Annotated in this window: 73 protein-coding genes, 1 tRNA gene and 1 pseudogene (1 of these 75 cut by a window edge); 67 read left to right on the plus strand and 8 right to left on the minus strand. The window is 50.9% G+C overall.

What is annotated here, in order from left to right:
* Positions 1–332: 332 nt before the first annotated feature.
* A complete protein-coding gene (locus tag CHH67_RS18715; RefSeq protein WP_095266756.1) occupies positions 333–1,436 on the minus strand; it encodes a YheC/YheD family endospore coat-associated protein in 1,104 nt (367 codons plus the stop codon).
* A 230-nt stretch (positions 1,437–1,666) separates the two neighbouring features.
* Here CHH67_RS18715 and CHH67_RS18720 point away from each other — a divergent pair, with 230 nt between their 5' ends.
* The 19 genes from CHH67_RS18720 to CHH67_RS18810 all read left to right on the plus strand — a co-directional run bounded on the left by CHH67_RS18720 (position 1,667) and on the right by CHH67_RS18810 (position 18,279).
* A complete protein-coding gene (locus tag CHH67_RS18720) occupies positions 1,667–2,806 on the plus strand; it encodes a glycosyltransferase family 4 protein (RefSeq protein ID WP_244908251.1) in 1,140 nt (379 codons plus the stop codon).
* A 78-nt stretch (positions 2,807–2,884) separates the two neighbouring features.
* On the plus strand, positions 2,885–3,454 hold the full coding sequence (locus CHH67_RS18725; protein ID WP_095266760.1) for a WIAG-tail domain: 570 nt from the start codon (positions 2,885–2,887) through the stop codon (positions 3,452–3,454).
* A 317-nt stretch (positions 3,455–3,771) separates the two neighbouring features.
* Complete coding sequence (locus CHH67_RS18730) at positions 3,772–4,530, plus strand: glycosyltransferase family 2 protein (protein WP_095266762.1); 759 nt, start codon at positions 3,772–3,774, stop codon at positions 4,528–4,530.
* On the plus strand, positions 4,527–5,597 hold the full coding sequence (locus tag CHH67_RS18735) for a glycosyltransferase family 2 protein (RefSeq protein WP_244908252.1): 1,071 nt from the start codon (positions 4,527–4,529) through the stop codon (positions 5,595–5,597). The genes CHH67_RS18730 and CHH67_RS18735 overlap by 4 nt, the downstream gene beginning before the upstream one ends.
* Positions 5,594–6,355 (plus strand): glycosyltransferase family 2 protein, encoded by a 762-nt coding sequence (locus tag CHH67_RS18740; RefSeq protein WP_095266764.1) that lies wholly within the window; start codon positions 5,594–5,596, stop codon positions 6,353–6,355. Before CHH67_RS18735 ends, CHH67_RS18740 begins: the two co-directional genes overlap by 4 nt.
* Positions 6,352–7,083, plus strand: a complete 732-nt coding sequence (locus CHH67_RS18745) for a sugar phosphate nucleotidyltransferase (RefSeq protein WP_095266765.1) — start codon at positions 6,352–6,354, stop codon at positions 7,081–7,083. Before CHH67_RS18740 ends, CHH67_RS18745 begins: the two co-directional genes overlap by 4 nt.
* The gene (locus tag CHH67_RS18750) at positions 7,080–7,772 is read left to right on the plus strand and encodes a glycosyltransferase family A protein (RefSeq protein WP_095266766.1); all 693 of its coding nucleotides are present in this window, start codon (positions 7,080–7,082) and stop codon (positions 7,770–7,772) included. Before CHH67_RS18745 ends, CHH67_RS18750 begins: the two co-directional genes overlap by 4 nt.
* Before the next feature lie 128 nt (positions 7,773–7,900).
* Positions 7,901–8,191 (plus strand): nucleoside-diphosphate sugar epimerase, encoded by a 291-nt coding sequence (locus tag CHH67_RS18755; protein ID WP_095266768.1) that lies wholly within the window; start codon positions 7,901–7,903, stop codon positions 8,189–8,191.
* 48 nt (positions 8,192–8,239) lie between these two features.
* Positions 8,240–8,545, plus strand: coding sequence for an alpha-helical endospore appendage domain-containing protein (locus CHH67_RS18760; protein ID WP_483406832.1), 306 nt, complete (start codon positions 8,240–8,242; stop codon positions 8,543–8,545).
* A complete protein-coding gene (locus CHH67_RS18765; protein WP_095266771.1) occupies positions 8,542–8,838 on the plus strand; it encodes a hypothetical protein in 297 nt (98 codons plus the stop codon). Before CHH67_RS18760 ends, CHH67_RS18765 begins: the two co-directional genes overlap by 4 nt.
* A gap of 21 nt (positions 8,839–8,859) precedes the next feature.
* Complete coding sequence (locus CHH67_RS18770) at positions 8,860–9,189, plus strand: hypothetical protein (RefSeq protein WP_095266773.1); 330 nt, start codon at positions 8,860–8,862, stop codon at positions 9,187–9,189.
* 223 nt (positions 9,190–9,412) lie between these two features.
* Positions 9,413–10,519 (plus strand): CgeB family protein, encoded by a 1,107-nt coding sequence (locus CHH67_RS18775; RefSeq protein WP_095266776.1) that lies wholly within the window; start codon positions 9,413–9,415, stop codon positions 10,517–10,519.
* Between the two features lie 34 nt (positions 10,520–10,553).
* On the plus strand, positions 10,554–11,678 hold the full coding sequence (locus CHH67_RS18780) for a glycosyltransferase family protein (RefSeq protein ID WP_095266778.1): 1,125 nt from the start codon (positions 10,554–10,556) through the stop codon (positions 11,676–11,678).
* Between the two features lie 163 nt (positions 11,679–11,841).
* Positions 11,842–13,248 carry a glycosyltransferase family 4 protein gene (locus tag CHH67_RS18785; protein WP_095266780.1) on the plus strand — a complete coding sequence of 469 codons (1,407 nt, stop codon included), beginning with the start codon at positions 11,842–11,844 and terminating at the stop codon, positions 13,246–13,248.
* 44 nt (positions 13,249–13,292) lie between these two features.
* Positions 13,293–14,387 (plus strand): non-hydrolyzing UDP-N-acetylglucosamine 2-epimerase, encoded by a 1,095-nt coding sequence (wecB, locus tag CHH67_RS18790; RefSeq protein ID WP_095266781.1) that lies wholly within the window; start codon positions 13,293–13,295, stop codon positions 14,385–14,387.
* Positions 14,377–15,363, plus strand: a complete 987-nt coding sequence (locus CHH67_RS18795) for a polysaccharide biosynthesis protein (RefSeq protein ID WP_095266783.1) — start codon at positions 14,377–14,379, stop codon at positions 15,361–15,363. Before wecB ends, CHH67_RS18795 begins: the two co-directional genes overlap by 11 nt.
* Entirely contained in the window at positions 15,360–16,187 is an 828-nt protein-coding gene (locus tag CHH67_RS18800; RefSeq protein ID WP_095266785.1) for an SDR family oxidoreductase, read from the plus strand. The genes CHH67_RS18795 and CHH67_RS18800 overlap by 4 nt, the downstream gene beginning before the upstream one ends.
* On the plus strand, positions 16,169–17,134 hold the full coding sequence (locus CHH67_RS18805; RefSeq protein ID WP_095266787.1) for an NAD-dependent epimerase/dehydratase family protein: 966 nt from the start codon (positions 16,169–16,171) through the stop codon (positions 17,132–17,134). Before CHH67_RS18800 ends, CHH67_RS18805 begins: the two co-directional genes overlap by 19 nt.
* Positions 17,135–17,271: 137 nt before the next feature.
* On the plus strand, positions 17,272–18,279 hold the full coding sequence (locus CHH67_RS18810) for a YhcN/YlaJ family sporulation lipoprotein (RefSeq protein WP_095266790.1): 1,008 nt from the start codon (positions 17,272–17,274) through the stop codon (positions 18,277–18,279).
* A gap of 101 nt (positions 18,280–18,380) precedes the next feature.
* On the opposite strand, the gene nagA is transcribed toward CHH67_RS18810, so the two are convergent.
* From nagA to CHH67_RS18825, 3 genes are read right to left on the minus strand one after another with little or no spacing between them, the layout of a single operon-like run.
* Positions 18,381–19,565, minus strand: coding sequence for an N-acetylglucosamine-6-phosphate deacetylase (gene nagA, locus CHH67_RS18815; RefSeq protein WP_095266791.1), 1,185 nt, complete (start codon positions 19,563–19,565; stop codon positions 18,381–18,383).
* Positions 19,562–20,290, minus strand: coding sequence for a glucosamine-6-phosphate deaminase (gene nagB, locus CHH67_RS18820; protein WP_095266793.1), 729 nt, complete (start codon positions 20,288–20,290; stop codon positions 19,562–19,564). Before nagB ends, nagA begins: the two co-directional genes overlap by 4 nt.
* A 2-nt stretch (positions 20,291–20,292) precedes the next feature.
* Entirely contained in the window at positions 20,293–21,168 is an 876-nt protein-coding gene (locus CHH67_RS18825; protein ID WP_095266795.1) for a MurR/RpiR family transcriptional regulator, read from the minus strand.
* Positions 21,169–21,445: 277 nt separating this feature from the next.
* On the opposite strand from CHH67_RS18825, the pseudogene CHH67_RS18830 reads away from it, so the two are divergent.
* From CHH67_RS18830 to CHH67_RS19030, 42 genes and pseudogenes are all read left to right on the plus strand, one after another.
* Positions 21,446–21,598, plus strand: a pseudogene (locus tag CHH67_RS18830) (LuxR C-terminal-related transcriptional regulator); the annotation flags it as partial.
* 69 nt (positions 21,599–21,667) lie between these two features.
* Positions 21,668–21,934, plus strand: coding sequence for a hypothetical protein (locus tag CHH67_RS18835; RefSeq protein WP_095266797.1), 267 nt, complete (start codon positions 21,668–21,670; stop codon positions 21,932–21,934).
* A 410-nt stretch (positions 21,935–22,344) separates the two neighbouring features.
* Positions 22,345–22,416, plus strand: a tRNA-Gly gene (locus CHH67_RS18840).
* Between the two features lie 329 nt (positions 22,417–22,745).
* Positions 22,746–23,546 carry an ATP-dependent DNA ligase gene (locus CHH67_RS18845; protein WP_095266799.1) on the plus strand — a complete coding sequence of 267 codons (801 nt, stop codon included), beginning with the start codon at positions 22,746–22,748 and terminating at the stop codon, positions 23,544–23,546.
* Entirely contained in the window at positions 23,539–23,844 is a 306-nt protein-coding gene (locus tag CHH67_RS18850) for a hypothetical protein (protein WP_218832038.1), read from the plus strand. The genes CHH67_RS18845 and CHH67_RS18850 overlap by 8 nt, the downstream gene beginning before the upstream one ends.
* Before the next feature lie 77 nt (positions 23,845–23,921).
* Positions 23,922–24,254 carry a YjcQ family protein gene (locus CHH67_RS18855; protein WP_095266802.1) on the plus strand — a complete coding sequence of 111 codons (333 nt, stop codon included), beginning with the start codon at positions 23,922–23,924 and terminating at the stop codon, positions 24,252–24,254.
* 245 nt (positions 24,255–24,499) lie between these two features.
* Positions 24,500–24,811 (plus strand): hypothetical protein, encoded by a 312-nt coding sequence (locus CHH67_RS18860; protein WP_095266803.1) that lies wholly within the window; start codon positions 24,500–24,502, stop codon positions 24,809–24,811.
* A 9-nt stretch (positions 24,812–24,820) separates the two neighbouring features.
* The gene (locus CHH67_RS18865) at positions 24,821–25,138 is read left to right on the plus strand and encodes a hypothetical protein (RefSeq protein ID WP_144029282.1); all 318 of its coding nucleotides are present in this window, start codon (positions 24,821–24,823) and stop codon (positions 25,136–25,138) included.
* Positions 25,131–25,406 (plus strand): hypothetical protein, encoded by a 276-nt coding sequence (locus tag CHH67_RS18870; protein ID WP_095266806.1) that lies wholly within the window; start codon positions 25,131–25,133, stop codon positions 25,404–25,406. Before CHH67_RS18865 ends, CHH67_RS18870 begins: the two co-directional genes overlap by 8 nt.
* An 81-nt stretch (positions 25,407–25,487) precedes the next feature.
* A complete protein-coding gene (locus tag CHH67_RS18875) occupies positions 25,488–26,051 on the plus strand; it encodes a hypothetical protein (protein ID WP_095266807.1) in 564 nt (187 codons plus the stop codon).
* 4 nt (positions 26,052–26,055) lie between these two features.
* The gene (locus CHH67_RS18880) at positions 26,056–26,718 is read left to right on the plus strand and encodes a helix-turn-helix domain-containing protein (protein WP_095266809.1); all 663 of its coding nucleotides are present in this window, start codon (positions 26,056–26,058) and stop codon (positions 26,716–26,718) included.
* A gap of 74 nt (positions 26,719–26,792) precedes the next feature.
* Entirely contained in the window at positions 26,793–27,260 is a 468-nt protein-coding gene (locus CHH67_RS18885) for a hypothetical protein (protein ID WP_095266811.1), read from the plus strand.
* Positions 27,261–27,551: 291 nt separating this feature from the next.
* Entirely contained in the window at positions 27,552–28,094 is a 543-nt protein-coding gene (locus CHH67_RS18890) for a hypothetical protein (RefSeq protein ID WP_244908254.1), read from the plus strand.
* Positions 28,081–29,928 carry a phage terminase large subunit family protein gene (locus CHH67_RS18895; protein ID WP_095266815.1) on the plus strand — a complete coding sequence of 616 codons (1,848 nt, stop codon included), beginning with the start codon at positions 28,081–28,083 and terminating at the stop codon, positions 29,926–29,928. Before CHH67_RS18890 ends, CHH67_RS18895 begins: the two co-directional genes overlap by 14 nt.
* Before the next feature lie 13 nt (positions 29,929–29,941).
* A complete protein-coding gene (locus CHH67_RS18900) occupies positions 29,942–30,175 on the plus strand; it encodes a DUF6148 family protein (protein WP_095266817.1) in 234 nt (77 codons plus the stop codon).
* 49 nt (positions 30,176–30,224) lie between these two features.
* Positions 30,225–31,811: a phage portal protein gene (locus CHH67_RS18905; RefSeq protein ID WP_244908255.1), complete on the plus strand. Its 1,587-nt coding sequence runs from the start codon at positions 30,225–30,227 to the stop codon at positions 31,809–31,811.
* The gene (locus tag CHH67_RS18910) at positions 31,804–32,940 is read left to right on the plus strand and encodes a head maturation protease, ClpP-related (RefSeq protein WP_095266819.1); all 1,137 of its coding nucleotides are present in this window, start codon (positions 31,804–31,806) and stop codon (positions 32,938–32,940) included. Before CHH67_RS18905 ends, CHH67_RS18910 begins: the two co-directional genes overlap by 8 nt.
* Positions 32,940–33,338 (plus strand): head decoration protein, encoded by a 399-nt coding sequence (locus CHH67_RS18915; RefSeq protein WP_095266820.1) that lies wholly within the window; start codon positions 32,940–32,942, stop codon positions 33,336–33,338. The genes CHH67_RS18910 and CHH67_RS18915 overlap by 1 nt, the downstream gene beginning before the upstream one ends.
* 15 nt (positions 33,339–33,353) lie before the next feature.
* Positions 33,354–34,412, plus strand: coding sequence for a major capsid protein (locus tag CHH67_RS18920; protein WP_218832039.1), 1,059 nt, complete (start codon positions 33,354–33,356; stop codon positions 34,410–34,412).
* 11 nt (positions 34,413–34,423) lie between these two features.
* Entirely contained in the window at positions 34,424–34,825 is a 402-nt protein-coding gene (locus CHH67_RS18925; RefSeq protein ID WP_095266821.1) for a hypothetical protein, read from the plus strand.
* A 13-nt stretch (positions 34,826–34,838) separates the two neighbouring features.
* Complete coding sequence (locus CHH67_RS18930) at positions 34,839–35,195, plus strand: hypothetical protein (protein ID WP_095266823.1); 357 nt, start codon at positions 34,839–34,841, stop codon at positions 35,193–35,195.
* 47 nt (positions 35,196–35,242) lie between these two features.
* On the plus strand, positions 35,243–35,749 hold the full coding sequence (locus CHH67_RS18935; protein ID WP_218832040.1) for a phage tail protein: 507 nt from the start codon (positions 35,243–35,245) through the stop codon (positions 35,747–35,749).
* Positions 35,746–36,258 (plus strand): hypothetical protein, encoded by a 513-nt coding sequence (locus CHH67_RS18940; RefSeq protein WP_095266826.1) that lies wholly within the window; start codon positions 35,746–35,748, stop codon positions 36,256–36,258. The genes CHH67_RS18935 and CHH67_RS18940 overlap by 4 nt, the downstream gene beginning before the upstream one ends.
* On the plus strand, positions 36,248–36,574 hold the full coding sequence (locus CHH67_RS18945; RefSeq protein WP_095266828.1) for a hypothetical protein: 327 nt from the start codon (positions 36,248–36,250) through the stop codon (positions 36,572–36,574). Before CHH67_RS18940 ends, CHH67_RS18945 begins: the two co-directional genes overlap by 11 nt.
* Before the next feature lie 2 nt (positions 36,575–36,576).
* On the plus strand, positions 36,577–38,016 hold the full coding sequence (locus CHH67_RS18950; protein WP_095266830.1) for a phage tail sheath family protein: 1,440 nt from the start codon (positions 36,577–36,579) through the stop codon (positions 38,014–38,016).
* 13 nt (positions 38,017–38,029) lie between these two features.
* Positions 38,030–38,551: a phage major tail tube protein gene (locus CHH67_RS18955; RefSeq protein WP_095266832.1), complete on the plus strand. Its 522-nt coding sequence runs from the start codon at positions 38,030–38,032 to the stop codon at positions 38,549–38,551.
* Positions 38,552–38,571: 20 nt separating this feature from the next.
* A complete protein-coding gene (locus tag CHH67_RS18960; RefSeq protein WP_095266834.1) occupies positions 38,572–38,922 on the plus strand; it encodes a phage tail assembly protein in 351 nt (116 codons plus the stop codon).
* Between the two features lie 38 nt (positions 38,923–38,960).
* A complete protein-coding gene (locus CHH67_RS27085) occupies positions 38,961–39,086 on the plus strand; it encodes a hypothetical protein (protein WP_280523047.1) in 126 nt (41 codons plus the stop codon).
* A gap of 3 nt (positions 39,087–39,089) precedes the next feature.
* Complete coding sequence (locus CHH67_RS18965; RefSeq protein ID WP_095266836.1) at positions 39,090–41,960, plus strand: phage tail tape measure protein; 2,871 nt, start codon at positions 39,090–39,092, stop codon at positions 41,958–41,960.
* Positions 41,957–42,172: a tail protein X gene (locus CHH67_RS18970; protein WP_095266838.1), complete on the plus strand. Its 216-nt coding sequence runs from the start codon at positions 41,957–41,959 to the stop codon at positions 42,170–42,172. Before CHH67_RS18965 ends, CHH67_RS18970 begins: the two co-directional genes overlap by 4 nt.
* Positions 42,169–43,236, plus strand: coding sequence for a phage late control D family protein (locus tag CHH67_RS18975; protein ID WP_095266840.1), 1,068 nt, complete (start codon positions 42,169–42,171; stop codon positions 43,234–43,236). The genes CHH67_RS18970 and CHH67_RS18975 overlap by 4 nt, the downstream gene beginning before the upstream one ends.
* A 2-nt stretch (positions 43,237–43,238) precedes the next feature.
* A complete protein-coding gene (locus CHH67_RS18980) occupies positions 43,239–43,673 on the plus strand; it encodes a phage baseplate protein (RefSeq protein WP_095266841.1) in 435 nt (144 codons plus the stop codon).
* Complete coding sequence (locus CHH67_RS18985; protein WP_095266842.1) at positions 43,670–44,077, plus strand: phage tail protein; 408 nt, start codon at positions 43,670–43,672, stop codon at positions 44,075–44,077. Before CHH67_RS18980 ends, CHH67_RS18985 begins: the two co-directional genes overlap by 4 nt.
* Entirely contained in the window at positions 44,074–44,400 is a 327-nt protein-coding gene (locus tag CHH67_RS18990) for a GPW/gp25 family protein (protein WP_095266843.1), read from the plus strand. Before CHH67_RS18985 ends, CHH67_RS18990 begins: the two co-directional genes overlap by 4 nt.
* Positions 44,400–45,524, plus strand: a complete 1,125-nt coding sequence (locus CHH67_RS18995; RefSeq protein WP_095266845.1) for a baseplate assembly protein — start codon at positions 44,400–44,402, stop codon at positions 45,522–45,524. Before CHH67_RS18990 ends, CHH67_RS18995 begins: the two co-directional genes overlap by 1 nt.
* The gene (locus tag CHH67_RS19000) at positions 45,493–46,077 is read left to right on the plus strand and encodes a phage tail protein (protein WP_244908256.1); all 585 of its coding nucleotides are present in this window, start codon (positions 45,493–45,495) and stop codon (positions 46,075–46,077) included. The genes CHH67_RS18995 and CHH67_RS19000 overlap by 32 nt, the downstream gene beginning before the upstream one ends.
* A gap of 10 nt (positions 46,078–46,087) precedes the next feature.
* Entirely contained in the window at positions 46,088–47,602 is a 1,515-nt protein-coding gene (locus CHH67_RS19005) for a tail fiber protein (protein ID WP_095266849.1), read from the plus strand.
* 12 nt (positions 47,603–47,614) lie between these two features.
* Positions 47,615–47,986 carry a hypothetical protein gene (locus tag CHH67_RS19010; protein ID WP_095266850.1) on the plus strand — a complete coding sequence of 124 codons (372 nt, stop codon included), beginning with the start codon at positions 47,615–47,617 and terminating at the stop codon, positions 47,984–47,986.
* 4 nt (positions 47,987–47,990) lie between these two features.
* Complete coding sequence (locus tag CHH67_RS19015) at positions 47,991–48,131, plus strand: XkdX family protein (protein WP_095266851.1); 141 nt, start codon at positions 47,991–47,993, stop codon at positions 48,129–48,131.
* Positions 48,132–48,205: 74 nt separating this feature from the next.
* Positions 48,206–48,454: a hemolysin XhlA family protein gene (locus CHH67_RS19020; protein ID WP_095266853.1), complete on the plus strand. Its 249-nt coding sequence runs from the start codon at positions 48,206–48,208 to the stop codon at positions 48,452–48,454.
* A 21-nt stretch (positions 48,455–48,475) separates the two neighbouring features.
* Entirely contained in the window at positions 48,476–48,745 is a 270-nt protein-coding gene (locus CHH67_RS19025; protein ID WP_095266854.1) for a phage holin family protein, read from the plus strand.
* On the plus strand, positions 48,742–49,350 hold the full coding sequence (locus CHH67_RS19030) for a lysozyme (protein WP_095266856.1): 609 nt from the start codon (positions 48,742–48,744) through the stop codon (positions 49,348–49,350). Before CHH67_RS19025 ends, CHH67_RS19030 begins: the two co-directional genes overlap by 4 nt.
* Positions 49,351–49,367: 17 nt before the next feature.
* Here the strand turns inward: CHH67_RS19030 and CHH67_RS19035 are convergent, their stop codons facing one another.
* A complete protein-coding gene (locus CHH67_RS19035; RefSeq protein ID WP_095266857.1) occupies positions 49,368–49,583 on the minus strand; it encodes a hypothetical protein in 216 nt (71 codons plus the stop codon).
* Between the two features lie 554 nt (positions 49,584–50,137).
* On the opposite strand from CHH67_RS19035, the gene CHH67_RS19040 reads away from it, so the two are divergent.
* Positions 50,138–50,359 (plus strand): helix-turn-helix domain-containing protein, encoded by a 222-nt coding sequence (locus CHH67_RS19040; RefSeq protein WP_095266858.1) that lies wholly within the window; start codon positions 50,138–50,140, stop codon positions 50,357–50,359.
* A 602-nt stretch (positions 50,360–50,961) separates the two neighbouring features.
* Here the strand turns inward: CHH67_RS19040 and CHH67_RS19055 are convergent.
* Positions 50,962–51,540, minus strand: a complete 579-nt coding sequence (locus tag CHH67_RS19055; protein ID WP_144029285.1) for a hypothetical protein — start codon at positions 51,538–51,540, stop codon at positions 50,962–50,964.
* A 386-nt stretch (positions 51,541–51,926) separates the two neighbouring features.
* On the opposite strand from CHH67_RS19055, the gene CHH67_RS26255 reads away from it, so the two are divergent.
* Entirely contained in the window at positions 51,927–52,097 is a 171-nt protein-coding gene (locus tag CHH67_RS26255) for a hypothetical protein (protein WP_179292166.1), read from the plus strand.
* Between the two features lie 2 nt (positions 52,098–52,099).
* The gene (locus tag CHH67_RS19060; RefSeq protein ID WP_095266865.1) at positions 52,100–52,729 is read left to right on the plus strand and encodes a replication-relaxation family protein; all 630 of its coding nucleotides are present in this window, start codon (positions 52,100–52,102) and stop codon (positions 52,727–52,729) included.
* Here the strand turns inward: CHH67_RS19060 and CHH67_RS19065 are convergent.
* A complete protein-coding gene (locus CHH67_RS19065; protein WP_095266866.1) occupies positions 52,710–53,141 on the minus strand; it encodes a hypothetical protein in 432 nt (143 codons plus the stop codon). The two genes, CHH67_RS19060 and CHH67_RS19065, sit on opposite strands and share 20 nt — an antisense overlap.
* The gene (locus CHH67_RS19070) at positions 53,134–54,051 is read right to left on the minus strand and encodes a helix-turn-helix domain-containing protein (protein WP_095266867.1); all 918 of its coding nucleotides are present in this window, start codon (positions 54,049–54,051) and stop codon (positions 53,134–53,136) included. Before CHH67_RS19070 ends, CHH67_RS19065 begins: the two co-directional genes overlap by 8 nt.
* Positions 54,052–54,173: 122 nt before the next feature.
* Here CHH67_RS19070 and CHH67_RS19075 point away from each other — a divergent pair, with 122 nt between their 5' ends.
* The 3 genes from CHH67_RS19075 to CHH67_RS19080 form a co-directional block, all read left to right on the plus strand.
* The gene (locus CHH67_RS19075; RefSeq protein WP_095266869.1) at positions 54,174–54,407 is read left to right on the plus strand and encodes a helix-turn-helix transcriptional regulator; all 234 of its coding nucleotides are present in this window, start codon (positions 54,174–54,176) and stop codon (positions 54,405–54,407) included.
* Between the two features lie 113 nt (positions 54,408–54,520).
* Positions 54,521–54,679, plus strand: a complete 159-nt coding sequence (locus CHH67_RS26260; protein WP_179292167.1) for a hypothetical protein — start codon at positions 54,521–54,523, stop codon at positions 54,677–54,679.
* 99 nt (positions 54,680–54,778) lie between these two features.
* On the plus strand, positions 54,779–55,024 hold the 5' portion of the coding sequence (locus CHH67_RS19080) for a phage antirepressor KilAC domain-containing protein (protein ID WP_095266871.1). It continues 546 nt past the right edge of the window; only the first 246 of its 792 coding nucleotides appear in the window; it begins with the start codon at positions 54,779–54,781; its stop codon lies beyond the right edge, outside the window.

Here is a 55,024-nt window from a genome sequence, read left to right on the forward strand (position 1 = left end):
CTGATGAACCAGTGGCGGCTGGAAGGCTATGGCAGTACGTATACTGACCCGTACGGAAATACGTTTCCGCTAAGGGACGGGGATGTAGTGTTTTACCATGGGGACCAGTCGAGCCGAGGGGATTTTCGTTCGCAGGTGCCGCACTAGTGTTACGTGCATCAGCGCGTTACAAGCATTCGTGTTACTGCACTAGCGTTATATGCAAGAGGTACAGCAATCCATACCGGATGCTGCTCTAATAGCCAACTTCAGAAGCGATCCATCGTTCAGAGACGACGATGGATCGCTCATTTTTTTGTCCAGCCATGGTTATGACTCACCCGCGTCAATGCTTACATCGCTGGCCAGGCTCCGCGATCATACAGATAGCGGGCAAAAGCCATTGGCGTTCGGTAGGACTGCTTCCAGGTCTCCTCCATCCCTGCCTCTAAAAAACCGTAGCGCTGATCGCATCCGTTGCATTCTATAAAGTATAGCTTTCCATCCGGCGTAACCCCGATGTCCAGGCCGAAATCGGCGGCAAACGGAATATGTCTGGACAGCGTATGGGCGGTATGCAGAGCAAACTGGACCAGCCGCTCCAGCATCAGCGCTGTAGGGATATAGGGCAGGCTCTTCGCGAGAATGTCCGGCACCAGATGAGCAGAGCCCCCCTGCGCAATGTTGGAAACAAATGTGCGCGGAGGGGACGTTTTGGCGAACATGCCGGTAACTTCCCACTCTCCGGAGCCTCCTCGTTGAACGGTAACCCGGATATCAAAGGGACGCCCCTCGTACTCAGCCAGCTGAATGCGTTCCTGAACGAGGAAGGCAGCTCGTGATATCCGGCGGTGTATAAGCGGGTGCAGTTTCGCGGCGGATACCCGCACGGTCCGCCATCCCTTGGCAGAGGGAGCGGAGCGGGAGTACGTCAGATAATACTTGCCGCTGCTGGCCCGAAGCCGCATAATGGCAATCCCGACGCTGCCGCTGCATGGCTTCAGCACGAGGTCGCCGTGCTGGTGGATCATCTCGCGGATGGACATCGGTGTCGCACGGACGGTATGGGGAAGCGCGGGAAGCATTTCGGGATCTTCCCCTAGCATGCGGTGGATGACATCTTTGCCATAGCGAGTTCGTCCGTTGTAAACATAGATGCCTTGATCAATTAACCGGTCAATGATGGAGAGTGCCCGCTTGTCAGTGTAGATGGCACGCAGATGAATGGCGCGCGGGATCGGAATCTGGACTTGAACATAGCCGGATTCGGCAGGAATGCAGCCGATGAGGGTGCCTTTCTCCGGAGACAGACGATCGATGGTTGTAAAACAAGGAACCAGCCCGTACATGGCAGCTGCTTCTTCATAGTTTTTCAGGGACAATCTGGCCGATCTCCCGCCGGATAATCTGCGATACAGGTTGTTGTTGAGCAGTATGCCGACATAATCCGGATGCATGGTTATCCTCCTTGTCACCACTTTCATGTAGTCGATTGCTCCTAAACAGCTTATTCAGCGGTTGCCTGACGCGGGTGGACGGGTGTCGCGAGGGGATTGCCTATTCTTGAGCGAACCTGGTTTGCTCTGAACAAGCATGCGGATAGACAAGATTCCTGTGACGGTTGTCACCAATGACAGGTCCATCGGTATATGCTGTTGTATGATCAGAATGATGTGGAGTGATGGGAATGCGTAAGGTAGCGGTTGTAACGCCGGGATCATTTGTGATTCCTTCGGGAAGGAGCAGCTCGGTCGAGCGCGTTGTGGAACAGACGATTCCACTCGCCCGGGAGGCGGTCGAGGTGCGGATTTTTGGCGTGCTTGGACAGGGTCTTCCACCCAAAGGCGTGATTAACGGTGTGCCTTGCTACCGTCTGCCAGCGGGAGCAGCCTACTATCCATCGCTGCTGCGCAGGCTTCGCCAGTGGAGACCGGATGTGGTTGAGGTTCATAACAGACCCGTAATTGCCCAGCGGCTCAAGCTGCATCTTCCCGATATCAAAATGGTGCTGAATCTTCATTCCAATACGTTTATTCGCCCTCCATATATGAGCCGTGAGCGGTTCGGGAGCATCGCCCGCTGGGTCGATGCAATCGTCGTAAACAGCCGGTTTCTATACGAAGACATTACTTCCCGCCATCCCGAATTGGCCGATAAAATAACGATTAACCATCTGGGCGCGAGCCTGGAGCATTTCACGCCCCCCTTCAGTCCAGCGGCCAAGGCTCTTCAGGAAGCCAGGCTGGAGGATATGGGCTGGAAGGGAAGACGGATCGTCCTGTTTGCTGGCCGTCTCATCCCGGATAAAGGAGTCCACCATCTAATCGAGGCTTTGCCTCGCATTATCGAGCAACATCCCGAGGTGCTTCTGCTTATTATCGGAAGCGCGGCGTACTCCTCCGACCGGGAAACCGCCTATGTGCGGGAATTAAAGGCCTCGGCGGAGCCCTATCAGAACTGGATTGCTTTCCGGCCTTTCATCCCGTACCCTGCCATCGCCGATTGGTATGCCCTGGCTGATGTGGTTGTCGTGCCGTCTTCGGCCCGAGAGGCCTTTGGGCTCGTTAATGTAGAAGCAATGGCGACCGGGGTTCCGGTCATTGCCGCCGAATCCGGCGGGATACCTGAAATTGTGGAACATGGTGTGAACGGATTCCTGGTGCCAGGCGAGAATTTGCCCTCCGGACTGGCCGACTACATCAACCGGCTGCTGGATGACGAGGATCTGCGCCAGCGCATCGGCATGGCGGCTCATGAGTCGGTACGGCAGCGGTTTAGATGGGATCACACCGCAGAGCGGTGGGTCTCGTTGATGCAGCGAATCTAGCTAACGAATAGCGGTGGCAGGCGCCCTGTCCCTGGAATAAGATGGTCACAACGAATATAGCGTAAGGAGAGAGCTCATTTGAACAAGGCCAGAAGGATTGCGGCAAGAAGCAGCAGAAGACCTTACCGGCATCACGCAGGTCCTGCCAAGCAGCGGAGGTTCAGGGCGCCGGCTGATGCGGAGCCTGGCAGAAGGCGCATGTATGCAAGGCTGTATGAGGACACGGTCAATGCTTCGCATCTCCAGCATCGGAGCGTCCGGAGCGAAGCGATTGAAAACTATGCGGTTCACAGCATCCATCTGTCCCCCGAATCGATCACCACATCCAAGATCGCTCTCGCTTCTGTAGAACCGGAGCATCTGTCGTTCAATCCGGTACAGGGTGCTGCGGGCAAACCTCTGCTGCAGCAATTTGGATGTATGGACTTCGCCTTTCCGGCAGATGAGGAAGTTCTGGAGATTGCGATTCCGTTGGAGAAACGATACGCAGACAACGAATATACGCTGATCTGCTCCAGCAGCAGCCCTGGGTTTCATGCTTGGGTGTTGTCCAGAGAGGCGGGGCAAGCGGTCGTCGAAGTCCGCAGACTAGAGGGTGCGGGGGAAGAGAAGGGGCTTTTGCACTGGATTGCAGTCGGCTGGTCATGAGTTAGAGGCAGGGAGAAGACAACTCCCTGCCTTTTTATCATTTCTGCTGGCATTCATAGAGAAGAACTACACAGAAGCCGTTACGCCGTGAGCGGCACATCATAATATAGCATAGATTGCCGACAAGCAAATGACCCTGAAAGCTGAAGGGAGGAATCTGGTTGCGGTATATACGGCGGTCAGTACGATCAACCGAAGGATCGGCACGTTTGACATCCAAGCCTGCATTCGCTGTTAGCCGAGCCATCAAAAGGGAAAAGCCCCGTGCGGCAGCATCTGCAGATAAAGCGGGGAAGTCTGCTCGACTGTCGGGGATAATGCGGGAGGAACCTGTTTCCATACGCAACCATCCAGATCCGCTTGTATCGGTTGTCGTCCCTGCAATGAACGAGGCAGAACGGATCGGGGCGGTTCTTGCCCAGGCAGGGGCGGTGCATCCCCAGTCGGAAGTGATCGTCGTTGCCAATGGATGCAGGGATCAGACAGAGACAATTGCAGCGCGTATGGGAGCCAGGGTGCTGTCCTTTCCCGAACCGCTCGGTCACGATGTCGGTCGAAGCATCGGTGCTAGGGAAGCAAAGGGCGGGATTATTCTATTCATTGACAGTGATATGGTGATATCTGCTGAAGAGCTGAAGCCGTTTGTCTACGCTGTCCAATCCGGCGTGGATGTTGCGTTAAACAATTATAACGGACCGATTCACAGACAGCCTGTGCACCGGGTAATTCTCGCAAAATTTACGTTGAACTCGATGCTCGGAAGATCGGACCTGATGGGAGCCTCCATGACGGCAATTCCTCATGCATTAAGCCGGAAGGCGCTGGAGGTTATGGGGGCGGAGGCACTGTCTGTTCCCCCGAAGGCGATGGTAACTGCAGTGTGCAGAGGCTTGCGAGTAGAGACGGTCCACAGCGTCGAAGTGGGCAAGAGGAATCCGGGCCGCTCCGCTGGAGCTGATCCGCTGGAGAGGCTGGTGCTCGGAGATCATCTGGAGGCGCTCTATGAATTGGCCATGCAACGCGGACCGCGCGGCGGTTTTTCCGATGGAGAAAGACGGCGAGATCTCGTGAGGTGAGCATATTGAAGCGGCTGAACAGAACGAAAAAAACGTGGGGGAGAAGCCAGCGGCAGGCACGCCAGTCACGCCCCAAGAACTCCGGCCTGCGCCGGAGCGCGCCGAAGAAGCGTTGGCAGCGACGGGCTTGGTATGCCGGATATACTGCGGGACGAAGGGCGCTTCGACGCGGCGGGAGGCTGTCTCCGCGCGCTTTTGAACACTGGCTTGCCACCACCGGTCTTCAGGGGCTCCGGCTGAACTCATGGCTGCCTGAGCTTGCGGAATCCTTCCGGCGTGGATGCGCCAGAGGCAGCAAGGGCAGGCTTGGGACCGGGCCGCTGCCATCGGTGAAAGCCCGGGTCTCCGCTGTTGTCTTGGCCAGAAATCATGCGGCAACGATCACAAGCATGCTTCAGCAATTGAAGCAGCTGCCGCTTCATGAATTGATTGTGGTGCTGGATGGAAGCGAAGATAACAGCTTTAGCGCAGCTCGAGCCGTAGAGGGCGTGATCATTATTCATCTTCCGGAACAGGCAGGTCTGGATACGGCAAGAGCACTTGGAGCAAGGGCGAGCACAGGGGACTACGTTTTGTTCCTGAATGGGGACTTGCCGGTGCCTGCCCCGCAATTATATAGATTTCTTGCTGCGGCGGATCGGGGGGTGGAGGTTGCCCTGAATGACATAACTTCGCAGCTTCCTCCTTTTGCCGAGCAGACTGAAACGGTTCGCTGCCAGGCCTTTCTTAACCGGATGCTGGGGCGTGATGATCTCGGGGCGAATGCGCTCACGGTGCTACCGCATGCACTCAGCAGGCGGGCCATGGATGTGATCGGATATGCGAATCTGACGGTTCCGCCGAAGGCGCTGGCGCTAGCGATACAGAGAGGGCTTCGCATCGAAGCGGTTCATGCGGTGGATGCAGCAGGACGAACCGGAAGCGGCTTTTCCGGTCAGGAAGATCCCGGGCAAATTATCGGTGATCATATTGAAGCATTAACGGAAGTGATGGAGGAACAAGGGAGCCGTCTGCACTGGGGACAGGTGTCCCGGCAGGAGCTGGCTTTGCGGAGGAATGGGATATGAACGGAATGACGAGCATTATTATCCCGACATATAACGGTCTGCATTTGCTCCGGACCTGTGTAGAGCATATTCGAGCCTATACGGATGTCCCTTATGAAATCATAGTGGTCGACAATGGTTCTCATGACGGGACCGGAGCGTACTGCACCCAGGAGAAGCTGACCTTGATTTCCCTGCCGCATAATTTGGGCTTTCCCGCTGCGTGCAACTGGGGCATGAGAGCGGCCAGGGGGGACAATCTTCTGCTGTTGAACAATGACGTCTACGTGTCTCCACGCTGGTTATCCGGACTCATAGACGCTTTGTACAGCAGCGAGGATGTCGGGATTGTGGGGCCGGTAACGAACTATGCTAGCGGTATCCAGCAGGTCGAGGTGGGATACAGCGACCTTGCGGGTTTTGTATCCGAAGCGGATCGCCGGAACGCGCCGGGGGCTCAGGACTGGCGGGAAGTTAGGCGCATCGTCGGATTATGTTATCTGTTCAAGCGATCTGTCATGGAGCGGATAGGATGGCTGGATGAGCTTTACTCGCCCGGACATTACGAAGACGACGATTACTGCTATCGCGCTCGTCTTGCAGGCTTCAGATTGCTGGTTGCCAATCATGTTCTGGTTCATCATGAGGGCAGCGCAAGCTTCCGGCACCGGTTCCCAAGCGGATTCAGAGAGCTTGTAGAACGTAATCGGAGACGTTTCCTGAACAAATGGAAGGTGGATCCACTACAGTTCATCGATGAGAGAGGTGGTGCATCATGAAGGGCATATTGCTGGCTGGCGGGAATGGCACCCGTTTGCTTCCGCTCACCAAGTATATTAACAAGCACCTGCTTCCAGTGGGGAAGCATCCGATGATCGCTTATGGCATAAGCAAGCTGCGCGAGGCAGGCGTGACCGAGATTCTGCTGATCACAGGCTCTCGCTCCCTCGGACTTTACGCGGAATATTTGGAGAATGGAAAAGATTTCGGGGTCAGTCTGACGTACAGGGTTCAGCACCAGGCTGGCGGCATTGCTGAGGCGCTTGAACTGGCGAACGGGTTTGTATCCCCCGGCGACAAATTCATCGTTCTTCTGGGAGATAACCTGTTCCAGGATGAGCTGACTCCCTATATTCGCTCATATATGAAGCAGCCGGCAGGATCGGCGATGGTGCTGCTGAGTCCGCAGGATCATCCGAATCGGTACGGGGTCCCGGTCTTTGCAGAGGATGGCAGCGGGAGCTTGCTGTATATCGAGGAGAAGCCGGAGCATCCTCAAAGTCAGTATGCCGTTACCGGCATCTACATGTACGACGATTCGGTGTTTGAGAAAATCCGCAAAATTCATCCGTCCCAGCGGGGGGAGCTTGAAATTACGGATGTCAACAATCTGTACGCCACCGAAGGCAAGCTGAAGTATGAACTGCTGCAGAAATGGTGGTGTGATGCCGGAACATTCGAATCTTTACAGGAAGCGGCTGCTCGTATGAAGGATGTTCTGCCATGAACCGGGCCCGCTCCTCCCGAGGGCTGCCACCCGCAGCTGAGGAGCTGTATGAGGCCGGATTCCGGGCGGGCTATTCACTAGGTGTGCGCTACGGACGGAAGGATCGCTCCTGCCTCTATCCAGGCGTGAGCCTGGTTATCCCGGCGGACGGAAGCATCCCGGATCGCAGCATCATCCGCCAGCTCCAGGCGTGTACGCCTCAGCCTTATGAACTCCTGGTTGCCATCTCAGGCGCAGCAGGAGGAAGCCGTCACCTGGCTCGAAGCCCGGCGGTCCGGTACATCCAGTCATCTGAAGGCAGCATCATCACGGCCGTTAATCAGGCGCTTCGCGCTGCCCGGGGCGAGATGGTCGCTGTGCTTGCTTCCGGCGCCGCAGTCCGGGAAGGCTGGCTTCATCCGATGACCGCACGGCTTCAGCAAGGAGATGCCGTTCATGCCGTATATCGGGCGGAGGACTCCTTGGGTCTGGAGGGTGGCTACGCCGAGCCGAAGCCATCGTCGGGTGCGGAGGGGGTGATCAAGGGAGCGCCGAGCTGCTTGTTACTTCGGCGTGAAGCGCTGAGTATGTATGGCCATCTGAATGAATCTGAGGCCTCCATTCGGAACAGTATGCTGGCATGGCTGTTGCAGGTTCCGTCGTCCAATCGGCTCTGCTGCGGGGCGGATGGACTTGTGCTTCATCATTAAATTTGGGGGGGATGGTGCACATTTAGGCTGGCCCAAGGGAATGTGAAGCCCGACCAACCGCTATAGCACCGTGTCTCGCGTGCCCGCATATGCTAAATCAACAAATTAAAGTGAAGGTGAGCTTAAGGATGGAGAGTCAAGTCAACGCTTTTTTATCGCATCTATCCCGTTCCCAGCAGCAGCTGGCGAGAATTCTGGAAGCCCAGCGACATGCTGCAATTCGGGCGGCTCAAATTATACATTCCCTGCCGAGCCAAGAGACGCCAAGAACAACCGGAACGAGGCGGCCGGAGGGACAGGCGGAGCAAGTGAATAAGAGCATTACAGCTTACTTGAATGCGATGGCTGATTTTCAGCAGACAGCTGCTGACAATCTTCAGGTGATCATGAAGGAGCTCGGGGGTACCGAGGAAGAATAAACCGGAACACAGGCCGGGGGACCAAAGGCGGGAATCAAATTGAGCAAGGTGGAATCATTAATGCAGATGCTGGATGCAGCGGTTGTCATTCAGCGTGAAACCTCTCTTATTCTGGAGGGCAAGGCTGTCGAAGCGGAGAAAGTTTGCCAATGGGTTCTGTCCAACCAAGCTCTTGGAGCAGAGGGGCTGAAGGAACCGCTGGCTCTGCATGAGCAGATCGTGGAGCAGATTGAAGGCCTGACCCGGATCGGCTCGGGGCTTTGCCGGAATTTGCGGATTATTCTGGGCACCTCGGATCAGGAGGATGGGGAAGGCGGCTTTGAAGAGTTTGATTTTGGAGAATCGGACGGATGATGTCGCGACTGGAGCAGGAGCAGGCGGCAAAGATCGCCATGATTTCGTCGATCGCCAGCAGTCAGCAGGCTTTGGCGAGCATCTTGGGCAGCATTGCGGACATTGCGGAGCATTCGGACATTACCGCCCGTCAGCTGGCGGAGAATATTCGGGTGCTCACGGCTTACCAATCTGTCATGACGGAGATGCTGACAGGCATTTCGCTGAACCGGACCAAGACCGGCAGCCCGGCAGCACCATGGTTGTCCTCCGCGTGCGGGCCGGAGCGCAGAGCCGCCGCGGAGCATCATTGATCTATAGGGGAGGAAAACAGCATGAAAATCAGATCAGGCGTACGAAATGGGAAACGGGTCAAAGGGGCTGGCAAAAGAGGCGCCCTGACCAGACACAAAAGACGGAAGGCAAGCCGGCTTGTGGCCAAGCCAGCCCATTCCAGACGGCGCCGGGTAGGCAGACGTCACGGCAGCGCGGTTGGGAAACAAGGGAAAAGCGGGTATCCGCAGCCGACGGCCGCTTACGGCGAAGGGTTTAACCAAGCCTATGACGAGGGCTTTAAGACAGGCTTCTCTCAAGGCTATGAAGATGGACAAATCCCTCATCCATTGCCGGAGGAGTCAGTGCAAGAAGAACCAACACCGGAATAAATGAGTGTGTTTCATAGAATTTAACGATATGGCGGTCTTTGTGAGCGGGTCTCGCAAGGACCGCTTTTTATCGTGCGGCGGAACTCCCCAGCATGCTGAACATAAGCGCATAAGTACGGGCATCCGCCAAATTCCCACTCTCCAAGACAACCGTCCATGATGCATCCGTCCTCGCGGCATATAGTTATATGAACCTTAGAAATCTCGCTAAAGACAGGTGAGGATGGTGAGTTTGGCACGAAGAGCAGGACATCTGGAGGGCTACCAGTCCGGATATCGCGAGGGTTACCGATTGGGAGGGTATCAGGCTTTGCTGGAACGCATCGCAGGCCCGGCTCTCCCATCATACGATCTGAAAGTGGTGTATATCCCGCAAGGCTTTGAATCCATTGATGATGGAATTATCAGCGGTCTTCGCGCTATGGTTCGCGAGCTGATCATCGGCACACCAGGCAGCATCACGGAGCTTGCATTACGCGAGCAGCCGGATGTCGTTCTGATCCTGAACGGGCTCCATGTATTCCCTGATCATTTAGAGCTTCAGATGCAGCAGCTCCGGGAGAGGGGGATTCGGACGGCCATCTGGTTTGTCGATGACCCGTATTTCACGGAGGATACGAGCCGGCTGTGTTTGCACTTTGACTATGTGTTCACACATGAACTCAGCTGTGTCGAGCTGTACCGTCAGCGGGGGGCCAGGCAGGTCCATTACTTGCCCCTTGCCGTGCATCCCGAGCTGTTCCGCCCGGTGCATGCCGGTCCAGCGTATCAATCCGATATTTGCTTCATCGGCAACGCCTTTCGTAATCGGGCAGCCTTGTTTGATGCGCTCGCTCCTTTTCTTAAAGGGAAGAAAGTGCGGATCATCGGGGGGTTCTGGCAGCGGCTGGCGCGTTATAAAGAGCTGTCCCCGTTTGTGTATAGCGGATTTATCCCGCCTGCGGAAACGGTCAAATTTTATAACGGGGCCAAAATGGTCATTAATCTGCACAGACCTTGTGAGTACGGGGAAGACAACCGCAACTCGCTCCATATCGCAGGCCGCTCGATCAATCCGCGCACGTTTGAGATCAACGCTTGCGGAACTTTGCAAATTACGGATGTTCGGGAGGATCTGTCGGTCTATTACACCCCTGGCGTTGATATCGAGACCTTCGGATCGGTCCAGGAATTAAAGAACAAGCTGGCCTATTATTTGGCGCATGAGGAGCATCGCAGAAGCATTGCGATGAAGGGGCTTGAGACCACTCTGTCCCGTCATACCTATGCTCACCGGTTGCCCCGGCTGCTTGATATCCTCTCGGTTCAAGAGGCTGCTGCGAGGAAGTAAGCAGTCACTACCATCATACGAAGGAGTGAAACGAATGCCTGGTTTGTTGGCGCGAAGAGCGCTACGCAGCGGCGCAGCCAGCTCCTATCAGCGAGGTCGGAGTGTTGGCCTGCAAGCAGGATACGAGGAAGGCTATTTCCGTGGAAAGGCGCAGGGGATCGTGAATCGGCTGGCCTATGCGCCGCCACTGCGAAATTTGCATGTCTTGTTTATCGGTTCGGGGAAAGGCTTTCCTTACTCCCCCATTGATGAAGCTATTGCTGCTACATTGCAAGGGATGGTCTCTCAACTGAGCATGTCCAACGCAAGGGAGAATATAGCCGAAATTGCCAGAACCACAATGCCAGATCTTGTGCTCGTTCTGGACGGCATGTATCTGCCGCCTGAACAGATGGATGCGGTGCGGGCCATGGGCATCAGAACCGCCGTCTGGATGACGGATGACCCTTATTATACGGACATGACGGTGGGCTGGGTGCTTCATTACGATTACGTGTTCACCCTGGAGATTCACTGTGTGGACTTTTATCGCAATATGGGATGCCCACAGGTGCATTATTTGCCTTTCGGAGCATATCCGGTCCATTATCGCCCGGTCGTGAAGCCGGCGGCTCCGCGCCGGGAAATCGGCTTTGTCGGTACAGCATATCCGAAGCGGATCCAATTTTTCAGACCGATCATGGATCGTCTGATGCGTCACAATACGGTCATAAACGGCAATTGGTGGGATAAATTCCCGGGCTATACACAGTACAAAAACAAGATGGAGATCGGTAAATGGATGGGCCCTGCCCAAACAGCGGACGTATACAACAACATTAAAATCGTCATCAACCTGCATCGGGCTCCCGATGATAGTGAGATCAATCAGAACAGAATGAACATCCCGGCAGCCTCGCCGAATCCGCGGACCTTTGAAATTAACGCCTGTGCAACACTGCAGCTGTGCGATGTTCGCGATGATTTGGCACGGTTTTACACCCCGGGAGTCGAGATCGAAACCTACAGTTCTCAGGAGGAGCTTCTTGAAAAGGTTCAGTACTACCTCGTACATGAGGCTGCACGAAAGCAGATCGCTCTTCGGGCGCTTGAGCGGACCTTCCGGGAGCACACTTACGCGCACCGGCTGAACCAGATGCTCTCGATCATTTTCCCGTGACGGAAGTCGAAGACGCTGGGACGGACCTTAGGAAATAGATGGCACAGATGGCGCTAAACTCGAGCCACCCTGTGTCTGGTATTGAAGTGTTCAACTGGCTGATAAGGAGGTGAATCGCATCCGGCACTGCCGATGCCTAGCGATTGCTGATGCGGATTAACCGATGACCTTTAAACCTAAATTGCTCATTTTCTCACACGTTTCGAATCCTGCAAGCATTACGGGAGCGGAGAAGCTGCTTCTATTCTTCTGCCAGGAGCTGCTCCCTTACTTTCACTGCGTTCTGGTTGCTCCGGAAGAAGGGCGTCTTACTGCGCTTGCCCGGAAGTCCGGCATTGAGGTCAAAATTTACAAGCTGCCGCTGCTCCATCGCATGTACAGCCCCTATCCCGGATTGACGGGCGAGGCTGTGAAGATGCAAAGCTCACCAGCGTTCAGCCAACTGGTGAACTGGATTGCGGAGGAGGCGCCGAGGCTTGTTATTGTCAACACCTGCGTCCATTTTATGCCAGCGGCGGCTGCTCGCCGGCTGGATATTCCGGTCATATGGCAGCTGACCGAGGCGATTGAGCAGAACGGGAGCACCAGCCTTGCAACCGATCTGATCCATCGTTACAGCAGCTGGATGATCTGTATATCCGAAGCGGTGGCAGCCCGATTTCCGCCTGAACTCAGACAGAGCAAAATGTCGATCCTTCCTCCGTCATGGCGAGAACAGCAGGAGCATCATCCGGATGAATGGCCTGCCCTGAGGCACTCTTTTCGCAGCCAGCTTCAAATCGGTAGCCACGCTCCGCTGATTGGGATGATCACCTCCTTCCGGATGGAGAGCAAGGGGGTACACCATTTTATCGACATGGCTTTATCGATCAAGGATGAATTTCCTGCCGCCGTATTTCTCGTCGTTGGAGATGCGCTTCGTCCGGAATATGAGAAGCAGTGTCAGAAGCGGATTGAGGCGTACGGGGCGAGTGACCGCTTTATTTTCCTTGAGGCGCAAGGCGACATCGGAAGGGTGTATTGCGGGCTTGATATCGTCGTTGTTCCAAGCTTGGTGCCGGAAGGCTTTGGCCTGACAGCGCTGGAAGGATTGCTGTACGGAAAGCCGGTCGTAGCTTACGACGCCGGAGGCTTGGGGGAGGTGCTACGTGCCGCAGGCTCCGGGCAGTTCCTTGTTGAGACTGGTTCAGCCGGCATGCTCGCAGATCGGGTAAGGACGATTCTGAACCTGCCGGATCAAGGGAAGGACCTAGGCGCGCACAATCGAAACCAGGTCATGGCTGCCTACGGTCCTGAGGGCTACCGGGCCCGGCTTAATGCCATCGTCGCGCGCTGGCTGTCCGAGCAGCCTGGATGGTTCCACGGGCCGCCGGTCGCCGCTGGAACGAAGGTTGAGGCGAGGCCTTCCGCTTCCAGTGGGAGAAGAGGCAAGCGTAAGAAGAGGAAAGGGAATTCCGTTCGTCGCCACGATATCCGAAGGGAAAGACGCAGAAGCCGCACTCGACCTGCCCGGTCGCAGGCCCGAGCACGCAAGCGTCGCCATCATCCCATCCGGCGGCGAAAGGCTTAATACCAATACTTCTTATGGATGCAGGCCAGGAGGGAGAAGCAGAGATGAAAGTGTTAACGATACTTGGAACCCGGCCGGAAATCATTCGGCTAAGTCTTATTATTCCGCTGCTGGACCAGTATGCGGAGCGCCACGTACTTGTGCATACCGGTCAGAATTTCACGGCTGGGCTCAGCGGCGTGTTTTTTAAGGAGCTGGGGCTGCGCGGTCCCGATTATGTGCTGCAGAACAAACAGGCAACACTTGGCACTCAGCTCTCTGTCATGTTCAGCAGAATGGAGCAGATTTTGGAGCAGGAGCAGCCTGACACCGTGCTGCTTCTGGGGGATACGAACAGCGCGCTGTGCGCCGTGCTGGCCGAGCGCCTGGGCTATCCTGTTGTGCATATGGAAGCGGGGAACCGCTGTTTTGACCTGGATGTGCCGGAGGAGAAAAACCGGAAGGTCATTGATGCGGTGTCCTCGATCAATATGCCGTATACGGAGTACAGCAAGCAGCATCTTCTCCGCGAAGGCGTTCCGAACAACCGGATCGTCGTGACAGGCAATCCGATCTATGAGGTGATGAAGCACTATGAGCCTCGCATTCAAAGCAGCACGGTAATGGAGAAGCTGTCCTTGAAGCCGCAGGACTATTTTCTGGTCACCGCCCATCGCTCTGAGAATGTAGACCGTCCGGAGCATCTTAGGGAGATTTTGAACGGCCTGAATATGGTCGCCGAAACGTTCGGTCGCCGGCTGATTACAAGTCTGCATCCGCGAACCGCTTCACGCCTGTCGAGTGACCAGCCGCTCAAGCCTCACCCGCTGATTGAATTTCATGAGCCGTTCGGTTTTTTTGATTTTGTCCGGTTGGAGAAGGATGCGCTGTGCGCAATCACCGACAGCGGAACGGTACAGGAAGAATGCTGTATATTGCATGTGCCAACCGTGACGGTTCGTCGTACGACGGAACGTCCGGAAACGGTCGACTGCGGCAGCAATATCGTATCCGGGTTGAGCGCAGAGCGCATTCATGGCGCAGTGAAGCTGATGACAACACTGAGCCGGGACTGGAAATGTCCGGAAGGGTACATGGCGGAGAATGTATCGAGAACGGTTGTAAAATTTGTGCTTGGAGGGAAAGTGAATGTTCACTAATCAACGGATTTTGGTAACCGGCGGTACGGGTTCCTGGGGACATGAACTGATCAGCCAGCTGCTCCCGCTGAACCCTAAGCAGATTATCGTCTATTCCAGAAGCGAGGCTACGCAGGTCGCGATGGATCGGGAGTTTGAGGATCCGAGACTGACCTTCCGTATCGGCGATATTCGGGATAAAGAAGCGTTGACGGCTGCATGCCAGGATGTGGACTATGTCTTCCATCTGGCGGCGCTGAAGCATGTTCCGGTGTGTGAAGAGCATCCTTATGAAGCTCTGAAGACGAATGTCGTGGGCACTCAGCATGTAATCGAGGCAGCCATCGAAAACAACGTTAAAAAAGTCATCTATATATCGACAGATAAAGCGGCCAATCCATCGAACTTCTACGGAATGACGAAGGCGATTGGCGAGAAGCTGATTGTATACGCCAACTTGCTCAGCCCGACTACCAAGTTTGTCTGTGTACGTGGCGGAAATGTGCTCGGTACAAATGGCAGTGTCGTTCATGTTTTCATGAATCAGATCAAGCAGAAAGGGCAAATCAACATTACGGATCAGCATATGACACGATTCTTCCTGACGCTGAAGGATGCGATCAAGCTGCTGTTTAAAGCTTCCATTGAGAGCGTGGGCGGCGAAATATTTGTCATGATGATGCCAACCTGCCGCATTATTGATCTGGCGGAAGTGTTGATTGAGGATTCCGGGAAGTCCGGTGTGAAGGTTGTTGAGACAGGAACCCGTCCTGGCGAGAAGATTCACGAAATATTGATGAGTGATTTTGAAAGCATGACAACGGTCGTGTATGATGAAGAATATTTGGTAATTCTCCCGACGCTCGATATTCCGGATCTGAAAGACCGGTATGCCAGCCTGCCGAAAGTTTCCTTTAACAGCTTCAGCTCTGAGCATAATTTAATGAGCAAGGATGAAATTCGGGAGCTTCTGAAACGAGGAGGTTTCCTGTCATGAAGCTGCTCGTACTCGGGGGAAACGGCATGGCAGGCCATGTGCTTGTTGAATATTTTCGCACAACGGGCAAGCATCATGTGTTTTACACGACCAGGGATATGCATGTTCCCGAAGGGCTCGTGCTGGATGTTCTCGACATGAATGCGGTGGAGCATGTGGTCAGAATGGTCAGACCGGATATCATCATCAACGCAGTAGGCATTCTGAACAAGGCGGCTGAGGAGAACAAAATCAATGCTTATCATGTCAACGGCTTCCTCCCGCATCGTCTGCGCTACTTGGCAGATAAAATATCCGCAAGGCTCATCCACATCAGCACGGATTGTGTATTTCTCGGCACGAAGGGAGGCTATCGGGAAGATGATCTTCCCGATGGCGTGTCCGCCTACGCGGTAACCAAGGCGCTTGGGGAAATCGATGATCCGAATCATCTCACGATCCGCACATCCATCATCGGGCCGGAAATCCGCCAAAGCGGCATCGGCCTGTTCCAGTGGTTTATGAAGCAACGCGGTGAGGTGTCCGGCTATCGTGCTGTCAAATGGAACGGCGTCACGACCCTGGAGCTTGCGAAAGCCATCGACTTTTTTATGACTAAAGATGTCGGGGGGCTGATCCATCTGGCATCGCCGAATCCTCTTAGCAAATATGAGTTGCTGCGATTGTTTCAGGATATATGGAGCAAGGATGACGTGATCATCGTTCCAACGGATGATGTCGTTCAGGACCGGACGCTGCGCAGCACCCGGCTTGATGCCGCCTATCCTGTTCCAGATTATCCGGCTATGCTCAAGGAGATGTACGAATGGCAACAAACAAATTAACAGGAAAAAAACTGCTCATTACAGGTGCAGCCGGCTTCACGGGGCGCCACGCCTGCGAATATTTCGCGAAGCAGGGCTGTGACGTTGTCGCTGTTGCCCGTCATGTCTCGGCTTTAGAGGATATGCCAGGCATCAAGCCTTGGGGCTGCCAATTGGATCATCAAACACAAGTGGAAGAGATGATCCGGCATACTCGTCCCGATTATGTTTTGCATTTGGCCGGAAAAAATTCAGCCTCCGAGTCTTGGCATAAGCCGGCAAGCTACATGGAGAGCAATGTGATGGCTTCGGTCTATTTGCTGGAGGCGATGCGCAAACATCGTCCGGACGCGGGCATCGTGATCGCGGGCTCCCGCCTCAGCATTGATCCGGCCAAAGGGGCGGCGGCGGCGCCGCATCCCTATAGCCTCAGCAAAACCTTCGGCAGTTGGGTCGCAACCGCGTGGCATGCCATGTACGGCCTTCCCGTCATTCTGGCGGAACCGTCCAACCTGATCGGTCCAGGGGAATCGGCAGGCTTCTGCACATTGCTTGCGGGTTATGTGGTAGGATGCGAACAGGGGAAATCGCTGCCCATGTTCCGGATTAGTTCAAGGCATGAGTCCCGCGATTTTCTTGACGTAAGAGATGCTGTAGCGGCTTATGCCGTTCTGCTTGCCGAGGGCACGCCTGGAAGAACATACCCGATTTCTTCAGGCAGCGAGCATACATTAGGCGAGATCGCGGCCAAGTTGCTTGCTGAAGCCAAGGTCGATGTCCCGATGGATTGGGGGCCTGAAAGCGCGCCACTATCCGCAGACGCTCTTAATAAAGGAAGAAGCGGCGACCAAGTGGGTTCACTGGATACGCTGGGGTGGCAGCCGCGGATCCCGTTTGAACAGTCGCTTTCCGATATTATGGAGTACGCTCGTCGCAAGACTGGAATGGACGATACAGGAAGACCCTAGATACAGGGTCTTCTTTTTATTTTGTACAAATAAGAAGCCCTTAGCTTCCATGTCAAAACCTTTCAGCATACCGCTCTTTCGGTGAGGTCATCCTAAACAATGTTCATACACTTATTACAGAGATGGAGGATGAATTCATGATCAAATCGAAAGCTCTTCATTTGACCGTCTCCACAGCCCTGCTGCTGAGCATGGCCGCTGTAGCAGGCTGCGGCAACACCGACGGCAACGGAACACAGATGCACAATGCAGGGAACCAAGGTCGCGTCGGTGTCAACAACAACACGCGCGGTATGACTGCAGGACAGCATGATTTGACGAACCTGAAATATAGCAGACAGCTGTCTGAGAAGGTGTCCGACATCAGCGGGGCAGGTCCGGCTCACGTATTTGTTACGAATCGCAGCGCTTATGTTGCCTTGTCCAATCAGGGCAATGGCACGGGCATGGGCACCGGAGCTGGCAATGGTGCGGGGCTTGGTAACGGCGCTGGACTAGGCACGGGTGCTAGCGGTGGCGTCAATGGAATGAACAGAGGGACAACAGGTGCCGGTACGGGTGTGGGTACAATGAACAACCGTAACCATACCGGAGCTGGAACCGGCAACGGCACTTTTGGAACCTCGGGTACAGGCACTGTCGGATTGCTGCGCGGAATGACCGCTAACAACAACGATACTCGCGGTTTCGGGGTTCGTGGAACGGCGAACGGCGGCGGCTTTGGCGGTACTGGTTTTGACACAGCGAACAACACCCGCGGTAATGGTCTAATGGGAATGAACGGTGCTCGTGGCAATGGCCTTATGGGTACCCGTACTAATGGCACAGGTAATAATATGGGAGCTCAACATCAAGTTCCAGACCATGTGCGTCAAGAAATTACAACCAAAATCCAGAAGACAGCCCCACACATCAAACAAGTATATGTTACCTCTGATCCTGATTTTTATCAGCATTCGGCAGGATATGCGAACAACAACCGTCCTGAGAACACGACAGGAACGCTGGCTCACGATTTTGAATCTTGGATTAACCGCGTATTCCCGATGAATGCGAACGATGCCGATGAGTATCGTGCCAAAGGCGGACTGATTCATAACGACCGCGATGACGGCTGGTTTGGCGGGAACCGGAACGGCAGGTAACGATAATAAATAAAGGAGCTGCGCGGGTGAATTCACCAGCAGGCAGCTCCTTTAGTTTATATATTTCTGAACATAACGATTCAGCAAAGCAGGGGAAGTCATTAATGCTTACGCTGTCCCTGTATCCATACGCCACGGAGCTCCAGCTCCGAATTCAGCAGCAGCACATCGGCCCGTTTTCCCTGTTCCAGGCTGCCGGTTTGGCGATCAATCCCGATTTTGCGTGCAGGGTTCAAGCTCGCGATTTTTGAGGCTTCCTCAATGCTTAATCCGATCGTTTGGGTCAGCAGCTGGAAGCCTTTAATCATCGTTAACGTACTGCCGGCCAGACTGCTGCGATTATCTCTTAACGTTGCGATACCATTCTCTACAATGACCGGAAGATCACCGATCGTGTATTCGCCATCGGGCATGCCGGCGGCTGACATAGCGTCCGTAATCATAATAAGATTGCCGTCTTGTTTCGTACGCGTCAAAATTTTGATACCTGCCGGATGAACATGAATGCCATCAGCGATAATTTCGCAGCTGATGCGGTCATCACTGAGCATGGCCCCTACGACGCCAGGCTTGCGGTGATGCAGTCCTGTCATCGCGTTGAAGGTATGAACCCCGTGGCTTAATCCTGCCTCCACAGCGGCCTCCACTTCTTCGTAGGTGGCATCGGTGTGGCCAAGTGCAGCCACGATGCCGTGCTGGCTAAGCCATGCGATGGCTTCCAAGGCGCCTTCCCGTTCAGGCGCTAACGTAACCTGGCGGATGAGCCCCGGGTAAGCAGCTTCCCACTCCTCCAGCCAATCGATGTTGGCAGGAACGATATGCTCCGGATTTTGCGCACCCGGCCATTTCGGGCTGATGAATGGGCCTTCCAGATGAACGCCTTCCAGGCGTGTGTAAGGCATTGCCTGCTGGCGATAAGCGTTCACTTCCTTCAGCACGCGGTCGATCGCTGCTTTAGGCGCGGTCATCGTTGTGGCCAGCATCGCGGTGGTACCCTGGGAGCTGTGGAAGGAAGTGATTTTGTCGAGCACCTCCTGGCTTGCATCCATGAAGTCCTCGCCGTTGCCGCCATGCACATGGATGTCGATAAAGCCGGGAATGATGTAGCCATCCGGCTGCTTCAGCGTCTCGCCTGCCGCATTGCGAATCGATTCCGGAAGTCCGAAGACGGGTCCGGCATAGAGGATGAAATCCCCGCCGATGGCAAGGACGCCGTCCTGCTCCAGTCCATCGGGCAGCAGGACGTTCCCGTACAGCAATTGAACCGAATTGTTGAATGTACTCATACCAGCAATCTCCCCGCTCCCTGATCCAGCAGCACCACGACATTCGGGTGGCATTGCAGAAGCGATGCCGGACATTGGGTAGTGATTGGGCCTTTAAGCGCACGGTGCACAATTTCCGCCTTGTCCTCTCCGCGAACGAGCAGCAGAATTTGACGAGCCTTCATGATGCTGGCCACGCCCATTGTAATCGCATGGGTTGGGACATCATCAATCGATGGGAAGAATCTTGCGTTCGCTGTCCGTGTCTTTTCCTGAAGCTCAACCAGGTGGGTTGCTCCGCTCAGGCTGTCTCCCGGCTCGTTAAACCCGATATGGCCGTTGTGTCCAAGTCCCAGAAGCTGGATATCGACCGGCCCGTATGTATCGAGCATCCGGTCATACTGCCGGCATTCCTCCTCCAGATCCTCCGCATTGCCATTAGGCACATGCGTCTGTTCCAGCGGGATGTCGATATGATTGAAGAATTTCTCGTTCATAAAGGTACGGTAGCTCTCCGGATGATTCTCTGGCAGGCCGACATACTCATCCAGATTGTAGGTGGTTACGCCGGCAAAGCTGACCAGTCCCTTACGGTGAATCTCAATCAGCTTGGCATACAAACCTACCGGGGTGCTTCCGGTAGCCAATCCGAGCTTGGCGTGGGGGTTGATATGCACCAGGCTGGAAATGATGCTGGCGGCGGTTTCTACAAAGCTTTCATCGTCCTTAAATGTGTAAATATTCATGATTATTGTCCTCCTCGGCCCTTGCGGTAGTTTTGAACATTCAGATAAGACTGCTCTAGACGCGGAACATATGTTGAAAAATCACGGCTGGCCATACCCATAAACAAAATATCGATAATATGCAGCTGCGCAATTCGGGAAGCCATGTCCCCGCGGCGCATCCCCTCTTCCAGTGAAGAGGAGTACAGCGGGATATCCGACAGTTTGGAAAGCCGGGTGCTTCTGTAGGAGGTGATGCTGATCGTGAAGGCGCCGGCGTCTTTGGCACAGGTCAGTGCGTCAATCGTCTCCGGGGTTTCCCCGGAATAGGAAATGGCAACCGCCACATCGCCCTCGGAGAGCGTTGAAGCGGACGTAATCTGCATGTGGGAATCTGCGAAGGCAGTACAGTTCTTACCGATCCGTACCAGCTTCTGATAGAAGTCCTGTGCCACAATCGACGAGGTTGCAACTCCATAGAGATCAATGCGTTTGGCGCCGCATAGGGCGTTCACCGCACGCTCCAGTTGTCCGAGGTCCAATAGCTGCGTGGTGTCGCGGATGGAGGTGAGGTGATTGGACTCAATGGCTTCCACGATGTCGGCCAGATTCTTACCGGCCACGATATCCTGATAGCGGGTGTTACCCATTTTGGATGCCATTTCAGCATGAGCGATCTCAGCCGACAGCTTCACCTTGAAATCAGGATACCCCTTGCACTGAAAGTTCTTGCAGAAGCGGGTCACCGTCGCAGCGCTGACCTCGCATGCAGCCGCCAGATCTGTAATCCCCATGTTCACAATATTGGAGGGGTTTGCCAGAATGAATTCGGCCAGCCGCCTTTCCTGACGGGGAAGGGAGTCCTTCTCCACGGAGATAATATGCAGGATCGGTGTCATCAAATGGCCTCCTTCATTACCCGATCCGAGCGGGTGACGAGATTTGTTATGAAAATAATTTTATTAATATGAAAACTTGAAAAGAAAATAATTTTTACCCCTTCATCATAGTCGAACTTGGACCAGGAAGCAAGGGGAAATACTACAATTCTCGGCGGAAATAAGCCCATTTAACCGCTATCTACGCACCTTCGCCTGTACCTCGACATAATATGAGTTGACTGTATCCCTTAACCTTGTTAGACCACACATACCCGGGCAAGGAGGGGTGACACCATTGAAGGGAAACGACCATAACAGCAAGTTCTTGTTAACCCACCGTGAACGCGAAGTGTTTGAATTGCTCGTGCAGGACAAAACGACTCGCGACATCGCCGGGCAGTTATTTATTAGCGAAAAAACGGTGCGTAACCACATCTCCAATGTAGTATAATTTGAAGCACACAACATGTGTGCTTCTTCTTTTTGTTGTTACATACATAATTTAAGGAGGTTAACTATGGATATTCATTTTGATAAGAGAACAATCCTTGCTGAAGACGGTGATCGGCTATTGGTAAGGATTGAAGGGGAGCTAGAACTTGATAGTGCAACATTCAGGACGTGTCATCATGAAATTTGGACTGATCGTCAAAAGTATGAGGCCGGCATACATGTAGAGAGAGCGGACAATGGTCTGGTTCATTACAGTGCTAATCTGGCCGGATATACTGATGAATATGCTACTCAAATATTCAAGAGAGGTAATGGTCCATTATCCTTCTAGATTATTTGGATCGGAAAAATATCAGCAAAAAGATTGCGTTAAAATTGCAAAAAGCTTGTGAACCACTAGGTTTTTAACGTGATATATTGGTATCATAGGAAATCGAGAAAAGGACACCACAGGGGCGTGAACGCCCTGGTGATCGGGTCGGCAGAAGCCGGCCTTTTTTAATGCGATGGTGAAAGCTCCCTCCTCTCGGTTTCTGGAACATCACCCGAAACAACTTCAATACCTGTTTGACGGTGGTAGGCGATAAGACGAGCGGCACCAGTTAGCCCCTCGCAATAAGACCTACATCAGAGCCGCAAGGGTAGTACAAGCGGGTTAAATGTTCTAATCAAGTTTAAACGCCCGTCTCGGCTGCTGGAGGGCACGTCATAGGTGCTTTAGGCTCGAGAGGGCGTTACATTGCGGACATGGTATAAAGGTAGTGCCCCGGCCTTCCAAGCCGGAGAAGACGGGTTCGAGTCCCTCTGTCCGCTCCTTAATTACTGTGGGGGTTTCGCGTTAGTCGGTGCTGTTTTCCCTCTACAAAAAGCCTGAACCGACACCAAAGGCACAATGGGTTAAGAATAGTGCCTGCCTGCCGGGGCAATATACCGGCCTAATCATATCAAGCACGGTGCAGGTAGATGCGTACCTGTTAAACGATCTGCGGGGAGTCCGACACATACTGGATACGTCCGGAAAGTAGGTAACGAAACCGGAGAAAGTGAACCTCTGAATGAACAACGGCCGTGCTTTTAATTTACAAGACTTACCGCCTCTCATAGAACATACCAAACGGTATAATCGAGTGAGAGGTGTTGCTATGTTTATCAGCCCGATGTTATTAGAGACAGCAAGTGGCCCATTCAGCCACGATGATTATATATTTGAGCCAAAGATCGACGGGCACCGGCTCCTGTTCTCGCAGGAGGGCGGCCGGATCCGGTTGTATACCCGGCACGAGACCGACTGCACACGCCAGTACCCCGAGCTCCTGACGCCATTTGATGAAGATATCCTCCTTGACGGCGAAGTTGCTTGTACTGATCCAGAGACGGGGCTGGTTGACTTCGAAAACATAATGACCCGGTTCCAGGCCAAGAAGGAGCAGCGTATCCGACAACTCAGGGGCATATCGCCTGTCACGTATGTTGTATTCGATATCCTGGCAGGCATCAGCATGCCGAACAAGTACTTCGGCGTCATACCGTTCGTGGAAGGCGCAGGCGAGGCACTGTTTAAGCAAATGAGGGATCGGGAGCTCGAGGGGATGGTCGGGAAGCTTCAGGGCAGCCGTTATGAGAGCCGCCGCTCTCCGGCCTGGCAGAAGGTCATCAACTGGACCTATGCCGAGGTGTTTATCACCGGGTACCGTAAGGACGAATTCGGGTGGCTGACTTCCGTGGTTACGGAGTCCGGCCGGCTGCGGCCAACGGGTATCGTTGAGCTGGGAGTGCCGCCGAAAACCAAGCGAGCGTTCTATGGGGTGAGCAAGCAGCTTGTAACGGGCGAGGATAAGAATTTCGTCCACCTGGAGCCGCGGATTCGAGCGAGGGTAAAAACCCGGAACTGGACCAAGAAAGGCATGCTGCGGTCGCCGGCGTTCGTTGAGTTTGTTGTTTGAATGGGAAATGCAGGAATCCCTTACTCGATGTCGAATCATGATGTCAAAGGGGGTGTTTGAGATAAAAGTAAAAGAATTGAACCTCGAAGTTCTAGGAGCAATGATGTTAAAAGTTGCTCCTATATCTAAGCAACTAAATCATAAGTGGCCAAAATCAACAATGGAAGCTTATATTGATCCTGATTCTGCAGGTGAAGCTGAGTTTATAAGAGATCTATTCCAGCTAACAACCGACGAAATTGTTGAGAAATGGTACGGCGGCATGGATGGAGCAGCAAAATTCATTCATCACGTATAAGCAGCCGGGCAGGGCTTTTCTTATGATAAAAGGAGAACTCTTCCTGATGTCTCCGTTGATGTCGAGGAGGTGGGGTCATGGCTTCTAAAACATTAAAGGTTATGCAACAAATTTTAGAACATTTTGATGAATCTATGGATAGTGATGAAATTGATATGGGTCCAATCTCTGCGGAAAATATGGGTATAAGCGAAGCGAGATGGAACAGGGTTATCGGAATGATGTTGGAAGAAGGCTTAATTGATGGTTTTGCTGAAATAGCGCATCTAGGATCAAGTCACTTGGCATACGGGGCAGTTAATCCAAGAATTACACTAAGAGGATTGATATTCTTAAATGAGAACTCAAACGCAGCCAAGATTTACGAGATTGCAAAAGAGATACGTGGATGGGTTCCGGGGTTTAAATAGTTAGATTAAGCAAAGTCGCTCAAATGAGCGGCTTTTTCTTTTGTTCGCTTGTCCCGCTTCCGGTTCTGCTTGAAGGTGTCGCTCAGTACACCGTCACCCTAAGAAAGCAATGACAAGAAGCAGGCGACCGTGTACTGCGAAGCAGAATCTTTGCAGGTGTCGCTCCGGCATCGTGCTTCGCACCATGTCTGCGTGAGTGTTTAGTGGTGGTGCGCGAATTATACAAAGAGAGGATGAGATAGATTATGGAAAATACCTCGAGAGTTGGGGTCACTAAAGATTGGATTTCACAGGAACGAGCAACAGAACTGAAGCTGAAATATTTAAACTTTCTGAACGGAGCGAATATGGAAATAAACAATGTGCGGGACAGGATTTCCAGGGTGTGCGACAGCATTGAGTCTGACTTGGGAATCAAGAATGAAGTGGTGGTAGATAGGATTGTAGTTAAAATATCTGCCGATACATCTGAACTTGAAGAGGAGATAAAGCGGTTGAGTGAGACGACCGCTGAACACACTGAGCGAATAGGCAATGCACTAAAAGCGAGGCGGTGAGGGGACGCCATGAGTTTGAAAACACACTGTGATGCCGGATGTCAGAAAGCATTCACCTTGGACCATTTCCAGCAGGAAAAACTGAATGATGGAATTGAGAAGACGTTCTATTGCTGTCCGCACTGCGGCCAGCAATATGTGGCGTTTTACGCGGATGAAGAAATCCGGAAGCTGCAGGCTCGGATCCGGAGAGTGCAGAAGCGTTTTGCCGATCCGGCTGACAAGCATGAGGACGCTGCTCGTAAGGAAGCTGAGCTGCAGGCGCTGATCAAGGAGAAAATGGATGCGCTGCGGGCGCGGGTCGAGGGAGGCGGAGGTGGTGAGTGAAGCGAGGTTCAAACCATACGATACAATCTTGGTGATCGGGAAGGACTCCGCCCAAGCACAATTCTTATGGAGATACGTCCGAGAAAAATACCCGAAAGATGCTCGAGTCAAGTTCGTAAGCAGAAACGAATATACGCTGTATGGATTGGACGCTAGTAAGATGCTGATCGTGTTGGTCGGGGAATACTGGCTCAATCCGGTGCTTGAAAGTAGCCCTATTCAATGGTTCAAGAGATTAGGTGCTAAGGTTGCTGTAGAGAAAGGATGATCTAAATTGAAAAGGAAACTGATAATTGCGGCAGCTGCTCTGGCTGTCTTGTTTGTGTTGTCCGGAGTGGAGGGTGAATAGATGACGTGTATTGCTGGGATTGAAAATGACGGTGGAGTATACATCGGCGGGGATAGCGCAGGCGTCGAAGGTTTAAGCCTTATGGTCAGGGCTGATGAAAAGGTGTTTCGAAAAGGCGATTTCGTCATGGGGTTCACCTCATCTTTCCGAATGGGGCAACTCCTACGTTATAAGCTGGAGATACCTTATCACAGGCCCGGAATGGGAACGTATGAATTTATGGTTTCCGAATTTGTTGAATCAGTGCGTAGATGTCTCCGCGATGGAGGATATTCAAAAACCAATGGTGGTGAGGAATCCGGCGGGACATTCTTAGTTGGGTATCGGGGCCAGCTATTCAGAGTCGATGATGACTATCAAGTCGGCCGGGCAGCTTGTGGGTATGACGCAATTGGTTGTGGTGAGGATATAGCCAAGGGCAGCCTTTTCACCAGCGCTCGCCTTGATATGAGTCCGAGCGAACGGCTTCGAGAAGCTCTGATTGCTGCAGAAAATTTCAGTGCAGGTGTTCGTTCGCCGTTCTTGGTCGTTTCCACCAACAAAGAAAGCCAAGTAGTAACATGAGGAAATGGCAACCTACCGGATCAAGAAGACGGGGAACAAGGCGCCGCCGTTTACCCGCATCCTGAATGAATCCCTGCATGACGAGTGCTTGAGTTTTAAAGCACGTGGCCTGCTCGCCTACATGCTATCCAAACCGGACAATTACCGGTTCTACATTGATGAGCTGACCAAGCACACGACCGAAGGAAAGGACAGCATCCGCGCCGGCTTGAAGGAGCTCGAGCAGCTGGGGTATATCAAACGTTACTCGGTCAAAGACGGCCGGGGAAAGATCATGTCGTGGGAGATGGATGTTTATGAAAGCCCGTCATTACGTCCAGAATCGGGTTTTCCAGTTGTGGAAAATCCAACACTAGTAACGAATGATTATATAATAACGAATGATAAAAGATTAAATAAATACATCGCTTTTAATAGCAATGGAAATTCATTCGTTGAAACCTATCTAAAATACTTCAGGATAAAAAAGAACAAACAGCATATGAGGGTAACAGAAGAGCAATATCGAATGATTCATGACCAGATCAAGGAGATCCAATCCTATGGGATTACGATCGAAGAATGGGAAGCTGAGGTCAAAGATCACTTCGAGAATCTGCCGAAGAGCAACAACGGGAATATCATTGCATTCCTTCATGCAGCTCCGAGGCGGTTTGATGTTGGATGATTCTCTTGAAGGTTTTTGTATCCTAACGTCGAATATGGCCGCTAAGGATATTAAAACACGTTGGAGGATTATTTATGGATTTTGATATGGGCGGATTTTTAGGCGGAGTTATTGGGGTACTCGGTGCGTATGGTATTGCAGTTTGGCAACTCCGTAATCAACGAGAAGCCGAGAAGCCTTCGAAGGACCGAAAGACTTACGTTCTGGCAACGATTTTGAGACAGGAGTTAAACTTAGCGTGGGATTACTTTGTAACAGAGGATTTTCGCTTTGGCGAACTTTTCCGATGTGTACTGCGGATGAACAATAAGCTACAAGAATACCTTCCAGAAGCGATCGAGGCAGACAAGAGATTGTTCTCATTGATCACTCAGACTATCGATGGATTATCTGCAATTAGTGAGAAGTATTCAAGGCAAGCTCGAACTCACGAAAATTTCATGGCCTACGAAACTGAACTCCTAACTTATGCAGAAGTCATGCGTAGAAAATGTGATGAGTTGATAGAGGAGATAAGAGCTCGTAATCATCAAGACTATTAACATTACGTCACCACAGCGATTCTAAGGGGGCATAGAGCGTTTCGGGGTATAAATACACTAGACCATCCCTAAAAACGTCAGCAATGGGCCAAATTTTCGGCGAGCGGGTCCTTCTGGGGTCTCGGATGGAGTGCGGGTGCGGACGACCCCGAAAAAGAGCTAGATTTTAATTTCAAAAATTGCTTTCGCTTTCGCTTGGCAGGCAGCCGATCGAGGGCGTTTTTATTTTTCGTTTCGAATTATGCATGAAAATTTCGAAACAGTCGATTTCATCGAAAAAACGAAAGTGAGGTGGGCAAATTGGCGAGATCTAAAGCGAAAGCGGAAAATCTGCAAGATAAGGAGGTCATCACCTCCGAATTGGCTGCGATCGTGGGGAAAACTCCCCAATGGATCCGTCAATTGACCCGGGACGGCGTCTTGAAGCAGGTTGGAAGAGGTAAATACCTGCTCGCGGAGGCCGTTCAAGCCTATTGTGAGCACGTTTCTGGCGGCAAAGAGGACGATAAGAAGCCCCGATTTATCGATGAAAAGACGGAACATGAGCGCATCAAGAAGGAAAAAGCGGCCCTAGAACTGGCTGAAATGCAGGGGGAATTACACCGTTCTGCAGATGTTGAGGCGGTCATGAACGACATGCTGGGGGCATTTCGGCAGCGTATTAGGGCTATTCCGATGCGTCTGGCCCCCGAATTGATCGGGCAGGGAGAATTGAACGTTATAAAAGGCCGATTGTCTGCGGCGCTGGATGAAGCTCTTGCAGAATTAGCTGATTATGATCCGGAGCTGTTCCGACAAGAACGGGCAAGGAATGATTCTGATGGCGGTTCCTAATTTCTTAAAGACTGAAGCTCTCTTTCGAAGGATCGCCAGGGTCGTTGCCCCTCCTCCAAGCCTTACGGTTTCCGAGTGGGCCGACCTTTATCGCCGGCTCTCCTCTGAAGCTTCAGCAGAACCAGGGCAATGGCGTACCGAGCGGGCACCTTATCAGCGAGAAATCATGAACGCATTGAATGATGATGAGACCGAAACAATCGTCGTCATGTCTTCGGCCCAGGTTGGTAAGACGGAGATTATATTGAACATCATCGGATACTACATCCATCAAGATCCGTCACCAATCATGTTGGTCCAGCCAACGCTCGAGCTGGCTCAGGCCTTTTCGAAGGATCGGCTTTCGCCTATGGTGCGGGACAGTCCTGAATTGAAGAAGAGAATGGCGGGGACGAAGAGTCGGGACAGCGGGAACACGATGTTGCACAAGACTTTCCCCGGCGGACACATCACGATGGCTGGCGCCAACTCACCGGCCTCTTTGGCGTCCCGGCCGATCCGGATTGTGCTTCTCGACGAAGTGGATCGGTATCCGGTCTCAGCCGGTACTGAGGGTGACCCTGTGACGTTGGTTTCGAAGCGGACGACCACCTTCCACAATCGGAAGCGCATTTTGGTGAGTACACCGACGATCAAAGGAGCATCTCGAATCGAAACGGCCTATGAGTCGAGCAGCATGGAGCAGTGGTGTTTGCCTTGCCCTAGCTGCGAGGATCTCCAACCGCTCGCGTGGGGTCAAATTCGCTTTGAGGATGCGACCATGGCCTGCAAATATTGCGGCGCTATTCATTCAGAAATCGAATGGAAGTCCGGTCAAGGGAAGTGGATCGCCCGGAAAGAAAACCGCAAGGTCCGCGGCTTCCATTTGAACGAGCTCGCGAGCCCATGGAAACGATGGGAAACCATCATTGAAGAATTCAAGGAGGCTAAACGTAACGGCACGGAAACGCTGAAGGCCTGGACAAACACATCCCTCGGCGAAACGTGGGAAGAAAAAGGAGAGCAGCTGGACGAAGATGTTCTTTACAATCGCCGCGAAATGTACCATGCAGATGTGCCTGATGGCGTGAAGGTCCTGACTGCAGCCGTCGATACGCAGGATGACCGCTTTGAAATTGAAGTGCAGGGGTGGGGAGCCGGCCATGAAAATTGGCGGATTCAGTACCACGTTATTTATGGTGATCTCAAGCAGCAACAGGTCTGGGAGGACCTGGATGAATACTTGAAACGAACATGGGAAGATGCCGAGGGAAGAAGATTCCCGATCGCGCTCACCTGCATGGACTCCGGCGGACACTTCACAAACGAGGTATATCGATTTTGTAAGGAGCGAGCTGCGCGCCGACTGTTTGCGATCAAAGGGGAAGGGACCGGGGACGGTACGCGCCAGCCGCTGATCATTGGCACCACAACAAACAATCGTTACAAGGCGACAGTTGTCCGTCTCGGGGTAGATGAAGGGAAGTCAAAGGTCATGAGTGCTTTAAAAATACCGATGGTGGACGAGTTTGGAAGTAAGTCACGAGGTTACTGCCACTTCCCACTAACCACACCGGAGCGAAATCGGGGATATGAGCGGCAATATTTCGAAGGTTTAACGGCAGAGGCACTGCATACCCGAATTAAGATGGGTGTCCCATATCAAGTTTGGGTGAAGGTTCGGGCGAGAAACGAGCCGCTTGACTTAGCGGTATATAATCGGGCGGCCATTGAGATCCTGCAGCCAGATTTAGAGAATATGCGTCCATTCTGCATCGGTGCTGTTCCCGTGCCTAGTACCACTCCTCACAATACGAGGAGGAAAGGGGTAGCTAACAAAGGGATTCAAATATAGAAGGGGGAAAAACATGGCTAGAATTGATGAACTGAGGACCCGATTATCACAGTATGTTGCATGCGAATCAGCCATTTTAAGCGGCGCTCAGTCATATTCGATCGCCGGCCGGAGCTTGACAAGGGCAAACCTATCGGAAATTTCAAGTATGATCAGGTATCTCGAAAACGAAATAGCGGCAGAAGAAGCAAAGTCCCGTGGGCAGGGCCGGAACAAAGTATTCGGCGTAATTCCCCGGGATTTTTAATTACAGCGCTTGAGAGGGGGTGGTCAACATTAATATCATAGATCGATTGGTGACGGCTTTTAACCCGGAAGCGGGCATGCGACGGGCAGCAGCTCGTAAGGTTACACACATAATCAATGGATACGAGCAAGGAGGGGCCAGTCAACAAAAGAAGAGTATGCGCGGCTGGCTTACTTCAGCTCAAAACCCGAAAGATGACATTGATCGTAATCTCGACACGCTCCGCAGCCGGTCCAGGGACCTGTACATGAATGGTCCAATAGGTGCGTCTGCGTTAAAGACTACTCGAACAAACGTGATCGGTCCGGGGCTGAGGTTGAAAGCTAGGATTAACGCTGAATTACTTGGCCTGACGACTGAACAAGCGGACGCCTGGTGTGGTCAGGTTGAAGAGGAATTTAACCTCTGGGCGGAATCGAAGCATTCGGATGCGATCCGGATGAACGACTTCTATGACCAGCAGGGGATTGCTTTCCTTGGAATGCTGATGAACGGGGATTCGTTCACTGTTTTTAAGCACGCGAAACGAACATCCTGGATGCCGTACGGACTTCGAATCCATCTTATAGAGGCGGATCGTATATGTACGCCGCAAGGAGACGGAGTTCTGGGTGATTCAGTGGAAGGTACGGCAGAGAATGGCAACCGAATCTATTCCGGAGTTGAAATTGATGATGATGGGGCGCTTGTGGCTTATCACATTGCAAACACCTATGCTACCGACTATACCAGCGGGAAAATTCGCAAGTGGGTGAGAGTGGAGGCCTACGGAAAAAACACTGGACGGCCCAATATCTTGCACTTGATGGATACTGAACGTGCGGAACAACGCCGCGGCGTTCCACTTCTGGCCCCGGTAATCGAGACGCTGAAGCAAATTACACGGTACACCGAAGCGGAACTGATGGCGGCTGTAATTTCGGCGATGTTTACGGTCTTTATCAAGACAACCGGCCCAACCACTGATAATACGATGGGGCCTATGATCCCTCTTGATCAGCAAGTAGCACCGGACGATCCCAACAACTATGAAATGGGGCCGGGAGCGATCAATGTTCTTGGTCAAGATGAAGAAATTCAGATCGCAGACCCTAAGCGGCCTAATTCGAATTTTGATCCGTTTGTCCGCTCATTGTGCCTTTATGTGGGGGCGGCGTTGGAAATTCCTTATGAACTACTGCTCAAAAACTTCCAGTCCTCATATTCGGCGTCCAGAGCCGCGCTGCTTGAAGCTTGGAAAATGTTCCGCATGCGCCGGCAATGGACGGCAAAAGAGTTCTGCCAGCCAATTTATGAAGAGTGGCTGGCTGAAGCCGTTGCTCTCGGTCGTATTCGCGCGCCTGGGTTTTTTGGTGATCCAAAAATTCGCAAAGCTTGGTGTAAAGCGGAATGGAACGGTCCGGCGCCTGGTCAGCTTGATCCAGTAAAAGAGGTTGAGGCGGCCGAACGCAGAATCGCACTTGGTTTGAGTACAAGGGAACGCGAAGCAATTGAGACAAATGGAAGTGATTTTTGGACAAACATCCAGCAGCAGAAGGTAGAGATCGAGGCGATGAGGGCAGCGGGAATTCAGTCTGATCGACCTGACACGCCACAAACAGATCCTGGAAAGGAGGTGAAACAAGAAAATGAGTAAATTCTGGAGCTTCAAAAATCTTGGTGACGAAGATATCGAACTCCGAGTTGAGGGTGAGATCGTCAGCGACGATGACGCATGGATCTATGAATGGTTTGGAATTCCTGCAGCAACAAGGAATGCATTCAGACAAGAGCTTTCCCAGTATGCAGGCAAGAACATTACCGTGTGGATCGATAGTTGGGGCGGTGATGTCTTTGCTGCGGCGGGTATTTACAACGCGTTGAAAGAGCACAAAGGAAAAGTCACCGTAAAGGTGGACGGAAAAGCTGTCTCAGCTGCGTCAGTAATTGCTATGTCCGGCGACGAAATTTACATGTCTCCGGTAAGTATCATGATGATCCATAATCCTTGGTCCCGAGCTGTTGGGGAAGCGAAGGATATGCGGCACGCCGCAGATGTATTGGATGTCGTCAAGGACACAATCATGAATGCTTATCAGGCCAGGACGGGTTTGGATAGGGATGAAATCTCTAAAATGATGGATGAAGAGACGTGGATGAGCGCTCAAAAAGCGATGTCAGCGGGTTTCGTTGACGGTGTTCTCTACACTGAACCATCATCCGATGACGAACCTGTTCAGAATTCATACTCGTTCAGTCGAATGGCTATTCAAAACAGCGCAAATGCAGCTATGAAACGTTTCTTGGATCAGTGGAAAGCAATTGATGCTGCTGCCCAAGCTACTTCAAAAGAACCACAAAATACAAATGAAGGGGAGAGTGACAACATGTCTATTATGAATGTCGAAGATTTGAAAAAAGAATACCCGCAGTTGTGCAACCAGCTTGTCGATCAAGCTGTTAAAGATGCGGTAACCGCGGAACGGAACCGGATTAAGGAAATTGAAGAAATCGCCAACACCGTTTCCCCTGAATTGGTCAACAAGGCCAAATTTGAGGAGCCTATGAATGCTGAAAAGCTGGCATTCGTGGCGCTGAAACAGGACTCCGGTCGTGGTGAGGCGTTTATTAATGCTCGCCAGCAAGAGTTGCAGAACAACAACAGCGTTAAATCACAAGAATTTCCAGGGAATGATGACCAGAAAAAGGTGCAAGAAGCTTCGCAAATTGATGCTATCGCGAACGCGATGAACGCCCGTAGAGGCGGAATGGAGGCGAAAAACTAATGACAAACCTTTGGAATGATAATCTCGGGTCGACGACACCAGATAATCTGTTCTATGACACAAAGCATCCGGTGGATGTCAAAGCAGTAAAACTGAAAGCAGGACAAGGGGTGCTTGAACGGGGAACTGTACTCGGAATCGTCACTGCTGACAGCCTCGCAGTACCCGTTGACAGCAGTAAAACTGACGGTAGTGAACTGGCAGATTCGATCCTGACCGATACGATTGACACTGGAGCTGCGGGGGCGACAGACAACGTTGTGACGACAGCTTACAAAACAGGGTCGTTCAACCGTCAAGCGCTCAAGTTCGGCGGCTCTGACACAGCGGATAAGCATGAAACAAGATTACGTATGCTTGGAATCTTCCTCAAAGATGACCAAGCATATGATAAATAAGGGGGATAAATCGACATGCCAATGAATTTGGATCTTTATAAAACAACGACTATGCTTCAAGCCATCGAAAAGACGCTGCCATTACGGAAATTCTTCACGAAAACATTCTTCCCACGCGTAAACACGTTCGTTACAGAGAATGTCATCTTTGATTATAAGAAAGGGAAGCGTCCAATGGCTCCTTTCGTTGCGCCTCGTGTAGGCGGCATTACGGTGGCGCGTGATGGATACAAAACAAAGGAATATAAAGCGCCAAAGATCGCTCCGCAGCGTATTTTAACGGTCGATGATCTGATGACTCGGGGGATGGGGGAAAATGTCTTTAGCCAGCGAACTCCCGCGCAGCGACAAGCTGAACTTCTCGCTAAAGACCTTTCCGAATTGGAAGATATGACTTTCCGCCGGCACGAATGGATGGCAAGAGAATTGTTTCTTGGAAGACCGATCGTTGTTAAGGGCTACATCGATAAGTTGGATTCCGAATATGTAGAGGATGTAATCGACTTTGGCTTTGACAACAAGGTGATCTTGGCGGGTGGCGACAGATGGAGCGAGATTGGCTCTGCTGGAAAGAAGCTCAAAAATTTGAAGACATGGCGCCTTGAGGTTATCAGAAAATCCGGGATTGCTCCAACGATGGTCATCTTCGGCGAAAGCGCATGGGAGGACTTCCGGCAGGACCCAGAAATTGATAAGTTGGTGGATCAGACGAATGCAACCCTTGCTCTGATGAATCCTAATGTTATCGATGAGGCCCTTACGTTCGTAGGTCGCCTCCCGGAACTAGGTATGGAAATGTACACCTACAATGACTGGTTCATTGACGACGACGGCATCGAACAACCATATATCCCTGACGATCATGTCGTCTTGTGCCGTCCAGGTTTGGGCGGCTTTTCTTATGGCGCCGTGACCCAAATGGAGGCCGATGGCCAATTCCATACCTATGAGGGAACCCGGATTCCGAAATCGTGGTCTGACCAAAACAGTGACGCCCGCATGATCCGCTTGAGTTCGCGCCCAATTCCAATTCCGGATGATGTTGACGGCTGGTTCGTCGCTCAGGTCCGCTAGGAGGTTCTTTTATGAGTGTAAAAGTGAAGAGAAACAAGGTTCTGACGGGTGGTCGTGAGTATAAAGCGGGGGAAATCATCCCAGGGCTAGAGACGAATGAGGAGCGCCGCCTTGTCTCACTTGGTGTATGTGAATGGGCACCTGAATTTGAGAATGTGAGCGACAAAGTTGACGGCCAGAACAATGAGGGGGGACAATCCTCCAGCACTGATGTAAGTGACCTGGTGAATGGGGATCAACTACCTCTGAAAGGTTTGATTCTCACTGTCGAGGATTTCGCGGAACTGAAGGCGGATGAGCAAAAAGCTCATCTTAAGGCCCTCAAGATTGAGCCCGCTGGCAAGGAAGAGGAGCGTGTCGCTCAATACGAAGAATGGTATGCCGATCAAGTAGCGGCCGCTGACAATAATTAAAGGCGGTGTCGCTATGAATTTTCGGGATCAACTACTCAAAGATGTGGAGCGAACGTTCATGAATCCGAAGGAGTTTGCTGAGATCCACACGGTCACGACTTTTTCGAATGATGAGACACAAGTTGGCCGCAGGGATCGAGAACTCGAAATGATCATCGAAAAATTCACGCTGGACGGACGACCTATCCAAACTGCAGACGGTGTGTCTGCCCATAACCTTATCATTCATATCGATCCTGAAATTCTGGCTTATACCCCTCGAGTGGACCAGAATTTTTATTTGGATTTTACACGGTATACGGTCATGGATGTATCTAACGATACGGGTGTTTTGAAAATCGTGCTGCAGTCTAATGGTTCTCGACCATGAGCGATTTTTTGCATGTTCGTGGAAATTTTCGTTCTCTCAGCACGTCGTTGAAACAAACGGATAAGGCCATTCATCGATCGGTCTTATCCTCGCTTAATCGGGCTACGCAGCGGGCGAAGACCGAAACGGGTCGGAAGGTCCGGGAGAAATACGTCATCAAGCAGAAGGATGTTGTCGAAACAATACGCATCAAAAAAGCGGCAGGGAATGCCTTACAGGCTACCCTTACATCAAAGGGACACACATTGCCGTTGATTCGGTTTGCCGTGGCTCCGAGACGCCGCTTGAAAAAGGCTCCGAAGTCGCTGAAAGCAGCGGTTTTCCGGGGAGGGACGAAAAAACCGATTCCGGGTGCGTTCGTCACAAAGGCAGGCAATCATACAGGTGTGTTTGAGCGCGTAGGAAAAAAAAGGCTGCCGATTCGCGAACTTCGCGGCCCTGCAGTGCCGTCGATGGCAGCCAACGAAGAAGTTAGAGAGCATGTGCAGCGGGTGTTTGCCGAGGAGATGGCCAAACGCCTGCCGCACGAGCTTGATCGGAGGTTGAAAACGTGACGCCTAGCATGATGATGGACCGGCTGCAGAAGTATTTACAAGAGATCACCAAAGAGATGGCTCTAGGTGAGCTAAGGCTGCGGCCGAATGTGTATACGGTTGGCTTGCCGCCGCGTGCTACGCCAGAATATGAAACAGTACAGCCAGACACAGACATACCTCCGCTGGAAACAACCCTTCCAGAATCACGCGATGAAAGGTGGCCTTACATCATCGTCACGTTTACCGAAGCGGTTAACAACGAAGAGGGTTTTCGGACGGTAACGATGGATTTTGCGTTTGGATGCGAAGGGCATGGGGCGAAGGGTTACATGGACGTGCTGCATCTCATGGAGTACGTCCACGGATTCTTGATGCGAGAAACATGGGCAGGCTGGCCGTTTCGGTTAACTCTCCCTGTTACTATGGGGTTTTATGAAGAACAGGCCGACCCTTACTGGATGGGTTATATGTCCACTACGTGGGATGTGCCATCAATACAACCGGAGGTGTGGAAACATGGCTATTAAGAAGGAAAGCGAGTCGAAAGAAATCAAGACCGAAGCACAGAAGAAACCAGCAGCTGACCACTTGACAGTTGCAACCGGGCCTACAAAACAACAAGTTATCTACATCGGCCCGACCATTCGCAAGAACGGCATCGGTTTGCGTACAAATCAGGTATTTATCGGCGGTCGTCCGGATTATCTCAAGGCTTTATTTGCAGAATACCCGCATATGCAGACCCTGTTTGTTCCGGTGGATAAGCTGCAAGAGTCCTTGAAACAAATCAAACAGACGGGAACAGCCCTTAACGTGGCCATCCTGTCGATGAAAGGAGTTTGACCATGGCGGAATTTCATGGTGTCAAGGCAACTGAAGTGTATCAGCCCCGGGCAGCAGTCGAGCAGACGAACACGCTGCCTGTTTATTTTGGCACAGCCCCAATTAACCAAGTCTCCGACCCGTCCGGAGCGGTGAATAAGGTGATTATTGCTAACAATCTCGAAGACTTCCGGGCAAAACTGGGCTACTCGGACGACTGGAAGTCGTATACGCTCTGCGAAGCCGCATATGCTCATTTTGTGGAGAATGCTCAAGCGCCGATAGCCTTTGTGAACGTGCTGGACGTCACCGATGTAGAGGTAACAGCGCCTGCTGCGGCGACGTTTACCGGGGGCATCCACATAATCAATGCCGAAGGCGTCCTGAAAGATACGGTCGTTGTATCTGATGGCACGACGACATTTGAACAAGGTAAGGATTACACTCTCACGTTTGATGCTGCTGGTAAGCTGGTCGTAGCCATCGTGAGCGGTGGAGCCATTCCAGCGGGAACCACGTCGCTTGAGGTGGGTTACAGCGCACTCAAGCCGTCCAATGTAACGGCCAGCCGGATCATCGGCGGCACGGATGCACTGACGGGTGAGCGATCGGGATTGGAATTGATCGAGGACGTGTTCATCGAGACTTCGTTTGTCCCTAACCTGATCGTGGCTCCGGGCTGGTCAGATGATCCGGTGGTTGCAGCTGTTATGGTTGCAAAATGCCAGGATATTAATGGGCTGTTTGAAGCGTACGCTGTGACTGATCTGGACGCAAGTCAAAGATATTTCAACATCACTGCGTGGAAGGAAGAGAACGGATATACCAGCCATCTTCAAGCTTCCACATATCCGATGATGACGAATAAAGGGAGAGTCTATCATTCATCTACGCTGGTTACGGCCGCCATGGTCGCTACAGACAGTCTAAATGAAGGTGTGCCTGTACAGACTCCTTCGAACCAATCGATTACAGCTGATGGACTTGTATATAAAGACGGAACGCCAGTCCGGATCCCGTATGATCAAGCCAACGTCCTGAATGCTAATGGGATTGTGACTGCGATCCGTTGGCAGGACGGATATAGAGCATGGGGCAACCGAACCGGCGCATATCCGGACTTTACAGATGCGCAGCGAACCTTTATACCTGTTCGCCGGATGTTCTCATATATTAAAAACCAACTCGTTTTAAGGCATTGGCAGCGTGTAGATAACCCTCTGGATCTCCGACTTATTGAATCGATCGCTGATGAAGCCAATGTATGGCTGAATGGTCTTGTTGGTTCCGGTTATCTACTCGGTGGACGGGTAGAGTTTTGGGGATCGGATAACCCAACCCAACAAATTAGTGACGGAAAGATTGTATATCGTGTATTCATCACGCCTCCATCGGTTGCGGAAGAGATCGTGTTTACCGTCGCTTATGATATTGCATATATTGCTGCCTTGATAGCAGCGTGAGGAGGATTAAATTATGAAACTTGGAATTAAGTTATCGGGCATGGCTGTTTACCCGGAAGGGGGCGGGGATGAAATCGCAACTGGAGATGTGACTCTTCCTTCTATGACCTTGATGACCGACTCTCTCACAGGAGCCGGGATTCTGGGGACGGCTAACATCCCTACTCCGGGTCATTACGACTCTATGGAGCTGCAAATCGCCTGGCGGACCATAGACAAGGAAGCTTTTGATTTCGTGAGTTCCAAGACTAAAGGTCTGGAAATCCGGGGGTCGTTCAGCGAATGGGATAACACACGGTCCGAGATGGTCTATCGTTCCATAAAAATCGTTGTGCGAGGGATGGGCAAAGGGGTGGATCTTGGAACATTGGTTCAAAATGCAGCTACAGGTACGACCAACACCATCGAAGTCATATACATCAAGATATTCATTGATGGTAAAGCAGCGCTTGAGTTTGACCGATTCAACTACATCTCTCGCATAAACGGTCAGGATGACCTGGCCGACATCAGAAAACATTTGGGTAAAGCCTAATCTCAGGAGGTATATTAAACATGAGTGATAAAGTAGTTAATGTAGAGAATTTGGAAGAGGTTCAATCGGCCGGGACAGTGGTTAAGTTGTCCCGGCCTTTTGTTTGGGAAGACGAGACTTACACCGAATTCAATCTTGACTTCGGTAAACTTTCTGGCGAGGACATCTTGAAAGTTGAAGGGGAATTTATCAATTTTATCCGGGGCCAAAAGAATGTCTTTGTAGCGTTTAAAACGGAGCATCCAGCGTATCACGCCGTGGTTGCTGCCAGAGCTGCGGGGATAGATGCTAATATGCTTAAGCACCTACCCGCAAAAGATTTCTTGAGAGTGACAGGTGCAGCAAAGGATTTTTTGTCCAGTTTGGACTAAATGACGATCCGCAAAGGGTCATGAAAACTTGTTTATATATGTCTGTAAAAACGGGGATCGAGCTGAGCTATTGGATGCAGTGCCCAATCTGGTCTCTAGGAGAGTGGAAAGCTGCGATCAATGAAGTTGCCAAAGAAATCGAGTCCGACAGGAAAGGGGGCTAGGCTGTGGCAAAAACATATGAAATGTCGTTTGAGCTAAACGGCAAAATAGACCCCCGATTACAGAGGACCTTCGATTCTTTAAGTAGGGATGTTACGGGGCTCGAAAAGGACCTGGGTGATCTCCGAAAAGTGAGAAGCTTTGATGAGATCACGAAAGATTCCAAAAAAGCCTCCGGCGCATTCCATGAGCTCCGCGAAAATGTGCAGGAATTTGGGGAGATATTCCGCAGAGTCGGGCAATACACCGGAGCATATGCCATCATCGACAAGGTAACGGGCTCGATCGGTGAGATGGTGAGCACCATCGGCGAGTTGGATGCTCAATCCGGGCAGCTTGCAGCAGCCACAGGGGCCACGGCGGGCGAATTAGAGCAGTTACAAGACATATCCGGCTCCTTGTATCGTCAAGGGCTGGGAGAAGGCGTGAACGACCTCACAGATGCATTAGTCGTCGCTCGAAATGTAACCAAGTTGGAAGGGGACGAACTAGAGCGAACCGCAAAAAATGCGATTGTTTTGCAGGACGTTTTCCGTTTCGATGTCCCAGAGTCGGTCAAGACGGCCGATACCATAATGCGTCAATTCGGCATTACATCCGAAGAGTCGATGAACCTATTCGCCCAAGGGGCGCAGCGGGGCCTGGATAAGTCAGGGGAACTGCTGGATGCTGCGAACGAGTATGCGCCGCAGTTTGCCGCGCTTGGTTATTCCGCGAATGAGATGTTCGACTTCTTCGCGGCTGGCTTGGAAGCGGGCGCTTGGAACTTGGACAAAGTGGGGGACCTTGCAAAAGAGTTCAACATCCGTATCCAAGACGGAAGTGCTAAGACAGCGGATGCGCTGGCTGCCTTATTTGCGCCGGAAGGAATCGAAGAGTTTACGATGGCCTTGATCAACGGCGGTACCCAGTCTGCAGAGTATCTGGAATTGCTCAAGCATGTGTCGTCCGATACCGCCCAAGAGATGGTTAAGAACCTGCAAAAAGGCGGCAAAGGTGCGGAGGATACTTTCAAGGCCCTATCAAGCATGATGGGGGACGGCAACAAGATACTCAGGGACTTGAGCACGGGAGCCACAAGCGGAAAAGACGTCATGCAGCAGGTCATTGCACAGCTGGCCACCATTGATGACCAGGTATATCGTAATATGCTGGGCGTCGAGCTTTTTGGTACCCAGTGGGAGGACTTGGAGAAAGACGTTGTCGCCGCGCTTGGGTCTGTAGGCAATCAGTTTGACATGACCCAATCCACCATGGAAGACATCGCCGAGGTCAAATATGACAATTTGATGCATGATCTGAAAGTGCTTGGACGCGAGTTAATGGATGAGGTAATCATTCCGCTCGGAGAAGAGCTGGTACCGATACTCAAGGATATGACGGCTTGGGCATCTGATAACAAGGACCTAATCAAAACAATCGGCATGGCCGTGCCAGCCGCTATGCTCACCAGAAATTCAATTAGCATGGCAAAGGACATGGGCAGGGTGGGGAAAGCCGTATTTGACACGACCAACGGCGTTAGTAAGTTTAGCAAGGTCATCGGCCTAATGACTAACCCAGTTGGTCTGGCTATTGGTGCAGTAGGAGCCCTCACGGCGGGAGTTGTCGCTTACAAAAAGCGACAAGATGATGCGCGTCAGGCTCTTATCAATATGGGAGACGAGTTGGAGGAAGTGTCAACTCAGTTCGACTTATCGTTTGATAAAGCTAAGAAGACGAATGATCTGGTCTGGACATACAACAATCTGAGCGAAGCCATTGACAAGAGCGCCGGGAACTCTGAACTTTTAAAGACACAGCAGGAGAAGTTAGCTGGTGTAATCGAGGAACTACAAAATCTCCATCCGGAAACCATCTCTCAATACGATATTGAGAACCGAAAGATTCAAGAGAAACTGGGTCTTTTGAAACAGGAAGCGGATGCGGAAAGAGAACTCGATAAACTAAAGCTGGAAAAGGCCGTTGCTGAAGGAAATCAAAAGCTCCCGGATCTCGAGGAGCAAATCGGAGATTTGAAGGACCAATCGACGGAGTTACAAAAACGAAAAGAGGCTCTGGATAACGCAATACCGTCTCTTAAAGAATTCCAGGTCGAATACGAGAAGATTAAGCAGATGGATTTCAACGACGAAACAGTTGCTATGCTCGAAGACCTTCGGAAAAGAGCCGATGAAGTTGGGAAGACCGTTGGATTCAGCTTCGAAATAGGCCCTCACTTAGACTTGTTAGGTGATAGCATCGAGAAGTTGCAAAGCAAACAAATAGAAGTTCTTGATGACTACATCGCTAAACAAGAAGAATTAGAGACCGCGGAACAGAGTTACCAAACGTTGTATGAACAACGGGTAAAGCTTATAGAAGGCGGCTTGGGATCATCTATTGACCAGATGGCCCAAAAGTACGATACCTTATCGGACAAGGAAAAGGCCCGGTTTGATGCAGCGATGCAACAGATTAAGGAATTAAACAAAGAGATGGACAGCCTACCTCTGGAAAAAACGATTGACGTCTCTGTAGTTTGGAGACAGACCGGAAATACAGGGGGCGGTAACGGTAGGGCGTTGACGATGGAAGCATTTGCCGACGGAGGTTATGCCGACAAACCATCTATTTTCGGCGAGGCTGGGCCAGAGATGGCCATTCCGTTGAGAAAAGACCAACGATCACGTGACCTTCATGCATTAACAGGGCGGCTGCTGGGCGTGAATGATACAGGGGCTGCTGGTGGGGACTTTATTTACAGTCCAAGCTACAACATTTACGGATCCGTCGACCAAGCTGCGCTCAAAGATATGGACCGCAGGAATCAGGCCGACTTTAAACAGCAGTTTGAATCTTATAAGCGTCAACAGCAAAGGGTGAGATTAAGTTGAGGACCTACAGAACAATTCAGGGCGATACTTGGGACGGTATCGCCTTTTCTCTTGCAGCGTCAGAGTCCTTTATGGTGCCTTTGATGGAAGCCAACGCAGATTATGCTGAAACCGTCATGTTCCCGGCTGGGGTGGAGTTGGTCGTCCCAAACATCCTTATTCCCGCAGCGTCAACCTTGCCTCCTTGGAGACAGGAGGAAGAGGTTGAATGAGAACAGTTATGGACGGCCGCCGGGCATCACTTATTCTGAAATACAACGGCAAAGAGATGGGGACCGAATACCTGAGTAAATACCTCATGGATTTTACCTATGAAGACGCAGCACCCGGGGAACAGGATAGCATCTCGGTCACACTTGATGATCGGGATGCTAACTGGCAGAAGGATTGGAAGCCGGTTTTCGGAGACAAACTGGTTGCAGAGATCACCGTTGTTAACTGGGATAAGCCCGGCCAGAAGGCGAAGCTGCCTTGCGGATCATTCGAAGTTGATTCAATTGACGTGGAAGGACCGCCGGATAAAGTCATGGTCCAAGCCTTAGCCCTCCCCCTCGAAGGAGCAACAACAAAGCAGACAGAACGCGCGAAATCCTGGGAAAAAGTCCGATTGAAGACGATCGCCCAAGATATCGCAACAAGAGCGAAGCTAAAACTGGTGTACTCAGCGTCAGTCAATCCTTCTTATGAACGACTTGATCAGAGCGATCAGACTGACTTTGCGTTTTTGGTTGATACTGCCATGGACGAGGGAATAGCGGTCAAAATATCGGGCGGGAAGCTTGTGCTTTTTGACGAAGCTGAGTATGAGAGGAAGCCGGCAGTGTTGGATATTGTCAAAGGGGAGAGCGGGATTATGGGCTATACCTTTAGCGAGAGCAGTACCAATACAGCCTACGGATCTTGTGTTGTAACCTATCGACCTCCGGCCTCCTCGAAGAAAGAGAAGAAAAAAGATTCTTCTGGAAGCAAAACCATTACGGGGAAATACACGCTCCCGAATGCATCAGGAATTCCGATATTGAGAGTCAATGAGAGAGTTGAAACCGTCGCCGAAGCTAACCGTTTGGCAAGGAATCGGCTTCGGGAACATAACAAACAATCCGGACGAGCGACCTTTACTCTGGATGGTGACGTGCGCTTGGCCTCGGGTATCACGGTGAACGTCAAAGGATTTGGTCGATTTGACGGTAAGTACATTATTGACAGGGCACGCCATCGGTTTGGTGTGTCGCAGTATGTAACAGAAATTGAAATACGAAAGGTACTGGGATGGTGATCATGAGCACGAATCAATTCCGGAATATATTCCGGGTGGGAGTATGTTCGACGGCAGACCCTGAAACGGGAACCATAACGGCGGTGTTTGAGGACCAGGAGGATAGGGTATCCGGACCATTACCTGTTATCACTCGTGGGGGATGGGCGAGAAGCAATGATATGCCTGAGCCCGGACAAGAGATAGCCTGTTTATTTTTAGCGAATGGCATTTCTGACGGGATATGCATTGGTGTGGTCGATGATGAAGAGGATCCTCCAGGCACTCCAGATCAACGAGGGGTATGGTTTGAGGATGGTTCCTATGTCTATTATGATCGAACTACTCAAAAGCTTATGGTGCAGGCTGCCGGCGGCGTGCAATTCGAAGGGGACGTCACCATAACCGGGAATCTAACCGTAGACGGCAACATAACGCGAGGCGGTGAGGTCATATGAAGATTGGCCTGGGAGCTCTGGGAGATGTGGTGTTCATTTCTTCGTTTAAAATGCCGATCAAAGTCCGCACGTTTCAAGATTTTCAGCGTGATTCCACCTCGCGCTGGGGATCGAATGAAATACATCTCCAAAAGCCCCGCAGCCAGTTTCTCGGCCCGGGGCTTGATACCATTACCTTCACGATGATTTTAGACGCGGGTCTTGGCATGAATCCTCGGAAGGAGATGGAGAAGCTTTTGGAGTACCAGCGGGCGGGCAAAGTCCTCTTACTGCAAATTGGAGGCAAAGGTCTCGGGCGCGGGAAATGGAAGATAACAAATATGAACCAGTCCTGGGACCGCGTGGACCGGGAAGGGAATCTGATAAAAGCTGCCTTATCGGTAACATTGGAGGAATACGTATGATACACGAAGTTATCGGCACTCCCCCAGCGCCCATGCGTTTTGGTCTGACCGGCATTGAGTCAATCAAACAAAATATCCAAGTAATAGCGAGCACGTTTGCAGGCACGGTCCCATTGGATCGTGCCTTTGGTATATCTCCGGATGTTGTGGATCAACCGGATGTCATAGCTCAGGCCCTTCTGGTGAATGAGCTCACGGCTGCCATAACAGAGTTTGAGCCCCGGGCGGAAGTGATCGGTATCGAATTTGATCAAAGTGAAGAAGAGGCTGAGAAGGGAAGATATCACGCCGTTATCCGGTTTGTAGAAAGGCAGGTGCAGTGATGGCTCTCGTAGATTTACCAGATATTCAGTTTGTCGAACAGGACGTAGATAAGGTGTTCCTGGAACTGGTAGACGTGTTTCAAGGAATCACCGGCAGAACCTTGAATCGGGCGGATCCGGAAATGATCGTCTTGCGAGCGTTCGCGTTGTTGTTCATGCAGCAGCGCGTCTTGATCAATCAGGTTGCCAAGGGTGAGTTGCTGCGGTATGCCCGGGGCGTGATCCTTGATTACCTCGGAGAGCCAAACACCCCCCGGCTGCAGGCGGAGCCAGCAGTAACCACCGAGCGGTTTACCCTATCAATCCCCTTGGTTACGCCGCAAGTCATTCCGGCCGGAACCCGGATCGCACCGGATGGGGGAGAGGGCACGATTATGTTTGCCACAAGGGGAGCGGTGACCATCCCAGCGGGGCACACGACGACGGATGTGCCTATTGAATGCCTGACACCGGGAGTCATCGGAAACGGATTCCTGCCGGGACAGCTGACGACGCTTATAGATCCGTTACCGTTTGTGGCGTCTGTGACTAACCTGACGACAACTGCAGGGGGCGCCGACATGGAGGATGATGAATCATACCGGCAGCGCATCAGAATGGCCCCAGAATCGTTTTCCACGGCCGGGCCGGAGCAAGGGTACATTTATTGGGCCAAGACGGCCAGCGCAGCCATCGTGGACGTGGCAGCCATATCTGAGACGCCTGGAGTCGTTACGATTCTGCCGCTCTTGGAAGGAGGCGTCATCCCGACTCAGGAAATCCTTGACGCTGTTGCAGAAAAGGTGAATGCCCGCAAAATCCGGCCGCTGACGGATCATGTGATTGTCCAGGCACCCGAAACGGTCCCGTACGATATCGAGCTAACTTATTACATCAACAGGGAGCGAGCAGCCGAATCAGCGGTCATACAGGATGCTGTGAATAAAGCGGTGGAGTCCTATGCCTTGTGGCAAAAATCCAAGCTTGGACGGCATATCAATCCTTCTGAGTTGATCAGTAAGATCATGAATGCCGGTGCGCTCCGGGTCGAGGTAGTCAGCCCGGTCTATACGCCGATAACTGATCTGCAGGTGGCTCAGGATGCGAATATTAATGTCACGTTTGGAGGGCTTGCTGATGATTGATATCGAGCAGATCAGCATCTATGACCTGCTGCCTCCGAATGCACAGGCGGACCCTACCGTGTCGGCAGCGGCCCGAGCGCTGGACGGGCACATGCGAGAACTTACGCAAAAGGTGAAGGACCTCTCTTTCTATCGGCGACTGCTCGATGGGAAAATCACGGATGACGAGGCGGACGAGCGGGCCTGGCAGAATCACATTGATTTCTGGGATACCACGTTGCCGCTGGAGCAAAAGATTCAATTGCTCTTGAAATCGAAGGAATTCCATCGAAGCAAGGGAACCCCTGGAGCGATTGAGGACCTTGTCACGATCCTATTTGGCGAGGGTAAGATCGAGGAATGGTTTGAATATGGCGGAGAGCCATACCATTATCGAGTTACCACGAACAATCCAGAAGTCACACTTGACCGGGCACAGGAGTTTTACCGTGCGGTCGAATCGGTCACGAGACTGAGCGCTCACCTGGAAGAGGTGATCCTGTCCCAAACAGAAGCGCTGCAGTTATATTTCGGGACCGGCATGGTCGTAAATGAACACATCATAATCAGGTAGAGGTGAAACAATGTCATCATTTGGAGCGAAGGGATTGACCAATAAAGGGAGAGTGTTGCAGGCCAAAGCGCAGGCAGGAACTCAACTAAAGTATACAAAGTATGTTCTCGGTGATGCGCAGCTCGGCGGGCAGTCGATTGCGACATTGAACGGAGTAATCAGCCCCAAAAAGACTGTCGAAGTAACTCGGTTGAAGATGACCCCGCCGAATCAGGCGACCGTAGGCTTCGTCCTATCTAATCAGGATGTAACGACCGGGTTTTATTTTCGAGAGTTAGGGCTGTACGCCTTGGATCCGGACGAAGGAGAAATCTTATACTGGTATGCTAATGCTGGTGATACTGCTGATTACATTCCTCCGACAAACACAGGGGACGTAATAAGCAAGACCGTTGACATGTTGGTTTACGTGGGGACGGCCTCGAATGTCACGTTAACGATTGATCAAAATCTGGCGTATGTGACTCATGACGAATTGGCCGCTGCATTGGAAGGGCTTGATCCGGACATTCCGGAGGCGTCACTGACACATCCGGGCGTTGTCCAGCTATCCAATGCCACGTATGGGACTCGGGAAAATGTGGCCGCGACCGAGAAAGCAGTAAAGGCGGCTTATGACCGGGGGAGCGCCGGAGTTACGGCAGCTGCTACCGCACAGACTCGGGCGGACTCCGCTTTTACCGAGGCGACCGCGGCAAAGCAGCTTGGAGTTGAGCAGAAAACGAATGTGGTTGCCGCGCTCAACTCCATCGGTGTAACGGCATCCACAAACGATACCTGGGCGCAACTGGTTGCGAAGATGGCAGGGGTCATCCGGGCCACAGGCAACGCCACGGCAGCGGACCTGTTGAGCGGCCGCACAGCTTCCAATGCCAGCGGTCCGTTTACGGGCACCATGCCAAACCGTGGCGCTGTCTCTCAGACGATCACCACGCAAAACGGCTCGTACACTGTCCCGGCGGGTTATCATAACGGATCGGGCGTGATCCGGGCTGCGTTTTCTAATTTGACGGCTGGTAATATCCGATCAGGTGTTAATGTTGGTGGGGTTGTGGGGACGCTACAATCAATAGTTCCCAATACAGGTAAATTTAACATCGGTGAATCGGGTGGAAGTCAAGCCGGTACCTATGACACCTTGATGTATACGATCCCTGAAGGGGTTAATATGTACACGATGTCAACTCGGGATGACTGGTACTGCACTCTGCAAAATTATTATATGAGGTTTCAAATAATCCTTAAGGATTCGAACAACGTAGAACTTCAAGCTCTAGATGTAAACCCTAATATACAAACAGTTAATGTACATTATTCTTTAAGTCCGTTAATGATCTACTATCCTACACGAAATATTATGATATCAGCTACAGCTGATCAAAGTTCGCGTATCAGTAATAGAGATACCTTTCCAGCAAATTTCAACTTGGCTGGCCCGGTACGGATTATAATGCGCATCATAAATGAAGGGTATAGCGGCGCCTATAACTACAGTCGATGCAACAAAAATTTCTACCATGTGTAAGGAGGGAAACGCATGTACGTAATGTATAACGAAGAATCTCCCAAGATCGGGGATGTCCAGGTGATCATGTCTCAGGTGAGGCCTGAGCAGGAGGTGCCTAACATCATCCATACTGATGCCGAGTTGTCAGAACCGTTAGCTATCCCCGGTATGGTGGCTGATCTAAAGATCAATTTGGAAGAAGGCACTTTTTTTTACGACTACCACGCAATAGATACCTTGGAGTCCAGGGTATCAGCATTGCAGCAAGAAAATGCAGAATTGAATCAAACCATTGGAAATCTCATCTTGGAGAGCGCCAACGATAAGGCGACAATATCCTCCCTTGAGGACACCGTGGGCAGCCTTCTGCTGGAAGTCGCCACCCTGAAGGGAGGTGAATAGGCAGATGTGGTATCCGATCATCAAACGATATTATGATAATCAGCATCCGTTGTACGACAACCAGAGTCTCAAGACGTTTGTAGTGGCTAAGATGATCACGGCCGATGAATACCAGCAGATCACCGGAATTGAGTATGTAGCATAACAGCGCCGCAAGGCGTATTTTTTATGCCCTGGGAGTGGTCTGGGGCTATATGTTTGTCATGGGAGGGGAGAAGGATGGACGGTGTACAATCAGAAATGCTTCAGCGGATAACCAGAGTTGAGACGAAGGTAGTAAGCATGGACGAGAAATTAGACAGAGCAATACGTGCTAACGAGACTGCTGTAGAAGCACTGCAATCTGCAAAGTCGGCTCACCATAGACTGGACAAAATCGAAGATGCTCAAAAGTGGCTCTGGCGTACATTTGCCGGAGCTTTTATTTTGGCTGCTGCCGCCTTTATCATTGCTGGCGGACTCAAATAATGACAGGGAGGATGATTTTAAATGGAATGGAACATGATCTTTGAACTGATTGACCCTCGGTTGCTCATCGTAGTCGCTGCATGCTGGGTGCTGGGGTATATATTCAAGCAGACGCCACGCGTGCCGGATTGGAGCATTGTGTATATTGTCCTGATCATTGCTGTTTGGCTCACCATTGGGCTGCTTGGCTGGTCGGTGGAGACATTGATCCAGGGCATTCTTGCAGGGGCCTTTGCTGTATTTGGTCACCAAGCTGTGAAGCAGGCCAAGAAATCAGGTGATGCACAATGAGCCGTAAAATATCACAATCCGGGCTTAGTCTTATCAAGTCCTTCGAGGGCTGTCGGTTAACGGCGTACAAGCCGGTGCCAACGGAGAAATATTGGACGATTGGCTGGGGTCATCATGGGCCCGATGTAAAGCAGGGAATGACCATCACACAGGCCGAGGCTGATGCCTTGCTGGTGAGAGATCTTGCAAAGTTTGAGGCACACGTCAATGACCCAGCAAACGTGCCGGTTACGGCCAAATTGAATCAAAACCAATTTGACGCACTAGTGTCGTTTTGTTATAACTGCGGCCCCGGCAACCTCAAGAAATTATGTGAGGGCAGGACTATCGAACAAATCGCCCAAAACATCACGGCATACAACAAAGCCGGAGGAAAGATTCTTAACGGATTGGTACGCCGCCGGGAGGCTGAATTGGCGCTATTTAACAAGAAGGAGGGGAAGTTGGTGGCGCAAGAAAGAGATATCAACGTTGTTAGCTCATGGGCTGCGCCGGCGTGGGAAGCAGCCACAAAGCTAGGGTATTTCGATGGGACGCGTCCAGGCGCACCGATTACCCGTGAAGAAATGGCTATTGTCATTATGCGGTTGGTAAATAAGAAATAATCAAAAGACCCTGCTGGCTATTCGCTGGCAGGGTCTTTTTTGTTTATCTTGAGCAGCCGATTTGCTCGCACAATATCCTCGACAGGTATCCAAATGACGCTATCAGGCCGTCTTAATTTCACCAGGCTTTTTGTACAGGACTCCGGTATGCCTTGTAATATTTCGCCATTCATTAAGCGGATCATAACAGGTCCCTTTGAACGTACCGCCGCTCTTACCTCTTTCTCCCACACTGTTCAACCCTCCCCCTAATCAATTTGTATATTCAACAAGTTCAATCTTTTCCCTTCTAAAGCGGCCTGAAAAAAAGACCCTACCGGCTAATTGCTGGCAGGGTCTTAACTGCTGCGGGATTACCATTTCGCTATTAGTATCCCTAACGTCACCAAGCTGATCACGATTGATGTTGCGCTTAATACCATTGTAACTTTGTACATTCTGGCAAGATTCATATCTTCAGCTCCTTTGTGATATAATTAAGGAGAGAAGAACAACGCCTTAGATTTCACCAACCCTTCCGGAAGCCCCTTGCGGGGCTCCGATCAGGGTCGTCTGATTAGTCAACCAGAGCGGTGATGAGGTTGATGATTGAACCGGCTAAGCCGATGGTGGCACCCATTAGCATGAGCCTTGCGATTCTTTCATCTCGTTGTTCTTCTTTCCTTGTTTTTCGCATCTTGTCCACCTCCTTTCTATAATTAATTATACAACGAAATTCGTTGAATGTCAACGAAAAACGTTGAATTATTTTTATGGAAAGTGTATAGTATCTTTGAGGTGATAAAGCATGCTAAGGCTTAAAATTAAGGAGTTGCGCGAAGAGAAAGGTATCAGTGTTCGCCAGCTTAGTGAGGATACGGCGATACGATGGAACACCCTGAACGATATGGAGAAAGGGAAAGCAAAGCACTGGCCTCCTGAGCACTTGAACACCCTGATGCAGTATTTTGGATTGACGGATGTTGCTGCATTGATCGAATATGTACCCGAACAGGCCACCGAGGCATAATGCCCGGTGGCTTATTTTTACATTGATAAAAGAACGGTTGTTCGCATATAATACAAACAAACGTTCCTAAATAGGAGGCGGACAATGATGGAAAAGTACATCGGGAATGTAATTGAAATCATTTACGTGGATCGCAAAGGGAAGATTACTCAACGCAAAATTAGGCTGCAGGGTATCAGAAATAAATTGATTCGTGCGACTTGTCTCAAGTCCAACCAGCCTCGGGTTTTCCGAATGGATAACATCTTATCCTGGGGCCCTGCAAAAGGAGCTGGGATGAATGCTTCCTGACTCAGAGCGTAAATTACTTCGGATTTTGATCAATTACCCTAGTCCAGTCCATGCAAGCCGAATGCCTGACTTCAAACGATTAGAGACGATGACCGGACGGAGGCGGCCTGATATTGTGAGAGGGCTAGAGTACCTTGAGGCTGAGGGATATATCATCTGGCCGGATAAGTCCACGACAGAGGGAATCCAGATCATTAAGAGCGAGGTCCTCGAAAAGTCTCCACCAAGGCAAAATAATACTGATTATTGGACGAATTATTAAAGCCTGCCGGGTGTCATGCCTGGCAGGCTTTAATTTCTAGGAGTTCGATTTATAATCCAAACTTTTCTTTAAGACTATAATATAGGCTCGCAGCTTCATCTTTATTATCATCTTTGATTTTTCCAGCGAGTTCTTCAAACTGTGCTTGATCTTCTTGAGATAGTAGAAATGAATTGCTTTCAATAAGTTTGGCAATATCATATCGATTCTCCAATGATATCGCTGTTTCAGCTTCGACATACAGCTGAGCGGCTTCAAGTGAGAGAGCGGCGAACTTATCATTTTCTTCGTTTTTATCAACATCCGAAGAAGTGTTAGGATCGATGTATTCCCCACCTAATTCCGCATATACTGATCGAATTTTTTCTAAATCTCCTTGATCCATCAGGTCTGCTAACTCAAGAAATCGTTCTTTATCTTCACCCTCTGCATTTTTTCTAATATTTTCTGATGATGACTTCGCTTCATCTTCTTTTCCTAGCGCAGCCATCCGGATATAAAACTCTGCCTCTTTTAACAACACCAACCGATTTTTATCCTCTGATTCGTTCCGCGCAATACCACCACCGCAAGCCGTTACAGTTAAAAAAATGAGTAAAAGCAAAATAAGAGTTCCTGTTTTCTTCACGTACTCACCCCACACACGTTATTAACTAAAGTTTAACAGATAGCGGATATGAAGTTTAGTCCCAAAAATCCGCTGCAACTACGTCAAAACCGTGTCCACAAAGCGTTGATATAACCGGCCAGCGCGGGTTTTGCCGGAACCCTAGCTCTGCACGAAAGCGAGTGTGCGGAAAGCAGGAACGGTGAGAGCAAAGCTAATTCGGATGCCCGCCTGTGGATCCTGCTGGCGCTGCAACAGATCGTCCTCGGGAAGGAGATGCAGCGTCGAGGGACTTATTGGACCGAGCGGGCCTGGCGAATATCGACGATCTGCCGGCGAGGGAACGGCCGCCATATATCGTGCTGGCGATCATGAGGTGGCGCTGCTGAGAAAAGGAAAAGGACATTATGGACGGCATTGAAGAGATCAGTGCATCTGAGCGCTGGGTGTATTTTGTGGACCTACCGAAGGCAAAGACACTCCTCGAGCCCTACAAGCTCTCAGAGGTGCCAGCAGCGGTCCAGAATGAGCCGAAAATTCCGGAGGATGACGATAAGATCGAGATAGGAGTGTTATGAGGGTGAACGCGCGGGATAAGGCTATCGTGTCCGATCTGGTACGCTTCCGCTGCCTCAGCCGGGATGATATCGCGGAGCTCCATTTCTCCAATGTCAAAAATCCGATCACCCAGGCGAACATGGTCCTTAAGCGGCTGCGGCGGGATGATGTCATCTCCTGCGCCACCGACCGACGGAAGTATATCTATTTCCCTGTTCCAGGCATCAAAAAGGACAGCGCTAAGACAGGGCATTTCCTGGCTATCGTGGACTTTTACAAGCAGATTAGGAGGGTGGAGCTACCGCGGGTGTTCGATGTGGAGCCTAAGCTCGGAGGTAAGGGGCGGCCGGAGCCGGATGTGTTCTGTATTTGGAAAGGAGCTCCGTGGTTCGTGGAGATCCAGAGGAGTCAATTCAGCGAAAAGGTAATGCAGGATAAGATGAACCGATATGAGCAGTACTATCTGAGCGGAGAATGGGAACGAGAGGCGTGGCAGCCGGCGACGAAGAAGGTGTTTCCTTATATCTGGATCATAGGCGCCGGCAGTTACCGCACGGAAGGAAGGCCATACAGAGTGTTTCAGGACAGCATTGATGGAATGATTTCGAGACTGATGTTAAAAAACGATCAAATTAAAAATCGGTCCCATTAACTTGGGACCGATCATTCTTACTATAATCCCAAGCAAATCGTGTTGATATGTTCATACCCATGATAATTTCAATGTCAGACATCTGTATGATTAAATGCTCGATGTCTGACATCCGAAAGAATGGAGTCAGTTTTTCTCCTCTCAGCTTATTGAGCCGCTGCTTTACACGTGGCATAAAAATGCCAAAGTGATTCGGCTTCTTGACACTCACCAGCAGATCTGTCTGTATAATTGATATTCCTAAGGAATCGTCATTCATTTCATCCCTAGAGAGACGTTGGAAAGGGGCCTCGATGGGAATGTATATGGTTTCGGTGTTCCAGTCAAAGCATCCGCAGCGTGGCTTTATAACCATCCAAGCAGGCCACATTCCATCATAACTGTAATCATAGATGACTGATATTTTATACATCAAATTCCACCTTCGTTACTTGTCCCTGGATGATTACCTCGTCGAGCGGGTAAGGGCGTGGTGGAATTCTCTTGTTGGATGCCCGTAGCACGACATTATCATCCTCATAATAAACACGCTTCAACGTGCCTTCCTCACCATCAACAATAACGACGCCGATTTTCCCGTGTTCACAGTGGCTTTGTTTCCGGACAAGGACGCGCATACCTTCGTAAATGCCCTCGTCGATCATGCTGTCCCCTTTAACGATTAGATAAAAATACTCGCCATCACCAACAGAATCGCGAGAGGTCACCTCATACCCGATGATATCCTCTTGTGCGAGTGAGCCATATCCAGCTCTAATTTCGCCGTACACCGGGATCTTTACCATTTCGACTGTTGACAGTTCTTGATTCTGCAAGTTATTCGATCCCATACCCTCGACAATCTTATGTTTAATTCCAATGTTCATAAGTGCCCCGTATAATTCAGTTTTAAAGAAAAAACTATAGTCGTCATGCATTATAGCTTTTACTTCTTTAGGGGTATAGGTAAAATCCTCTTCAATTGCAACAGTGAATTTTTTATCAAGAGTGTTCTTTACGTCCGCAAAAACCTCGGCTTTAAAGGAATTTTCATCTTCTGATAAAAGCTTAAGTATAGAATTGAATTCATCTATTAGAATATCATCACTATGTCTAGGGTCATCTGTGTTACCGAGAATAAAGTCCGTTGTTGTATGAAGATGCTCAGCCAGCCTATTCAAAACATTACTTTGTGGAACAGCCCGGCCTATTTCATAATTAGATAAACTATGACGAGTTATGCCAATACGATCTGCCAGTTCCTGTTGTGTCATCCCAGTTTTTTCGCGGAGATTCCGGATTCTTAGTCCTATCATTTTTTTATCTTCGGTACTAGCAGACATATAACACACTCCAAAAAATAGAATTTTAGTGTTGACGCGCAGATTATGCACATGCTATATTTGTTGTGCGCAGAATATGCGCGCAAGAAATATAAAAATAAATTGAAAGGAGGTTCTTTCAATTGGCGCGTAGGAAAGCTGAACCACGAACTGTTGTAAAACGTTCGAGATTTACTGAGCTTCGTATTCAAAAGGGTAAGACTCAACGTGCACTTTCTTTAGATTTTGGTGTAACCGAAAGTTTTATTCGTGGTATCGAAAGTGGCAGAAATAACCCCGAAATTAAATTCGCTTTTAAACTAGCAAAGTATTTTGAAACAACAGTAGACGATCTATTCCAGGATCTCGCTAATTAATAGAGCGTGTATTTAATTCACTTCCGACAAAATGGATTATACACCGTTAATTTAATTGATGCAATAGAGAACGAATGTTCTTCAATAAATTGGAATTGAGGTGGATTTGTTTTATGACAATTAACGCAATCCCGGTGGAGGTCATAAACCACTATAACAACCTTCACAAGTTCCAGAACAGCGGCCTTGTGAACCCTGCAAAGATCGATTTTGTTCATATGGAAATCGCAATGATTGAAAGAGACTTCCCCGGTATCAAGGAAGCACAATGATGGCATTCTTGTGTTTCATCGCTTGGTTGTTGTTGAACGCCCTATTCGTATGCCGACGCTTGTTGGCTGCAGAAATGAGAGAAAGGAGACATAAACAATTTGAACAACAGAATGAAGGTACTAACCAATGAACTCCTTCCGGTATACGAAACCGACATTGGAGAACGGATAGTTGATGGTCGAGAGTTGCATGCGTTCCTAGAAGTTGGTCGCGATTTCACCAATTGGATTAAGGATCGGATTGAAAAATACGGATTTGTAGCGCGCGAAGACTTTTCGCCAATTCTGGCGAAAACCCCTAACGGGAGACCAAGAACGGATTACATTCTAAAACTCGACATGGCG

The organism is Paenibacillus campinasensis (assembly GCF_002272015.1).
Taxonomy (GTDB): domain Bacteria; phylum Bacillota; class Bacilli; order Paenibacillales; family Paenibacillaceae; genus Paenibacillus_AQ; species Paenibacillus_AQ campinasensis.

Coding starts and splice junctions, on each gene's coding strand:
- CHH67_RS18715 (WP_095266756.1), bottom strand. CDS start 1,436: ATGCATCCGGATTATGTCGGCATACTGCTCAACAACAACCTGTATCGC.
- CHH67_RS18720 (WP_244908251.1), top strand. CDS start 1,667: ATGCGTAAGGTAGCGGTTGTAACGCCGGGATCATTTGTGATTCCTTCG.
- CHH67_RS18730 (WP_095266762.1), top strand. CDS start 3,772: ATGCGGGAGGAACCTGTTTCCATACGCAACCATCCAGATCCGCTTGTA.
- CHH67_RS18740 (WP_095266764.1), top strand. CDS start 5,594: ATGAACGGAATGACGAGCATTATTATCCCGACATATAACGGTCTGCAT.
- CHH67_RS18745 (WP_095266765.1), top strand. CDS start 6,352: ATGAAGGGCATATTGCTGGCTGGCGGGAATGGCACCCGTTTGCTTCCG.
- CHH67_RS18750 (WP_095266766.1), top strand. CDS start 7,080: ATGAACCGGGCCCGCTCCTCCCGAGGGCTGCCACCCGCAGCTGAGGAG.
- CHH67_RS18755 (WP_095266768.1), top strand. CDS start 7,901: ATGGAGAGTCAAGTCAACGCTTTTTTATCGCATCTATCCCGTTCCCAG.
- CHH67_RS18765 (WP_095266771.1), top strand. CDS start 8,542: ATGATGTCGCGACTGGAGCAGGAGCAGGCGGCAAAGATCGCCATGATT.
- CHH67_RS18770 (WP_095266773.1), top strand. CDS start 8,860: ATGAAAATCAGATCAGGCGTACGAAATGGGAAACGGGTCAAAGGGGCT.
- CHH67_RS18775 (WP_095266776.1), top strand. CDS start 9,413: ATGGTGAGTTTGGCACGAAGAGCAGGACATCTGGAGGGCTACCAGTCC.
- CHH67_RS18780 (WP_095266778.1), top strand. CDS start 10,554: ATGCCTGGTTTGTTGGCGCGAAGAGCGCTACGCAGCGGCGCAGCCAGC.
- CHH67_RS18785 (WP_095266780.1), top strand. CDS start 11,842: ATGACCTTTAAACCTAAATTGCTCATTTTCTCACACGTTTCGAATCCT.
- wecB (WP_095266781.1), top strand. CDS start 13,293: ATGAAAGTGTTAACGATACTTGGAACCCGGCCGGAAATCATTCGGCTA.
- CHH67_RS18795 (WP_095266783.1), top strand. CDS start 14,377: ATGTTCACTAATCAACGGATTTTGGTAACCGGCGGTACGGGTTCCTGG.
- CHH67_RS18800 (WP_095266785.1), top strand. CDS start 15,360: ATGAAGCTGCTCGTACTCGGGGGAAACGGCATGGCAGGCCATGTGCTT.
- CHH67_RS18805 (WP_095266787.1), top strand. CDS start 16,169: ATGGCAACAAACAAATTAACAGGAAAAAAACTGCTCATTACAGGTGCA.
- CHH67_RS18810 (WP_095266790.1), top strand. CDS start 17,272: ATGATCAAATCGAAAGCTCTTCATTTGACCGTCTCCACAGCCCTGCTG.
- nagA (WP_095266791.1), bottom strand. CDS start 19,565: ATGAGTACATTCAACAATTCGGTTCAATTGCTGTACGGGAACGTCCTG.
- nagB (WP_095266793.1), bottom strand. CDS start 20,290: ATGAATATTTACACATTTAAGGACGATGAAAGCTTTGTAGAAACCGCC.
- CHH67_RS18825 (WP_095266795.1), bottom strand. CDS start 21,168: ATGACACCGATCCTGCATATTATCTCCGTGGAGAAGGACTCCCTTCCC.
- CHH67_RS18835 (WP_095266797.1), top strand. CDS start 21,668: ATGGATATTCATTTTGATAAGAGAACAATCCTTGCTGAAGACGGTGAT.
- CHH67_RS18845 (WP_095266799.1), top strand. CDS start 22,746: ATGTTTATCAGCCCGATGTTATTAGAGACAGCAAGTGGCCCATTCAGC.
- CHH67_RS18855 (WP_095266802.1), top strand. CDS start 23,922: ATGGCTTCTAAAACATTAAAGGTTATGCAACAAATTTTAGAACATTTT.
- CHH67_RS18860 (WP_095266803.1), top strand. CDS start 24,500: ATGGAAAATACCTCGAGAGTTGGGGTCACTAAAGATTGGATTTCACAG.
- CHH67_RS18865 (WP_144029282.1), top strand. CDS start 24,821: ATGAGTTTGAAAACACACTGTGATGCCGGATGTCAGAAAGCATTCACC.
- CHH67_RS18875 (WP_095266807.1), top strand. CDS start 25,488: ATGACGTGTATTGCTGGGATTGAAAATGACGGTGGAGTATACATCGGC.
- CHH67_RS18880 (WP_095266809.1), top strand. CDS start 26,056: ATGGCAACCTACCGGATCAAGAAGACGGGGAACAAGGCGCCGCCGTTT.
- CHH67_RS18885 (WP_095266811.1), top strand. CDS start 26,793: ATGGATTTTGATATGGGCGGATTTTTAGGCGGAGTTATTGGGGTACTC.
- CHH67_RS18895 (WP_095266815.1), top strand. CDS start 28,081: ATGGCGGTTCCTAATTTCTTAAAGACTGAAGCTCTCTTTCGAAGGATC.
- CHH67_RS18900 (WP_095266817.1), top strand. CDS start 29,942: ATGGCTAGAATTGATGAACTGAGGACCCGATTATCACAGTATGTTGCA.
- CHH67_RS18910 (WP_095266819.1), top strand. CDS start 31,804: ATGAGTAAATTCTGGAGCTTCAAAAATCTTGGTGACGAAGATATCGAA.
- CHH67_RS18915 (WP_095266820.1), top strand. CDS start 32,940: ATGACAAACCTTTGGAATGATAATCTCGGGTCGACGACACCAGATAAT.
- CHH67_RS18920 (WP_218832039.1), top strand. CDS start 33,354: ATGCCAATGAATTTGGATCTTTATAAAACAACGACTATGCTTCAAGCC.
- CHH67_RS18925 (WP_095266821.1), top strand. CDS start 34,424: ATGAGTGTAAAAGTGAAGAGAAACAAGGTTCTGACGGGTGGTCGTGAG.
- CHH67_RS18930 (WP_095266823.1), top strand. CDS start 34,839: ATGAATTTTCGGGATCAACTACTCAAAGATGTGGAGCGAACGTTCATG.
- CHH67_RS18945 (WP_095266828.1), top strand. CDS start 36,248: ATGGCTATTAAGAAGGAAAGCGAGTCGAAAGAAATCAAGACCGAAGCA.
- CHH67_RS18950 (WP_095266830.1), top strand. CDS start 36,577: ATGGCGGAATTTCATGGTGTCAAGGCAACTGAAGTGTATCAGCCCCGG.
- CHH67_RS18955 (WP_095266832.1), top strand. CDS start 38,030: ATGAAACTTGGAATTAAGTTATCGGGCATGGCTGTTTACCCGGAAGGG.
- CHH67_RS18960 (WP_095266834.1), top strand. CDS start 38,572: ATGAGTGATAAAGTAGTTAATGTAGAGAATTTGGAAGAGGTTCAATCG.
- CHH67_RS27085 (WP_280523047.1), top strand. CDS start 38,961: ATGTCTGTAAAAACGGGGATCGAGCTGAGCTATTGGATGCAGTGCCCA.
- CHH67_RS18975 (WP_095266840.1), top strand. CDS start 42,169: ATGAGAACAGTTATGGACGGCCGCCGGGCATCACTTATTCTGAAATAC.
- CHH67_RS18980 (WP_095266841.1), top strand. CDS start 43,239: ATGAGCACGAATCAATTCCGGAATATATTCCGGGTGGGAGTATGTTCG.
- CHH67_RS18985 (WP_095266842.1), top strand. CDS start 43,670: ATGAAGATTGGCCTGGGAGCTCTGGGAGATGTGGTGTTCATTTCTTCG.
- CHH67_RS18990 (WP_095266843.1), top strand. CDS start 44,074: ATGATACACGAAGTTATCGGCACTCCCCCAGCGCCCATGCGTTTTGGT.
- CHH67_RS18995 (WP_095266845.1), top strand. CDS start 44,400: ATGGCTCTCGTAGATTTACCAGATATTCAGTTTGTCGAACAGGACGTA.
- CHH67_RS19000 (WP_244908256.1), top strand. CDS start 45,493: ATGTCACGTTTGGAGGGCTTGCTGATGATTGATATCGAGCAGATCAGC.
- CHH67_RS19005 (WP_095266849.1), top strand. CDS start 46,088: ATGTCATCATTTGGAGCGAAGGGATTGACCAATAAAGGGAGAGTGTTG.
- CHH67_RS19010 (WP_095266850.1), top strand. CDS start 47,615: ATGTACGTAATGTATAACGAAGAATCTCCCAAGATCGGGGATGTCCAG.
- CHH67_RS19015 (WP_095266851.1), top strand. CDS start 47,991: ATGTGGTATCCGATCATCAAACGATATTATGATAATCAGCATCCGTTG.
- CHH67_RS19020 (WP_095266853.1), top strand. CDS start 48,206: ATGGACGGTGTACAATCAGAAATGCTTCAGCGGATAACCAGAGTTGAG.
- CHH67_RS19025 (WP_095266854.1), top strand. CDS start 48,476: ATGGAATGGAACATGATCTTTGAACTGATTGACCCTCGGTTGCTCATC.
- CHH67_RS19030 (WP_095266856.1), top strand. CDS start 48,742: ATGAGCCGTAAAATATCACAATCCGGGCTTAGTCTTATCAAGTCCTTC.
- CHH67_RS19040 (WP_095266858.1), top strand. CDS start 50,138: ATGCTAAGGCTTAAAATTAAGGAGTTGCGCGAAGAGAAAGGTATCAGT.
- CHH67_RS26255 (WP_179292166.1), top strand. CDS start 51,927: ATGGACGGCATTGAAGAGATCAGTGCATCTGAGCGCTGGGTGTATTTT.
- CHH67_RS19065 (WP_095266866.1), bottom strand. CDS start 53,141: ATGTATAAAATATCAGTCATCTATGATTACAGTTATGATGGAATGTGG.
- CHH67_RS19070 (WP_095266867.1), bottom strand. CDS start 54,051: ATGTCTGCTAGTACCGAAGATAAAAAAATGATAGGACTAAGAATCCGG.
- CHH67_RS26260 (WP_179292167.1), top strand. CDS start 54,521: ATGACAATTAACGCAATCCCGGTGGAGGTCATAAACCACTATAACAAC.